At 70.8% G+C, this 56,504-nt stretch carries 49 protein-coding genes and 2 pseudogenes (2 of these 51 cut by a window edge); 32 read left to right on the forward strand and 19 right to left on the reverse strand.

The window, feature by feature from the left end; translation table 11 throughout:
• On the forward strand, positions 1-423 hold the final stretch of the coding sequence (locus ACZ4EF_RS25405) for a sigma-70 family RNA polymerase sigma factor (RefSeq protein ID WP_467344590.1). The gene continues 462 nt to the left of window position 1, outside the view; the window shows 423 of its 885 coding nt (coding positions 463-885); the start codon falls outside the window, past its left edge; it ends in the stop codon at positions 421-423.
• Between the two features lie 98 nt (positions 424-521).
• On the opposite strand, the gene ACZ4EF_RS25410 is transcribed toward ACZ4EF_RS25405, so the two are convergent.
• The gene (locus ACZ4EF_RS25410; protein WP_467506458.1) at positions 522-1,298 is read right to left on the reverse strand and encodes an alpha/beta fold hydrolase; all 777 of its coding nucleotides are present in this window, start codon (positions 1,296-1,298) and stop codon (positions 522-524) included.
• Between the two features lie 63 nt (positions 1,299-1,361).
• Between ACZ4EF_RS25410 and ACZ4EF_RS25415 the strand changes: the two genes are divergently transcribed.
• Positions 1,362-1,778 (forward strand): MarR family winged helix-turn-helix transcriptional regulator, encoded by a 417-nt coding sequence (locus ACZ4EF_RS25415; protein ID WP_467506459.1) that lies wholly within the window; start codon positions 1,362-1,364, stop codon positions 1,776-1,778.
• A 71-nt stretch (positions 1,779-1,849) separates the two neighbouring features.
• Here the strand turns inward: ACZ4EF_RS25415 and ACZ4EF_RS25420 are convergent, their stop codons facing one another.
• On the reverse strand, positions 1,850-2,629 hold the full coding sequence (locus tag ACZ4EF_RS25420) for a hypothetical protein (protein ID WP_467506460.1): 780 nt from the start codon (positions 2,627-2,629) through the stop codon (positions 1,850-1,852).
• Between the two features lie 107 nt (positions 2,630-2,736).
• Between ACZ4EF_RS25420 and ACZ4EF_RS25425 the strand changes: the two genes are divergently transcribed.
• The 3 genes from ACZ4EF_RS25425 to ACZ4EF_RS25435 all read left to right on the forward strand — a co-directional run bounded on the left by ACZ4EF_RS25425 (position 2,737) and on the right by ACZ4EF_RS25435 (position 5,982).
• Entirely contained in the window at positions 2,737-3,015 is a 279-nt protein-coding gene (locus ACZ4EF_RS25425; protein WP_467506461.1) for a hypothetical protein, read from the forward strand.
• The gene (locus tag ACZ4EF_RS25430) at positions 3,012-4,658 is read left to right on the forward strand and encodes a glycosyltransferase family 39 protein (protein WP_467506462.1); all 1,647 of its coding nucleotides are present in this window, start codon (positions 3,012-3,014) and stop codon (positions 4,656-4,658) included. Before ACZ4EF_RS25425 ends, ACZ4EF_RS25430 begins: the two co-directional genes overlap by 4 nt.
• A 148-nt stretch (positions 4,659-4,806) precedes the next feature.
• Positions 4,807-5,982, forward strand: a complete 1,176-nt coding sequence (locus ACZ4EF_RS25435; protein WP_467506463.1) for a glycoside hydrolase family 26 protein — start codon at positions 4,807-4,809, stop codon at positions 5,980-5,982.
• A 103-nt stretch (positions 5,983-6,085) separates the two neighbouring features.
• Here the strand turns inward: ACZ4EF_RS25435 and ACZ4EF_RS25440 are convergent, their stop codons facing one another.
• Entirely contained in the window at positions 6,086-7,987 is a 1,902-nt protein-coding gene (locus ACZ4EF_RS25440; protein ID WP_467506464.1) for a discoidin domain-containing protein, read from the reverse strand.
• Positions 7,988-8,236: 249 nt separating this feature from the next.
• Here ACZ4EF_RS25440 and ACZ4EF_RS25445 point away from each other — a divergent pair, with 249 nt between their 5' ends.
• The gene (locus ACZ4EF_RS25445; RefSeq protein ID WP_467506465.1) at positions 8,237-12,727 is read left to right on the forward strand and encodes an nSTAND1 domain-containing NTPase; all 4,491 of its coding nucleotides are present in this window, start codon (positions 8,237-8,239) and stop codon (positions 12,725-12,727) included.
• 340 nt (positions 12,728-13,067) lie between these two features.
• On the opposite strand, the gene ACZ4EF_RS25450 is transcribed toward ACZ4EF_RS25445, so the two are convergent.
• The 3 genes from ACZ4EF_RS25450 to ACZ4EF_RS25460 form a co-directional block, all read right to left on the reverse strand.
• Positions 13,068-13,889, reverse strand: coding sequence for a helix-turn-helix domain-containing protein (locus ACZ4EF_RS25450; RefSeq protein ID WP_467506466.1), 822 nt, complete (start codon positions 13,887-13,889; stop codon positions 13,068-13,070).
• Positions 13,890-14,208: 319 nt separating this feature from the next.
• The gene (locus ACZ4EF_RS25455; protein WP_355336481.1) at positions 14,209-14,598 is read right to left on the reverse strand and encodes an MmcQ/YjbR family DNA-binding protein; all 390 of its coding nucleotides are present in this window, start codon (positions 14,596-14,598) and stop codon (positions 14,209-14,211) included.
• Positions 14,599-14,706: 108 nt separating this feature from the next.
• On the reverse strand, positions 14,707-15,924 hold the full coding sequence (locus tag ACZ4EF_RS25460; RefSeq protein ID WP_467506467.1) for a zinc-binding dehydrogenase: 1,218 nt from the start codon (positions 15,922-15,924) through the stop codon (positions 14,707-14,709).
• Positions 15,925-16,041: 117 nt separating this feature from the next.
• Between ACZ4EF_RS25460 and ACZ4EF_RS25465 the strand changes: the two genes are divergently transcribed.
• Complete coding sequence (locus ACZ4EF_RS25465; RefSeq protein WP_401851954.1) at positions 16,042-16,605, forward strand: TetR/AcrR family transcriptional regulator; 564 nt, start codon at positions 16,042-16,044, stop codon at positions 16,603-16,605.
• Positions 16,606-16,628: 23 nt separating this feature from the next.
• Here the strand turns inward: ACZ4EF_RS25465 and ACZ4EF_RS25470 are convergent, their stop codons facing one another.
• Positions 16,629-17,111 (reverse strand): helix-turn-helix domain-containing protein, encoded by a 483-nt coding sequence (locus tag ACZ4EF_RS25470; protein ID WP_355336479.1) that lies wholly within the window; start codon positions 17,109-17,111, stop codon positions 16,629-16,631.
• A gap of 165 nt (positions 17,112-17,276) precedes the next feature.
• Between ACZ4EF_RS25470 and ACZ4EF_RS25475 the strand changes: the two genes are divergently transcribed.
• The gene (locus ACZ4EF_RS25475) at positions 17,277-17,456 is read left to right on the forward strand and encodes a helix-turn-helix domain-containing protein (protein WP_467506468.1); all 180 of its coding nucleotides are present in this window, start codon (positions 17,277-17,279) and stop codon (positions 17,454-17,456) included.
• A gap of 263 nt (positions 17,457-17,719) precedes the next feature.
• On the opposite strand, the gene ACZ4EF_RS25480 is transcribed toward ACZ4EF_RS25475, so the two are convergent.
• A complete protein-coding gene (locus ACZ4EF_RS25480; protein ID WP_467506469.1) occupies positions 17,720-18,931 on the reverse strand; it encodes a helix-turn-helix transcriptional regulator in 1,212 nt (403 codons plus the stop codon).
• A gap of 591 nt (positions 18,932-19,522) precedes the next feature.
• Between ACZ4EF_RS25480 and ACZ4EF_RS25485 the strand changes: the two genes are divergently transcribed.
• Together ACZ4EF_RS25485 and ACZ4EF_RS25490 are read left to right on the forward strand one after the other, a co-directional pair.
• Complete coding sequence (locus ACZ4EF_RS25485; protein ID WP_467506501.1) at positions 19,523-19,888, forward strand: ATP-binding protein; 366 nt, start codon at positions 19,523-19,525, stop codon at positions 19,886-19,888.
• A 912-nt stretch (positions 19,889-20,800) separates the two neighbouring features.
• Entirely contained in the window at positions 20,801-21,052 is a 252-nt protein-coding gene (locus ACZ4EF_RS25490; RefSeq protein WP_467506502.1) for an SH3 domain-containing protein, read from the forward strand.
• A gap of 992 nt (positions 21,053-22,044) precedes the next feature.
• On the opposite strand, the gene ACZ4EF_RS25495 is transcribed toward ACZ4EF_RS25490, so the two are convergent.
• Positions 22,045-22,827: a GntR family transcriptional regulator gene (locus tag ACZ4EF_RS25495; protein WP_467506470.1), complete on the reverse strand. Its 783-nt coding sequence runs from the start codon at positions 22,825-22,827 to the stop codon at positions 22,045-22,047.
• 185 nt (positions 22,828-23,012) lie between these two features.
• Here ACZ4EF_RS25495 and ACZ4EF_RS25500 point away from each other — a divergent pair, with 185 nt between their 5' ends.
• From ACZ4EF_RS25500 to ACZ4EF_RS25525, 6 genes are all read left to right on the forward strand, one after another.
• Entirely contained in the window at positions 23,013-23,375 is a 363-nt protein-coding gene (locus ACZ4EF_RS25500) for an SCO3933 family regulatory protein (protein WP_467506471.1), read from the forward strand.
• Positions 23,372-23,605 (forward strand): hypothetical protein, encoded by a 234-nt coding sequence (locus tag ACZ4EF_RS25505; protein ID WP_467506472.1) that lies wholly within the window; start codon positions 23,372-23,374, stop codon positions 23,603-23,605. Before ACZ4EF_RS25500 ends, ACZ4EF_RS25505 begins: the two co-directional genes overlap by 4 nt.
• Positions 23,605-24,939 (forward strand): FtsK/SpoIIIE domain-containing protein, encoded by a 1,335-nt coding sequence (locus tag ACZ4EF_RS25510; RefSeq protein WP_467506473.1) that lies wholly within the window; start codon positions 23,605-23,607, stop codon positions 24,937-24,939. The genes ACZ4EF_RS25505 and ACZ4EF_RS25510 overlap by 1 nt, the downstream gene beginning before the upstream one ends.
• Positions 24,936-25,127, forward strand: a complete 192-nt coding sequence (locus ACZ4EF_RS25515; RefSeq protein WP_467506474.1) for a hypothetical protein — start codon at positions 24,936-24,938, stop codon at positions 25,125-25,127. The genes ACZ4EF_RS25510 and ACZ4EF_RS25515 overlap by 4 nt, the downstream gene beginning before the upstream one ends.
• A gap of 412 nt (positions 25,128-25,539) precedes the next feature.
• Positions 25,540-26,889 (forward strand): replication initiator, encoded by a 1,350-nt coding sequence (locus tag ACZ4EF_RS25520; protein ID WP_467506503.1) that lies wholly within the window; start codon positions 25,540-25,542, stop codon positions 26,887-26,889.
• Positions 26,882-27,343 carry a hypothetical protein gene (locus tag ACZ4EF_RS25525; RefSeq protein ID WP_467506475.1) on the forward strand — a complete coding sequence of 154 codons (462 nt, stop codon included), beginning with the start codon at positions 26,882-26,884 and terminating at the stop codon, positions 27,341-27,343. Before ACZ4EF_RS25520 ends, ACZ4EF_RS25525 begins: the two co-directional genes overlap by 8 nt.
• Positions 27,344-27,647: 304 nt before the next feature.
• On the opposite strand, the gene ACZ4EF_RS25530 is transcribed toward ACZ4EF_RS25525, so the two are convergent.
• Positions 27,648-29,150, reverse strand: a complete 1,503-nt coding sequence (locus tag ACZ4EF_RS25530) for a recombinase family protein (RefSeq protein WP_467506476.1) — start codon at positions 29,148-29,150, stop codon at positions 27,648-27,650.
• 58 nt (positions 29,151-29,208) lie between these two features.
• On the opposite strand from ACZ4EF_RS25530, the gene ACZ4EF_RS25535 reads away from it, so the two are divergent.
• A complete protein-coding gene (locus ACZ4EF_RS25535) occupies positions 29,209-29,358 on the forward strand; it encodes a hypothetical protein (protein ID WP_467506477.1) in 150 nt (49 codons plus the stop codon).
• 659 nt (positions 29,359-30,017) lie between these two features.
• Here the strand turns inward: ACZ4EF_RS25535 and ACZ4EF_RS25540 are convergent.
• Positions 30,018-30,464: a universal stress protein gene (locus ACZ4EF_RS25540; RefSeq protein WP_355336477.1), complete on the reverse strand. Its 447-nt coding sequence runs from the start codon at positions 30,462-30,464 to the stop codon at positions 30,018-30,020.
• A 235-nt stretch (positions 30,465-30,699) separates the two neighbouring features.
• Here ACZ4EF_RS25540 and ACZ4EF_RS25545 point away from each other — a divergent pair, with 235 nt between their 5' ends.
• The 8 genes from ACZ4EF_RS25545 to ACZ4EF_RS25580 all read left to right on the forward strand — a co-directional run bounded on the left by ACZ4EF_RS25545 (position 30,700) and on the right by ACZ4EF_RS25580 (position 40,253).
• Entirely contained in the window at positions 30,700-31,500 is an 801-nt protein-coding gene (locus ACZ4EF_RS25545) for a VOC family protein (protein ID WP_355336476.1), read from the forward strand.
• Between the two features lie 254 nt (positions 31,501-31,754).
• Complete coding sequence (locus ACZ4EF_RS25550; protein WP_401305194.1) at positions 31,755-32,264, forward strand: signal peptidase II; 510 nt, start codon at positions 31,755-31,757, stop codon at positions 32,262-32,264.
• Positions 32,265-32,704: 440 nt separating this feature from the next.
• Positions 32,705-33,427, forward strand: a complete 723-nt coding sequence (gene uppS, locus ACZ4EF_RS25555) for a polyprenyl diphosphate synthase (RefSeq protein ID WP_467506504.1) — start codon at positions 32,705-32,707, stop codon at positions 33,425-33,427.
• A 386-nt stretch (positions 33,428-33,813) separates the two neighbouring features.
• Positions 33,814-35,262 (forward strand): oxygenase MpaB family protein, encoded by a 1,449-nt coding sequence (locus ACZ4EF_RS25560; RefSeq protein ID WP_401718552.1) that lies wholly within the window; start codon positions 33,814-33,816, stop codon positions 35,260-35,262.
• A 130-nt stretch (positions 35,263-35,392) separates the two neighbouring features.
• Complete coding sequence (locus ACZ4EF_RS25565; RefSeq protein WP_401305190.1) at positions 35,393-36,067, forward strand: Crp/Fnr family transcriptional regulator; 675 nt, start codon at positions 35,393-35,395, stop codon at positions 36,065-36,067.
• Between the two features lie 180 nt (positions 36,068-36,247).
• A complete protein-coding gene (locus tag ACZ4EF_RS25570) occupies positions 36,248-37,186 on the forward strand; it encodes a hypothetical protein (RefSeq protein WP_401305188.1) in 939 nt (312 codons plus the stop codon).
• A complete protein-coding gene (locus ACZ4EF_RS25575; protein WP_467506478.1) occupies positions 37,183-39,324 on the forward strand; it encodes a hypothetical protein in 2,142 nt (713 codons plus the stop codon). Before ACZ4EF_RS25570 ends, ACZ4EF_RS25575 begins: the two co-directional genes overlap by 4 nt.
• Complete coding sequence (locus ACZ4EF_RS25580) at positions 39,321-40,253, forward strand: hypothetical protein (RefSeq protein ID WP_467506479.1); 933 nt, start codon at positions 39,321-39,323, stop codon at positions 40,251-40,253. The genes ACZ4EF_RS25575 and ACZ4EF_RS25580 overlap by 4 nt, the downstream gene beginning before the upstream one ends.
• A gap of 39 nt (positions 40,254-40,292) precedes the next feature.
• Here ACZ4EF_RS25580 and ACZ4EF_RS25585 read toward each other — a convergent pair.
• A pseudogene (locus tag ACZ4EF_RS25585) lies at positions 40,293-40,731 on the reverse strand (HAD domain-containing protein).
• A gap of 223 nt (positions 40,732-40,954) precedes the next feature.
• Between ACZ4EF_RS25585 and ACZ4EF_RS25590 the strand changes: the two are divergent.
• Positions 40,955-44,182 (forward strand): family 78 glycoside hydrolase catalytic domain, encoded by a 3,228-nt coding sequence (locus tag ACZ4EF_RS25590; protein ID WP_467506480.1) that lies wholly within the window; start codon positions 40,955-40,957, stop codon positions 44,180-44,182.
• Between the two features lie 444 nt (positions 44,183-44,626).
• On the opposite strand, the gene ACZ4EF_RS25595 is transcribed toward ACZ4EF_RS25590, so the two are convergent.
• Complete coding sequence (locus ACZ4EF_RS25595) at positions 44,627-44,992, reverse strand: hypothetical protein (RefSeq protein ID WP_355336472.1); 366 nt, start codon at positions 44,990-44,992, stop codon at positions 44,627-44,629.
• 142 nt (positions 44,993-45,134) lie between these two features.
• Here ACZ4EF_RS25595 and ACZ4EF_RS25600 point away from each other — a divergent pair, with 142 nt between their 5' ends.
• Genes ACZ4EF_RS25600 through ACZ4EF_RS25610 form a run of 3 tightly spaced genes read left to right on the forward strand, consistent with a single transcriptional unit; the run spans position 45,135 to position 47,060 of the window.
• Positions 45,135-45,536, forward strand: a complete 402-nt coding sequence (locus tag ACZ4EF_RS25600; RefSeq protein WP_355336471.1) for a hypothetical protein — start codon at positions 45,135-45,137, stop codon at positions 45,534-45,536.
• Between the two features lie 47 nt (positions 45,537-45,583).
• On the forward strand, positions 45,584-46,642 hold the full coding sequence (locus ACZ4EF_RS25605) for a hypothetical protein (RefSeq protein WP_467506481.1): 1,059 nt from the start codon (positions 45,584-45,586) through the stop codon (positions 46,640-46,642).
• Positions 46,643-46,679: 37 nt separating this feature from the next.
• The gene (locus ACZ4EF_RS25610; protein WP_355336469.1) at positions 46,680-47,060 is read left to right on the forward strand and encodes a roadblock/LC7 domain-containing protein; all 381 of its coding nucleotides are present in this window, start codon (positions 46,680-46,682) and stop codon (positions 47,058-47,060) included.
• Between the two features lie 371 nt (positions 47,061-47,431).
• Here the strand turns inward: ACZ4EF_RS25610 and ACZ4EF_RS25615 are convergent, their stop codons facing one another.
• Positions 47,432-48,898, reverse strand: a complete 1,467-nt coding sequence (locus ACZ4EF_RS25615; protein ID WP_467506482.1) for a macro domain-containing protein — start codon at positions 48,896-48,898, stop codon at positions 47,432-47,434.
• A 322-nt stretch (positions 48,899-49,220) separates the two neighbouring features.
• Here ACZ4EF_RS25615 and ACZ4EF_RS25620 point away from each other — a divergent pair, with 322 nt between their 5' ends.
• A complete protein-coding gene (locus ACZ4EF_RS25620; RefSeq protein WP_402710366.1) occupies positions 49,221-50,051 on the forward strand; it encodes a macro domain-containing protein in 831 nt (276 codons plus the stop codon).
• 109 nt (positions 50,052-50,160) lie between these two features.
• Here ACZ4EF_RS25620 and ACZ4EF_RS25625 read toward each other — a convergent pair whose 3' ends face one another.
• From ACZ4EF_RS25625 to ACZ4EF_RS25635, 3 genes are read right to left on the reverse strand one after another with little or no spacing between them, the layout of a single operon-like run.
• Positions 50,161-50,862, reverse strand: a complete 702-nt coding sequence (locus ACZ4EF_RS25625; RefSeq protein ID WP_355336466.1) for a nucleotide-binding protein — start codon at positions 50,860-50,862, stop codon at positions 50,161-50,163.
• A gap of 5 nt (positions 50,863-50,867) precedes the next feature.
• Positions 50,868-52,487, reverse strand: a complete 1,620-nt coding sequence (locus ACZ4EF_RS25630; RefSeq protein WP_467506483.1) for a hypothetical protein — start codon at positions 52,485-52,487, stop codon at positions 50,868-50,870.
• Between the two features lie 6 nt (positions 52,488-52,493).
• On the reverse strand, positions 52,494-52,925 hold the full coding sequence (locus ACZ4EF_RS25635; protein WP_467506484.1) for a hypothetical protein: 432 nt from the start codon (positions 52,923-52,925) through the stop codon (positions 52,494-52,496).
• Between the two features lie 90 nt (positions 52,926-53,015).
• Between ACZ4EF_RS25635 and ACZ4EF_RS25640 the strand changes: the two are divergent.
• A pseudogene (locus ACZ4EF_RS25640) lies at positions 53,016-53,387 on the forward strand (isocitrate lyase/phosphoenolpyruvate mutase family protein); the annotation flags it as partial.
• Here ACZ4EF_RS25640 and ACZ4EF_RS25645 read toward each other — a convergent pair.
• Positions 53,343-54,485: a LysR family transcriptional regulator gene (locus tag ACZ4EF_RS25645; protein WP_467506485.1), complete on the reverse strand. Its 1,143-nt coding sequence runs from the start codon at positions 54,483-54,485 to the stop codon at positions 53,343-53,345. The pseudogene ACZ4EF_RS25640 and the gene ACZ4EF_RS25645 overlap by 45 nt on opposite strands.
• 117 nt (positions 54,486-54,602) lie before the next feature.
• On the opposite strand from ACZ4EF_RS25645, the gene ACZ4EF_RS25650 reads away from it, so the two are divergent.
• On the forward strand, positions 54,603-55,730 hold the full coding sequence (locus ACZ4EF_RS25650) for a M20 family metallopeptidase (protein WP_467506486.1): 1,128 nt from the start codon (positions 54,603-54,605) through the stop codon (positions 55,728-55,730).
• A gap of 331 nt (positions 55,731-56,061) precedes the next feature.
• Here the strand turns inward: ACZ4EF_RS25650 and ACZ4EF_RS25655 are convergent, their stop codons facing one another.
• A protein-coding gene (locus ACZ4EF_RS25655) for a tetratricopeptide repeat protein (protein WP_467506487.1) crosses the window boundary here: on the reverse strand, positions 56,062-56,504 show its 3' portion. 139 nt of this gene lie beyond the right edge of the window; only the last 443 of its 582 coding nucleotides appear in the window; the start codon falls outside the window, past its right edge; it ends in the stop codon at positions 56,062-56,064.

Consider the following 56,504-nt stretch of genomic DNA (forward strand, 5'->3'; position numbering starts at 1 on the left):
CAGCTCGCCAGTCGCGCCCGGCGCCGGGTGCAGGGGGTCGCCGTCGTCGACGAGGAGCGCTCCGCGGTACGGCGCCGCGCCGTGGTCGACGCCTTCCTCGCGGCCTCCCGCGGCGGGGACTTCGAGGCGCTCCTCGAACTCCTCGACCCCGATGTCGTGCTCCGGGCCGATCCCGCCGCCGCTCTGTCCGGCGCCACCTCCGTCCGCGGCGCCGCCGCCGTCGCCACCACCTTCCTCACCCGGGCCAAGGGGGCTCGCCGCGTCCTCGTCGACGGGGTCCCCCAGCTAGCCTGGATCCACGACGGCCGGGCCCGCGCCGTCTTCGCCCTCACCGTCAGCCCATCCGGGCGCGTCGCCGAAATCCACGTCCTCGCGGACGAGGCCCACCTCGCGCTCCTGCGGGTCGTCGTCGTGGACGAGTGACCCTCCCCCGCGCCGCGAGGACGGTTCCTCTGCCGTGGGGGTTCGCCGGTGGTTCTTGGGGCGCGGCCCCGGGCGGTTCTTCTGCCGGGGGCCGCGTCCTAGCGGGCGCGGTAGGCGTCGATCGCCGCGAAGGTCGCCTCCGGCTGCTCGATCTGCGGGAGGTGGCCGGCCTTCGGGACGACCTCGAAGCGCGCGTCGGCGAAGGCGGCGGCGTACGCGGCCCCGTACCCCGGTGTGAAGACGCGGTCGCTCTCGCCCCAGAGGACGAGGGTCGGGACGCGGACGTCGGCGAGCCGTTCGCGCAGGCCGGGCGTGTGCATGTACGGGTCGCCCGCGATGATCCGCATGGTGGCCATGTTCGCCTGGCGCGCGGCCAGTTGACCGGCCGGGAGGGTGGCGGGGTCCACGAAGAAGCGGTCGGGGTCGTGGAAGGAGTGCTCGGCCACGCCCCGCGCGTCGAGCGCGAAGAAGTCCGTCATCGGCTCGCCCTCGACCAGCACTCCGGCCGCGTCGATCAGGACGAGCCCGGTGATCAGGCCCGCGCCGTCCCGTACCGCCATTTCGGCCGCGATCCAGCCGCCGAGCGAGGAGCCGACCACCAGGACGTCACGCAGCCCGCGCTCCCGAAGCAGCTCCAGGTACGCCACGGCCAGGTCGTCCACGCCGTCGTACGCCTCGGGCCGGGGCGTGCCGTCCCAGCCGGGGAGGGTCGGGGTGAGGACACGCGCGGTACGGGCGAGGTGGGCGCCGAGGCCCGCGACGGTGAAGGGGCCTCCGCCGCCGTGCAGCAGCAGTACGGGGCGGGCGGCGGCGGCATCGGTCCCCGCGTCGGTGGGGCCGGTCTCGGCAACGGTGAGCTGCGATGAGGGCGTCATACCGTCGACTGTAACTAAGGATATTTATATAAGCAAGCTTAGTCGGAGTGTTAGGCTGTGCCCATGCCCGTTGAACTCCAGCTCCTCGGACGAGCCGTCAAGCAGGCGCAGTACCGCCAGCACCGCGCCCTCGACAGTCGCCTGGCCACCGTCGGCACCACCCTCGCCCAGTGGGACGCCCTGCGCGCCGTCGCCCGCACGCCCGGCGCCTCGGCCCGCGACCTCGCCGCCGCGACCTTCCAGACCGAGCAGTCCTTCGGCACCCTCGCCACCCGCCTCGCCGACCGCCGCCTCATCGACCGCCGCCCCGGCCGTGGCCGCCGCATCGAACACCACCTCACCCCCGCCGGCGAAGCCCTCCTCTCCGCCGGCCACCGCATCGCCGACGAGGTCCTCTCCTCCGCCTTCTCCGCCCTCGACGACACCGAACGCGCCACTCTCCTCGCCCTGTTGCGCCGCATCGGCGAAGAACCGACGTGAGCCCGTGACCCTGTTACGGGTCACGGGCTCACAAGAAGGCGCGGTCGCGTGGCGTCAACGACCCCTGCGGGTCAGTCCAGTTCGGTCAGCCGGGTCAGGGTGTAGCCGGCGATGCCCTGGCCGGCGGCGATCGCGTCGTCGTCCTTGACGCCCGCCGTGCCGTTGTTGGGACCGGCGATCGTCGTGTAGAGGTAGCGGTCGTGGACGGCGTGGGTCACCGCGCACGCGACCTTCTCGCAGAAGTTCGGGATACCCGACTTGTTGGTGAGCGGGATCAGTTCGCCCTTGAAGGCGCTGTTCACCGCGTTCGCTTCCTTGGCGCTGGGGAAGACCATCACGCCGACGGTCACCGACGACTTCGCCGAGGTGTAGGTGGCGAGCACGACCTGGGCGCACTTGTTCGGCCCGAGCGTCGGCCCGAGACCGCTGCGGGTGGCCTTCCAGCACGGCGCTTCGTGGCTGGTGGTCTTGCGCGTGAAGGTCTGGCCGTTGACCCGCGTGGACGTGTCGGAGAAGAGGTCCTTGCCCTGCATCGTGGGCGTCGAGGTGGCGCTCGGTGATCCGGTCGGTGATCCGGTCGGCGATCCGGTCGGTTCCGTGCTCGGCGAATCGCTGGCGACATCGCTCGGCTGGACGGCCGGCGCGGTCGTCTGCTTGTCCTTGTCGCCCTTGGCGACGGTGTCGCCGTCCTTCTTGGACCCGCCCATCAGGAACAGCGCGGCGCCGCCCGCCAGCGCGAGGACCACGACGGCGGAGACGGCGATGATCAGCATCCGCTTCTTGCGCGCCCGCTGCTCGGCCACGTGCTGGTCCGCGAGCGCCGACCAGTCGGGCTCGTTGGGGTTGGGCACATACGGCTGCGGATGCGGGATCTGCGGAACCCCGGGCCTGATCTCGTACGGAGAGCCCTGGTGGACCGGCTGCGAGAACTGGGTCGGGGGGAAGCCGTAGCCCGGTTGTGCCGGTCGCGCCGGTTGCGTCCGTCCGGGCCTTCTTCCCCTGGCTCCAGGCCCATCCGGACATCGTCGGCTTCATCTGGATGCAGAAGGACCGGGACACCGGCGCCCGCGCCAACTGGCGCTTCACCTCAAGCAAGGCCGAACAGCAGGCGTTCCAGGCCGGTCTGGCCACACTGCGGCTGGCGACCGGGCAGACGAAGACGTCGTCCGGTCCTTCACCGGGCGCGCCGCCGAGCGGTTCACCCGGCACCTCCCCGTCTTCCGGGAGCACCCCATGAACGAGCGGGAAGTGCTGAATCCCCACCCCGATCACCCCGACACCATTCCCATCTCGATCATTCCGCAGCCGCGGAACTCCCATCACGGCCAGGGCGAGTGGGAGATCCAGGACGACAGCACCGGGGACCGCCCGGCCCCGGGTGGGCGGGCGGCGCGCCGGCGGGAGGAGAAGCGCCAGGAGGAGAAGCGGCGCGGGATGGGCCGCGCCGCGATCATGCTGCCGCCGATGCTGGTGACGCTCGTCGCGGGCGGGTACCGGGTGGGTGCGGCGCAGGTCAGGGAGGACGAGGCGGCGACGTGGTGGGCGGCGCATCTGTCGTGGTCGGACCTCGGGCGGCTGCTGGACAACACCGATGTGGTGCTGGCGCCGTACTACGTGCTGATGCACTTCTGGGTCTCGGTCGCCGGGAGTTCGCCCGCGATGCTGCGGGTGCCGTCGGTGGTGGCGATGGCGGTGACGGCGGGGCTGCTGGCGCTGCTCGGCCGCCGGATGTTCGACGCGCCGACCGGGCTGGTCGCGGGGCTGGTGTTCGCGGTGCTGCCGGTGACGACCCGATTCGCGCAGGAGGCACGGCCGTTCGCGCTGGCGGCGCTGTCGGTGGTGGCGGGGGCGCTGCTGCTGTACCGGGCGCTGGACCACGTGGGCGCGGACCGGTGGGGCGGATACGCGTTCGGGATGCTGTGCACGGGGCTGTTCCACCCGGTAGCGGCCACGGTCGTGGTGGCGTATCTGCTGATCACGCTGGCCACCGAACGCCAGCGCACCGGGGCGTGGTTGGCGGTGACGCTGGTGCCGGTCGCGCCGCTCTTCGCGGTGCTGATGCTGGCGCGCGGCCAGAACCACCAGGACCCGCAGGGCGGCACCGACGTGCACGCGCTGCTGCGGCTGCCGCAGGAGCTGATCGGCTCGCAGCACGCCGCCCTCGCGGTGGGCGGCCTCGCGCTGCTCGGGGTGCTGCTCGGCCGCAGGAACGGCGTACCGCTGCTGGTGTGGGCGGTGCTGCCGCCGGTCGCGCTGTTCGGACTGCGCTCGTACGGCAACCTGTTCACGCCGTCGTACTTCGTCTTCACCGTGCCCGCCGTCGCGCTGCTCGCGGGCGCCGGGGTGTGCGGTCTGGCCAAGCTGCTGCCGGGCAGGGAGCGCGGGGCGGCGACCCGGCAGATCGTGCTCGGCGCGGTCGCCGCCGTCGCCGTGGCCGCGGTCTCGCTGCCGGCCCTCAACGGCCTGCGCACCGACCCGCGGCCCGGACTCCCCGACTACCAGGCGGCGTCGGCCTGGCTGCGGACGCAGACGCGCGGCGGCGACGGGGTCGTCTACAGCGGTGAGCTGGACAAGGCGATGCGGGGCACCGCGTACCAACTGCGCGCCGTGGCCGACCCGCCGGACGCGGTGTACGTGACGGTGTCGCCGCAGCGGGACGGTACGTACACCGGACAGCCGTGCTCCGCGCCCGTGGTGTGCACCAAGGACGTCCAGCGGATCTGGCTGGTGGCCACCGCGCCGCGCACGCCGTACGCGGGGATGACGGCCGACGAGGGGAGATTCCTCCAGACCGAGTACAAGGCGGGCACCGCGAAGGACTTCGCGGGCGGCCTGCGGATTACGCTGTTCGACCGGCTGCCGCGGAAGTCGGCGCGGTAGCGGACGCGTTGGGCGCGCCGACCGGGCCGGTCGCGGGCGGGGCCGGTCGCTGGCGTGGCCGGGCCCGAAGGGGGCGGGGCGCGCGGGGGCAGGGTGCGCGGGGCGTTCAGGGAATCGTCGGGGGAACGGGTGACGGAGGCGGGGGAGCATGCTCGGGGGAAGACGCGACCGGTGGACGCGCGGAGGTCCGCTCGTCAACTGGCCGGGGCGGCTGTCCAGCCCCTTCTACGGCCAGGTCTGGAGCCGGGCGAAGTACGTCGTGCCCGCCGCGGTCCTCGCGCTGCTGATCGGGGTCGCCGCGCTCGCCTGGGGTGACGGCGGGGACGGGGGCGGCGACCGCAGCGCGGGAGCCGACCGGGCGGCCGACAGCGGCGCGGGCGACGGCGACGGGGTGTCGACCATCGCGCCGGGACCGCCGCGGACCGCCGTGCCCGACAAGGACGCCATCCGCCGACCGCCCGCCGGGACCACGTACTTCGGCGTCGCCAAGCCCGACGCGCCCTGGAATTCGGCCGTCCTGGCCGGAGTCGGCCGCGACGCGGGCGGCGTCACGCCCAACATGGTGGAGTACTACGTCAATTGGACGCGCGGCTTCGACCCGGGCCCGGTCCGCGCCGCCTACGCCCAGCACGCCGTGCCCGTCGTCTCCTGGGAACCGTGGGCGGGCTCCGCGAAGGGCACCGAGCAGCCCTCGTACGCGCTGCGCACCATCATCGACGGTGCGCACGACCCGTACATCAGGTCCTTCGCCGAGGCCGTCAAAGCCAACCGCTTCCCGATCGCGCTGCGCTTCGCCCACGAGATGAACGGCCACTGGTACCCGTGGGCCGAGCCCAACGGCGGCAACAGACCCGGTGAGTACGTCGCCGCGTGGAAGCACGTCCACGACATCTTCCAGCAGGCCGGCGCCACCAATGTGATCTGGGTCTGGGCCCCGAACACGCTGCGCGGCGCGGACGACATCAGCCTGAAGTCCCTTTATCCGGGCGACGGTTACGTCGACTGGGTCGGCCTCGACGCCTACGGGGTCGCCGAGCGCACGGCGGGCGAACTCCTCAACCCGTCGGTGAACGCCCTGCGCGCGTTCACCGCGAAGCCGCTGCTCATCACCGAGACCGGCGCTCAGCCGGGCGGGCGCAAGGCGCCCTGGATCGCCAGCCTCTTCCCGTGGCTGGCGAGCCGCCATGACGTCATCGGCTTCATCTGGTTCCAGTACACCCACGCCGAAGGCGGCGGCTCGGACTGGACGTTCATGTCCAGCGCCGCGGCGCACGAGTCCTTCAAGGCGGGAGCGAGGACATTGCGGCTGGCGCAAGTGCCGTAACGCGTAGGGCTGTTCGTACGCGGGCCGCCCCCGGCGCGTGCACCGGGGGCGGCCTTTGATGCTTACGTGCTTACGTGCTCACGTGCTCACGTGGTCCTGACGGTCAGGTGCCGAGCACCTGGAACTCCCAGAGCGAGTAGCCGTACTGCGTGGCGCGCGCCGTCCCGTACATCCGCACGTACCGTCCGGTGCCGGTGACGTTCAGCGTCTGATTGCCGCCGGTGCCGGCGGTCGTGGAGTAGACGTCCGTCCAGGTGGTGCCGTTCGCGGAGGTCTGGATCCGGTACGCCGTCGCGTACGCGGCCTCCCAGTTGAGCTTGACCTGGCTGACGGTGTGGCTGGCGCCGAGGTCGACCTGGAGCCACTGCGGGTCGCTGAAGGTGCTGGACCAGCGGGTGCCGGGGTCGCCGTCCACCGCGCTCGCCGCCGTGAAGCTGCCGTTCTCACTGGACGAGGCCGTGGCCGTCTTCCCCTGCGACAGCAGGGTGGGCGTGCCGGGTCCGCCGGGGTCGCCGCCGCCGGACGTCGGTGTGCCGTACAGCGCCAACTCGTACAGCGAATCGCCGTATTGGGATGTTCTGGCGGTCGCGTAGACCCGTACATAGCGGGCCGTGGCCGACAGCGCGGTGTCCTGGATGTCGGCCGGACTGTTGTTGTTGGAGTAGACCGTCGTCCAGGTCGTGCCGTTGGCCGACGTCTGTAGCTGGTAGGCGGATGCGGCCGCCGCCTCCCAGACCAGACTCGCGTGCGTGAGGTTGTAGGACTGGCCGAGGTCGACCTGGACCCACTGCGGGTCGCTGAAACCGCTCGACCAGCGGGTGGTGACATCGCCGTCGGTCGCGTTCGACGCGGGGAACTGCGCGCTCTCGGTCGAGGAGGCCGTGGTCGGCTTGCCCTTGGCGATGTTGGTGCCGGTGCTGCCGGGCGCGGCCTTGTTGTAGACCGCCACGTAGTCGACGTTCAGCGAACCGCCGCTGACCGTGGCCGCGTTGGGGCCGCCACCGAAGGCGGCGGGGAAGCCGCCGCCGATCGCCAGGTCGAAGATGATGTAGAAGCTGTGGTCGACGGCGTTGGCCCACGCCGTGGCGTCCACTTGGTTGGAGCTGAGCGTGAAGTAGTTCGCGCCGTCCAGGTACCAGCGGATCTGCTCGGGTGACGTCGAGCGGTCGATCTCCACCGCGTACGTGTGATAGCCCGTCTGGCAGCCGGAGCAGGCCCGTTCACCGCTGCCGACGCCGCTGGACTCGTTGCACGCGCCGCCCGGATTCGTCCCGCAGTGCAGGGTGCCGAACACCGAGCTGCGGCCGTTGATGTCCTCCAGGATGTCGACCTCGCCGGAACCCGGCCACGGCACGCCCACGCGCAGCGGCGACCCCAGCATCCAGAACGCGGGCCAGTAGCCCGCGCCGTTGGCCGTGGTCACGTTCGGCTGCTGGATCGACGCCTGCATCCGGACCACGCCGCCGGGCTGCGCGCCGAAGCCGTCCGCCTGGGTCTCGACCCGTCCCGACGTCCAGCCGGTGTTCGGGTCCGTGCCCGAGTGCAGTGCCTTGAGCACCAGATGGCCGTTGCCGTCCTGGTAGACGTTGGCCGTGCTGTTCGTCATCGTCTCGATCTCGCCGGTCCCGAAGGTCCAGCCCTCACCGGCGTCGTAGCGCCATGTCCCGGTGTCCAGGCCGGTGTTGGCGGCGCCGTTGAAGTCGTCGCTCCAGGTGGTGGTGAAGCCGCTCGGGGCGGCGGGGACGGCGTTCGGCTGTACGGCGGCCGGTTGTGCGGCCTGTCGCGCGGCCTGTTGTGCCGCCGGTTGTGCGGCCGTTTGTGCCGCCGCGGTCCGGGTCGCCGTCTGTGGGGAGACGGTGCCCTTTCCCGCGGCCGACGCCGACGCCGACGCCGACGCGGACGCCGACGCCTGCGGCGAACCGGCCAGCGCCACCGCGGCCATCGCGCTGACGGCGACTAATCCGACGCCCAGCCGTTTCCGCAAGCGCTTGTCTCTCATCGACATGCCTGCTCCTTGTGTGGGGGGTTGCGTGAGAGCGCTCTCTCCACGCGAGAGTCGGCCTTGCCCCAGCCCCTGTCAAGGCTTCCGGCAACGTTTACGGAGCCGTCCGCGCGCCGTACGGGAGGAGGACGGTGCCCCGCCAGGGAGGTATGCGGCAGCGGTGTGCACCCAGTGCAATTCCGGGCCGTGGCCGTCCCCGTGGGGCGCGGGTCTGCGTAGCGTGGCAGCTCTGTCCGTCGAGGGGAGTGCGCGGTGTCGGGACGTCCGGAGAAGGAGATGGCGCCGGGCGATGACCCGGTTCGCCAACTGGCGCGCGAGTTGCGCGACTTGCGGGAGGCGGCGGGCAAGCCGACGTACCGGACGATGGCCAGGGGTGCGGGTTTCGGCGCGAGCACGCTGTCGCGGGCCGCCTCCGGCGAGACGTTGGCGACGCTGCCGGTGGTCCTGGCGTACGTCCGCGCGTGCGGCGGCGATCCGGCCGACTGGGAGCGGCGCTGGCGTGCGGCGGCCACGCGGGCCGCGGGGCCGCGGGACGCCGAGGACGGCGACGACCCGGCGCCCTACCGCGGCCTGGCCCGGTTCGAAGCGGGCGACGCCGACATCTTCTTCGGCCGCGACCGCCTCACCGACCGCCTGCTGGAACTCACCGCCCGCCGCCGCTTCACCGCCGTCTTCGGCCCCTCCGGCAGCGGCAAGTCCTCCCTCCTGCGCGCCGGCCTCATCCCCCGCCTCCAGCAAGTCGCCGACCCCGCCACCCGCCCCGCCGCCCTCCGCATCCTCACCCCCGGCGCCCATCCGCTCCGCGACCACGCCCCCCACCTGACGCCTGCGGCGAGCTCCGAGTACGACCCTGCGGCCAGCACCGAGGGCGGTCCTGCGACCGGCTTGGAGGGCGGTCGTGCGACGGGCTTGGAGGGCGGTCGTGCGACGGGCACGTCGGCCGATCCGGAGCGAGGCCCGGAGGGTGGTCCCGCGACCGCCTCGGCCGCGAGTGCGGCGACGGATTCGACCGACGGTCGGGCGGCTGGGCTGGCGGCTGGTCCGGGGCCTGGCGTGGCGGGTGGTCCGGCGACTGGGCACGTGATCGGCTCCGAGCCCAGCCCGGAGGGCGGTCGCCCTGCCGGGCACGCATCCGGTTCGGCGTCCGGCTTGGAGGGCGGTCGTGCGACGGGTACGTCGGCCGATCCGGAGCGAGGCCCGGAGGCCGGTCCGGCGGACGGGCACGCTTCTGGTCCGGTGACCGCCTCGGCCGCGAGTGCGGCGACGGATTCGACCGACGGTCGGGCGGCTGGGCACGCGTCCGGCCCGGAGCCTGGCGTGGCGGGCGGTCGTGCGACGGGCACCGCTGGTCAGGCGGCTGGGTACGCGGCTGACGCGGGGTCCGGCTCGTCCGGCGGTACGGCGGCTGGGCATGTGACCGGCTCCGAGTCCGGCCCGGAGGGCGCTGGCGCGGCTGGCTTCACGGCTGGTACGGCGATCGGCGCGACCGGCGGTCGGGGGGCTGGTCCGGGACTTGGGCCGGTGGGTGGTCGGGGGGTGGGTGCGGGGTCCGGTGCGGAGGGTGGCGGGGGGGATACGTGGCTGATTGTGGATCAGTTCGAGGAGCTGTTCACGCTGTGTGCCGACGCGGCGGAGCGGGAGGGCTTCATCGAGCGGCTGTTGGCCGCGGCGCATCCGGCGGGGCGGACGCGGGTGGTGATCGCGGTGCGGGCGGACTTTCTGGGGCGGTGTGCGGAGCATCCGCGGCTGCTCGGGGCGTTGCAGGACGCGACGCTGCTGGCGGGGCCGATGGACCGGGACGAGTTGCGGGAGGCGGTGGTGCGGCCGGCGCAGGCCGCGGGGCTGATCGTGGAGCGGGCGCTGTCCGCACGGGTGGTCGCGGAGGTCGTGGGGGAGCCGGGCGGGCTGCCGTTGATGTCGCACGCGCTGCTGGAGACGTGGCGGCGGCGCGCCGGCCGGGCGCTGACCGAGCGGGCGTACGACGAGGCCGGTGGTCTGCACGGCGCCATCTCCCGTACGGCGGAGGACCTTTACCACCGGCTCACCGCCGAGCAGGCGGCCCTCGCGCGCCGCGTGCTGCTCCGCCTGGTCATGCCGGGCGACGGCACCCCCGACACCCGCAGACCGGTGGCCCGCGCCGAACTCGCCCTGGGCGCGGACGACACCGCCGTCGTCCTGGACGAGCTGGCCGGGGCCCGGCTGATCACCGTGGACGACGGGACCGTCGACCTCGCCCATGAAGCCCTCATCCAGGCGTGGCCACGGCTGCGGTCCTGGATCGACGCCGAGCGGACCCGGCTGCGCGTGCACCGTCGGCTCACCGACGCGGCGGTGATGTGGCACGAACTCGACCGCGAGCCGGGCGCGTTGTACCGGGGCTCGCGGCTCGCGGCAGCCGAGGAGGCGTTCCCGGCCGGGGAGGCGTTCCCGGCGGCGGAGGCGGACGGCGGACCCGACGAACTGACGCCCACCGAAAGGGCGTTCCTCGACGCGAGCACCGCCGCCCGCCGCCGCGAGGAACAGGCCGCCGCCCGAACCACCCGCAGACTCCGCGCGTTGACGGCGACCCTGTCCGTACTCCTCGTGCTGGCCGTGGCGGCCGGGGCGACGGCGTGGACGCAGAGCCGCAGCAACGAGCGGCAGCGCAGGGCCGCCGACGCCGCCCGGCAGGTCGCGCTGTCGCGGCAGCTCGCCACCACGTCGGACGCGCTCGTCGGCTCCGACCCCGAACTCGCCTCGCTGCTGGCCGTCCAGGCGTATCGCGAGAGCCCCACCACCGAGGCGGTGGTCAGCCTCGAAGCCGCCGCCGCGCTGCCCCTCAAAGCCGTCCTGCGCCCGCCGGACCGCGAACACGACGTGGAGTCACTGGCGTTCAGCCCGGACGGCCGCACCCTCGCGACCGGCGACAGCGCGGGCACGGTGATCCAGTGGGACGCGGCGGGCGGCCGGGTCCGCTCGACGGTAGGCCACCCGAGCGCGGGCGCGACCGCGCTGGCGTACGGCGCGGACGGCCGCACCCTCGCGATCACCGGCTGGAAGGGGGAGTTGGACCTGCGCCCGGTGTCCGCCGAGGGCGGCCGGGGGGCCAGGACCGTGGCCCTCGGCACTGAGCCGCCGCTGGACTGGGAACTCGGCCCCGACGCCCGCACCGCCGTCACCGCGGACCGCGGCGGCGCGATCAGGCTGTGGGACGTGGCGACCGGCCGCGACCGGCGGATCGTCACCAGCCGCGAGAAGATCCCGGGACCGGTGGCGTTCTGCGCGGGCGGGCGCGTCGTGGCGATGTCCGACGCCGGGCGGATCCGCGAGTGGGACACCCGGACCGGCCGCCCGCTGGCCGACTTCGCCGCCAGGTCGCAGACCCACGAAGTCCCGGACGACGGAGGGGACTTCCTCGACCTCGCGTGCGGCCCGGACGGCCGCAGCGTGGCCACGGGGGACTTCGCCGACGGCAAGTTGCGGATCCGGGACGCGGCGACCGGCCGCGTACGCGCGGTGCTGTCCGGCCACGCGGGCCAGGTCGGCGCGCTGGCGTTCAGCCCTGACGGCCGCACCCTCGCGACCGGCGGCGACGACCGGACGGTACGGATCTGGGACGTGGCCACCGGCAGGGCCCGCGCGGTGCTGTCCGGTCACACGGGCACCGTCCGCGCGCTCGCCTTCAGCCCCGACGGCCGCACCCTCGCGACGGCGGGCGCGGACCGCACCGTACGGCTGTGGGACGTGACGAACGGCCCCGCCGTCCTGCCCGGCGTCGCGGCGGCGGCCTTCGGCGGCGGTGGCGTCGTACTGGCCGGAACGGACGGCGGACTCCGGCTGCGCGACACGGCCACCGGACATGTGCGCGTCCTGGCCGGTCCGTCCCCGGGACCGCCGCCGGTCGCGGTCGCCGTCACCAAGGACGGGCGCGCGGTGGCCAGTTGGGACGGCGACGGCTCGGTGCGGCTGTGGGACACCGTGTCGGGGCAGGTCACCGCCACCCTTGCGGCGGTCGGGAACGCGGGCGGCCTGGCGTTCAGCCCCGACGGCCGTACGCTCGTCATCGCCGACTACGACGGCCGGTTGCGGCCGTGGGACGTGCGCGCGCACCGCTTCCGTACGACCTTCCGCGTGTGGATCGCCCCCGGCACGGGACCCGTCTTCGGCCCGGACGGCCGGATCGTGGCCGCGCAGACCGTGGACGGCGCGGTCGCGCTCGTCGACCTGGGCACGGGGGAGACCCGGTCCATCCTCAACGGCGCTCCTGTGCACGGCAGTTCGGGCAGCATGCCCATGGTGGACTCGGGCGTCGCGCTCAGCTCGGACGGGCGCACGGCCGCCGTCGGCACCTGGGACGGCCACGTCCTGCTCGCCGACCTGACGACCGGCCGCACCCGCGCGCTGGCCACCGGCCGTACCGCGCCCGTGACGTCGGTGGCCTTCACCCCCGACCGCCGGACCGTCGCGGCGGGCGACTGGGACGGCCCCGTGCACCTCCTGGACGTGGCCACCGGACACGTGCGGGCCACCCTCACGGCGGCGCCCCGCTCCGCAACCGACCTCGCCTTCGGCCCCGACGCGCACACGCTCCTCGTCCTCGACCCGCAACAGACCGTGCGGCTGTGGGCCGTTGACCTGCCGGACCCCGCGGCGGCCGTCACCGCCGTCTGCCGCGCGGTCGGCCGCGACCTCACCCGGCAGGAGCGCGGCACGTATCTCCCCGACGAACCGGCCCGCCCGGTCTGCCGCACCACCGCCCGCTGAGGCCCGCCCGGTCTGCGGCACCACGGCCCGCTGAGGCCCGCGCCGCGCGGGCCCGGCATTGCGCTCTCGGTCAACTCCCTTGCGCACAGGGCCGATGACGGGCGGCTCGGCCCCCGGCAGACTCGGTGGCCCGGCGCACGGGGGAGGGTGCCCGGGGCCGGTGGGCCGAGAGCGCGGCGCGCGGTGCGGGTCGTCAGTGGCGACGACGATCGGGGAGGACGACCGCAGTGAGCCGCGATGGGGGCAGGGGTCGCGCCTCGGCCGACCGGTCAGGTGGGGGCGGGGAGTTCGGGCGTACGGTCGCCCGCTCGGCGGGCGTGTGCGGGGGCGGTGTGGACGCTCACGCGCTCAACAGCCGCCTGCGGTAGGCGCCGGGCGCGACACCGTACTCCTTCTTGAAGGCACGGCCGAAGACCGCCGCGTCCGGGAAGCCCCACCGCGCGCAGATCCGGCTGACGCTGCGGTGCGCCATCCGAGGGTCGGCGAGATCGGCCCGGCAGCGGTCGAGCCGTTCGGCGCGGACGTGTCCGCCGACGGTACGGCCGCCGTCCTGGCGGAAGAGGTGGTGCAGGTAGCGCACCGAGATGTGGTGCGCGGAGGCGATGGCGGCGGGCGACAGCCAGGGCGCGGCGAGGTGGCGGTCGATGTACTCGCCTATGGCGCAACGGAGTTCGAGGGTGCGGGACGCGGGTACGGGCGCCGGTTCCGCGAGCTGGGCCAGGAAGGCCGTGGCCAGGCTCAGCGCCGCCGAGCCGAGGCGCGCGCCTTGCGGGGCGAGCACCGAACCGGCCGCCTGGTCGGCGAGCCCTTCGACGTAGTGCGCCAGCAGCGCGGCGGGTCCGGTGTCGGAGGGGAGCGGGCGCGCGACCAGGTGCCTCAGCGAACTGGCGGGCACCGGCACCGCCTCGCGCGGCAGGTGCAGCACGATCGCCCGCCCTCGCGGCGCAGCGGACTCAACCGCCCTGACGAGCAACGGCCGTGAGGGCTCCCACAGCCCCAGCTCGCCGGCCTCCAGCCGCGTACCGGCCCGGTCGCGCTCCGCGTCCCCGCCGAGGTCTCCGCCACCGGTCCGGCCGACGTTCCCGGCAGCGTTCCCGGCAGCGCTCAGGTCCCCCCGGTCCACCCCGTCCGCCCGGCGCAGCGTCAGCGGCCCCTCCGACACCAGCGCCAGCCGCCAGTGGTCGACCCCCGGCCCAGGCCCATGCCCCGGCCCAGGCCCCGGTCCACGTCCAGGCCCCTGCCCAAGCCCAAGCCCCGGCCCCGATCCCCGCCCCGGCCCCGGCCCCGGCCGTACGGTCAGCGGTCCCGGCGGGCGCACCACCGTCAGCCAGACCTGCCCCAACTCCCATGCGTGCGGACGTGCTTCGTCCATCGGCGGTGCTGCCCTTCCGCGACGATTCCCGCGGACCCCGTATGCGACGCCCGCGAGATTGATTCCACGGCAGCGCGCATTGATGGGCAGCCCCCGCCCGCCGGGTGAATCAATTCCGTTCGGGGCGACGGCCGTTCGCCGGGAACGTCTCGACCAGCTCTTGCGGCGCCGCCTGCTGCCACGAGTCGAGCAGGATGTCGTACAGCTCGCCCTCGTCCTCGAGCGCCGCCAGCCGCGCCCGTACCCACGACGAGTGGGCCTCGTGCGCGGGCACCCAGAACTTCTCCGGCTCCGAGGCGATCAGCTCCGCGCGCTCGTGCCGCGGACAGCGCACCGCGAACGACGTCCCGTCGTCGGGCACCGTCACATACATCCGGCGGCCGACATGGAACGTGGGATGTCCCCACAACTCCTTCTCGACGGTCCCGGGCAGCCCGAGCGCCACGCGCCGCACATCCCCGCTCCCCAGCACTGCCCGCCGCCCCACGACTCTCCCCATCCCGGCTCCGTCCGCGTGCCCGCGCGCCCGCCTCGCTCGAACGCACCCAATTCCACCACGGCGGGGCGCGCGTGCGGGGGAGGCCGCCGCCCGGCGCCGCGGGCGGGCCTACGGGTGCAGCACGATCTTCCCCACGTGCCCTCTGCGGGCCAGCTCCTCCTGCGCCCGCGCGGCCCGCGCGAGCGGGAACGTCGCGGCGACGACCGGCCGGACAGCGCCCTCGCGCGCCAGGTCCATGAGGAGCCCGAAGTGCGCGGGCGTGTGCATCGAGGAGCCGATCACCCGCGCGTTGTGCAGATACAGACGGCGTACGTCCAAGGTGACGCCGTACCCGCCGAGCGCCCCCGCGACCACCCACCGGCCGCCCTCGCGCAGCAGCGGCAGGCACGCGCTCACCAACTCCCCCGCGACGACGTCGAGTCCGATGTCGATGCCGTCCGGGGCGGCGGCGCGGATCTGCCCGGCGACGTCCCGCGCGCGGTCGATGACGACGTGCGCGCCCGCCGCCCGGACCGCGTCGGCCTTGGAACCGCTGCTGACGGCGAGCACCTTTGCGCCGCGCGCGCGGGCGAGTTGGGTCAGGGCGAGGCCGACGCCGCCGGACGCGCCGGAGACCAGGGCGGTTTCGCCGTCCCGCAGGCCGCCGCGCTCGATCATGCCGAGCGCCGTGCCGTACGCGGTCGGCAGCGACGCCAACTGGTCGTCCGTGAGCGGGGATTCGGTCATGTCGTGCACGCGGCCGACCGGCGCGGTCACGTACTCGGCGTAGCCGCCGTCGCGTTCGCTGCCCATGAGGCCGATGGGATTCGCGTCCTGGCGGTCGGAGTCGTAGACGGCCGGGTCGATGACGACGCGGCGGCCGAGGAGGCCCGCGTACGGGTTCGGCTCCGGGGCCGTGCCCCGGGCCGCCGCCTCGGTGGCCTTCCCGGCGACCGCCCGCGCCGTGTCCCCGTCAACCGCCCGCGCCGTATCCCGGTCAACCACAGCGCCCCCGTCGAGGCCAGTGCCCCCTTCGAAGCCAGTGCCCCCGTCGGCGGAGACGTCCTCCCGTGGCCCGACCGCCACGACCCGCCCGGCCACGTCGGCCCCCTGGATCCGCGGAAAGTCGATCGGCCCGCGCCAGCCGGACAGCGCCGTGGCGTCCTGCGGGCTCCCGTACGCACCCTCGCGCGTCCACAGGTCGGTGTTGTTGAGCGCGACGGCGGCGACCTCGACCAGCACCTCGCCCGCCCCCGGGGCGGGCACGGCCACCTCCACCGCCTCCAGCACCTCCGGCCCGCCGTGACCGGCGATCCGTACCGCACGCATGGTCCCGGGCACGCTCATCGCTCCACCGTCCTCTTGAGTACACTGATCTGTGAACATCGACCCACGGTACACCGATTAGTGAAGGGGGGCCCGATGCCGGAGTTCCAGGAGACGGAAGCGGGCGACGTACGGCCCATGACCGCCGCGGGCCGCCGTATCGCGGCGGCTGCCGAGGAGCTGTTCTACGGGCGCGGGATCACGGCGGTGGGCGTGGACCTGATCGCCGAGCACTCGGGCGTGACCAAGCGGACGCTGTACAACCAGTTCGGCTCGAAGGACCGGCTCGTGGCGGTCTACCTCGGCGAGCGCGACCGGCGCTGGCGGGCCCTCGTCCGCGCCGCCGTCGACGCCTGCGACGACCCCGTCGAGGCCGTCACCGCGCCCTTCGAGGCGCTGCGGACCTGGAGCGCGACCAACACCCGCGGATGCGCGTTCATCAACGCCCTGGCCGAACTCCCCGACCCCGCGCACCCCGCGCACCGCGTCGCCGCGGACCAGAAGCTCTGGCTGCTCGGGCTCTTCGAGCGCCTCGCCACCGCGGCGGCCTGCGCGTCCCCCGCCGCCCTGGCCACCCGGCTCCTCCTGCTGCACGAGGGCGCGCTCGCTACCCAGCCGCTGCCGCTCGACACACTCGCGGAAAGCGTCGCTCTGGCACGGGAGTTGGTACGGGCGAGCGCGCCGTCCTCCGGCGCGGCCTGAGCGCCGACGGGTGAAGTCGGCTGCTAGCCAGGGGCCTTGGGCGTGAAACCGTCCGGGTCCTGCGCCAGCAGCCCGTGCACCCGGCCGACGAGGCTGCTGTCCTCGGACGGGCTCAGTCCCTCGCGCGCGGTGCGGAGCACGGCTTCCACCAGGTGCCAGCGCTCCTCCAGGCGGTCGTACGCGCCGGAGGGGATGGCCGAGGCGGCGTCGATGTCGCGCTTGCGGGCCGTGAGGTCGCGCAGCTCCTCGGCGGCGTCGGGGCGGCCGACGTCCTCGAACTGCTCCGGGCGTACGCCGACGACATGCGCCATCCGGGCCAGCGTCTCGTCACGGCCGCGGACGGGGACCGGTGTCCCGTCGACCGACTGGTAACCGCTGACGATCTGCCGCCACCGCGTGTCGCTCATGCCGGCTCGCCGCGAGGCCTCCCGCTGGGAAAGGCCGGACGCCGCGAGCGCGACCTTGATCAGCTCCCCCTCGGGCGGCGCGTCCGGGCGCTCAGTCATGCGGCGAGCTTCGCACAACTACGCATTATGCGTCCAGTGATACGGCGAAGAGGGGCGGGTATCGGCCGGTCTGGCCTGCGCATATGCGCGGCGGCAACGTGCGCAGGTGTGCGTAGTTCCCGATAAATACTTGTGCTACGCGCTACTACGCGCTAGTTTTTGCCCATGTCGCACCGCACCCGGCCGAGCAGGCTCCATCAGGAGCCCGAGGCCGTCACCTGGGCGCGGGAGAAGTCCGGGCTGACCAAGCGGGCGCTCGCCGACCAGGTCGGCATCTCGGAGCAGCTCATGGGGCACTTCGCCTATACATACTCTACCCGGCAACCGTCCCGCCAAACCGTCTGACCTGCGGTTTCCGAGAGCTGAGACAGCCCAGTCGGCCAACGGCGGGAGGTCGGCGGAGAGAGTTTGAGGTGCGGTGATCTGCGGGGCGGGGGCATGGAAGGGGGCCATTACACTTGGGCCAATGGAGAGGGCGGGGCCCTCACCGTGCGAAGCAAGGACTCGGCCCCCTTCCTTGCCCCCGGTGGGCCCCCGTAGATCACCGCACCTTAAAGTCTCGGAGGCGACCGGTTCTCTAAGCCTTTTTGCTTTACGTCATTCGCGGCTTAAAGCTCAAGTGATTTCAAACTTTCGTAAGCTTCACGCAGATCCGTTGCCTCGGGTAGCTGTTTTGCCTCAATCGAGTTGACAACTTCCAACGCTCGCCAGTGGTTCGACGGGACGATACGGCCAGAAAGTATTGCTTTCTGAGCTACGTCGGAAGCTTCATCGAGTCGGTTTCCTGATGTCAATACCAACGCCAAATCGATGTTTGCTGACGCTACTCGTCGCGGCCATTTGCTCACGTCATCGCCCGGACTCAACCGGGCGATGACTTCCCGCGCATATGTTTCTGCGATTGGGTCGCCCACCCATGCCAAAGTTGTTGCTGCGTAAGAGAGCGACTTGGCAGGGTCATACTGGTAATGATGCTCGGGTCGATCTGGCTGCTCTCGTGCCGCTGACATCTGCTGTACCCGATCAATGGCCGAGTACGTAGCTTGTACCTGGCCGAGTCGGGCACGAGCCCGGCCTTCCTGGGCGGTTGACTGGATCAGCACCGAACTTCCGGTCGGCGCAATCCGCTGAGCGGTCTGCGTTAGCTCAATAGCGCGGGCGTAATCGCCAGCCGTCAAAACACGCCATGCCTCCGTCTCGTAACACCACGCCTCAATTTCCGGATGCTCCGCATTTCGGGCGAGCGTGGCTGCTGTTTGGAGACGCGCAGTGGCGGCAGCATCTTGTTTCAAGTCGATGTGCACGGTGGCACCCAGAAGAGATAGCCACCCCCCGATTACTAGCAAGCGCCGATGCTCTGCGAGAGTCTTCTTAGCATCCAGCAAGCGGACTACGTACGCCGAGTGCTGTCGTACGCGCTGCAATAGATCCTGGGGAGGTGATTTCGGATAAGCAGTGGCCAATTCATCGAAAGCAATTTCAAGCCGAGTTAGCGTCTCTGATCCCACATCGCTTGCCTGCACGCGACGCGCCAATTCCCACGCGTCCACCTCATCTTCACAGGCTGGAGAACCGTTAGTGGTCCAATCGTCCAGCACTATAGGCTCGGATTTTATAGGTGCGAGCAGTTCGTCAAGTTCTTTTGAGGTGAGCTGTAGGAGCTTGGCTATTTTTGGGCGCTGATGCGGTTGCGGGTCGGCTTCGCCACGCTCCCAGCGCTGCACTGTGGTGCGGTCCACGTTCACCGCGTCCGCAAATCGTTCTTGGGAGTAGCCGCACGCCTTTCGGCGGGCTGCTAGGCGCTGCCTTTTTTCTGCCATACCCGTACTCCATCCGGGAGCTGTCTTCCCTAGTCAGCGTACCCCGTGCAGCCAAGACGCAGCAGAAATGCGGCAGTTCTGCCGTGGCACTGCCCCGCCTTCCCCGGCAGCGTGGTGAGACGCAAGGACCCCCGCGCCGCAGACACGGCCGGGGGCGTGGACCACCTGAGAGAGCAGGCAGCCAGTGACGTATCTATCACGGTTACTCGGATGGGTGAGAGCCGTTGTGTTCGAGGCGCTTGCCCCTGGGCAGCACCGCCCGGCGGGGTACGCGCCATGCGCCCGTCAACCCCAACAAGTCCGCTATGCAACGCCTTTCGACATCGAGACGGGGCGTAGGCGACGCTGGGCTAGGCACGGCCTGGTGCCACCCGCTGAGGAGTGGCGGCCGGAGGTACAGCGGCGTGGCGTCTGGTTCCCGCTGGCGGATTGGGAGGACCCCGGCGCACTCGTGCGGTCCCACGTGATCCACCTGAACGCTGCAAGCATCCACGGCTCGGGGGTGACCCGGTGACTGGTGGTAAGGCGGCCTCCCTGGCCGAGGAACTTCCGTCCGTTGTCGCAAGGCAGTGGCCGCATGGCCCCAGCTCGGTGGGCAAGGCGCGGAGTTTGCTGGCCCGCAACCTTCACGCTTGGGGTTTGGCCCACCTCACGGACACCGCGATACTGCTTGTTTCAGAGCTGATGACCAACAGCGTGCGACACGCCCGTAAGCCTCAAGGGCGACTGATCGGCACGCGGTTTGAGCGGCTTGAAAGCGGCGTGCGCATTGAGGTGCATGACGCCAACGACAACAAGCCGGAGTGCCGGGCGGCGTCCCCCGAAGAGGAGTCCGGGAGAGGACTACTGCTGGTGGACTCGCTCACCGGCGGGCACTGGGGAGTGAGCAGTCGAGTAGGCGTCGGAAAAATGGTGTGGGCCGTGTGCGCCGACGACGGCGCGGAGTTGCCACAGTGAGCGCGCGTGGCATGTTGCGCGCACGGCGCTCGCGTAAGCCACCACAGACAGTCGGCGACCCATGCGAAGACTGCGGTACCGTCCTCGCTCTGTGCATCCAGTGCGGCGTCAGCGCGCGATGTCTGGCGTGCTATCCGTACGAGAGGTCATCGGTGCAAGAGGACACGTTGGGAACGTCCATCCGGTATCTCCGTGACCAACCGCAGGCAGGGTTGTTGGGCGGGGCGCTGGGGGCCCTCGTGCCCGCCATGCTCGTCTGGGCGGATCTGACGTTTGCCCCTCCTGGCGGCGCACTGCGCATCCTGGGCACTCTGGCCGGGGCGGTGGCGTGTTGCGCCTTCCTCGCCGCAGGTGCAGTTGCTTCGGGCCTGCCTCTTCCCGGTGAAGTCCCGTCCTGTCGTAGACACGACTGGACTCCGTACGATCGGTGGGCGCTGACCGGGGTCGTAGCGTTGCTCGTGGAGGTCGCTCTGCTCTGCCTGGAAGTCGCTAGTCCTTGAGTACAACCCGACGGCTGCCGAATCCGGGAAAGGGCAGCGCTGCAAGACACCGACAACAGCCGCGTACCGAGACTATGCGCGGTTAGTAGGTGCCCATGCCCCCGCAGGCGCGAAATCGGCCTGCGGGGGCGTTCGCCATTGGCGCTTGGCACGATAAACGGTTGACGGTCTCCGTCCAGCACCTCCATGCTCCAACGTATCCGGACAAGTTCCGGTCTTGATGTCTCTAAGGTCGGGAGTAGATGTGAGTGCTACGAGTAAGGGCCTGCGCGCTGGGCCGGTGGCTGGTGTCGTCCTGGCGCTGGCGCTGATGGGTGCGGGTCAGTCTGAGGCGGCGGTGCGGGGGGCTCCGGCGGCGCGGTCGGCTCCGTTGTCGGTGTCCACGTCGGTGCAGACGCATTCGGCGGCGCTGATGATCAGCAGGCCGCGCGTCAACGGGCTCCGGCTGCGGGCGAAGGGAAGCCTTTCGGGCCGCATAAAGGGTCAGCTCTACCGGGGGGATCGGTTCCGGGTCGTCGGCTGGCACGGTGCGTGGGTGCAGGTGCAGTTGACGCGCCGGTCGGTGGGTGGGCTGCGGGCTGGAACCCTGGGTTGGGCCTACCGGTATTACGTCTACAAGCCGGGGGTGTGCCCGTCGTCCACGTACATCTGTAAGCACTGGTGATCGCTGGTGCGAGCTGCTGCGGCCCTTCGCCCTCCTCGGGTGGAGGGCCGCAGCGCTGGCGCAGGGGGCTTGGGTAGAGCCGGTTAGTGATACAAGATGTGCGGAGCGTAGCGTGACACCCTTGCTCGGGTTGTCGGGGTGGTGCGGCGTACCGGAATAGGGAGGGGCGATGGATGAGGTTGGACCGCCGCGCGGGACGTGCGCGCCGGTTGAGGAGTCATTTCTAGGGTGGGTGCGGGGCGTGGACTACGTGAGCAACTGGGCGGATGCCGAGTCGGCGGCGGTCATGTTCTACCAGGCACTTGAGGCTGCGGGCGTGAGCACCGATGAGATTCGGCTGGTGGCCAGTACCGATGATCGAGGCGTCGGGGTTGTGCGGGGGTTGTGCTCGGCTGAGTCTCTGCGTGAGGTGACCCTGTTGATTCGGCGGGGTGCCGGGTTGGTCCCGGAGGATGAGGCGGGGTGGGGTGGGTGACCTGGTGCTCGGCTGTGAGCGTGCGGCCGGCGGTGGGGCGTTCTTCCCCGCTGCCGTCCGTCCCTGGTCGGATGGGGTGTGCCGTGGCATCGGCGGGGCTGGCGGGCGCGTGGTGGAAGGGGTGGCGTTGATGGCGCGGAGTCATGGCAAGACGGTTGACGGTCCGTACAGGACGCGGGGGCCGCGTGGGCAGACGCGGGTGGAAGAGGACAGGGACGGACGGCAGTGGGTGACGTGCTCGGGGTGTCATCTGGATCAGTTCGCGCCGGGGGTGCTGCCCAACGGTCCGTTGGCCCGGAAGCATGCGGCGCGCTGTACTGCCTGAGCATGATCGTCAACGCGCGTGAAAGCCCCCGTCAAAGGCTGGCGGGGGCTTCGTGCTGGCCTGGGTCGGTTCGGGTGGCGGGCGGCTGCCGCTCGCGGGCACGGCCGAAGGTCGAGTGACCCGCGAGGGCGGCAGGGCCGCCCGGCCCGCCGGAGGCGGGCCCTTGACTAAGTACAGAAGGTTTACACCGATTCAGCTCGGGTGGCGGGCCGGTGTTCTGGTGGCGGTGATGGCGTAGGCGAGTCGGGCATGGTCGGCGCTGAGCCGGAGTTCTTCGAGGATGAGGGGACGGCCGGAGGTGCCGAGCGTGACGCGGTGCGTAATGAGAAGGATGGGCGCCGCGTAGGCAGTCAGCCGGAGGCTTGTCCGTTCGTCGGGGCGCGGGGCGCGGGCGGTGACGGTCTCGTGCCAGGTGAGTTGCTGTCCCGCTGCGGTAAGGGCGGCGTAGATGTCGGCAGGTGACATGCGGTCGGGGTTCTCGGCAAGTACGGGAACTTCCTCGGCGACGTCGAATGGGATAACGGTCTGGTGGGCGGCCCGGTTGCCCTGGCTGTCGGTCAGCAGCCGTTCGACGGTCAGCGTGTGCTTGCCTTCGCCATTGAGAAGTTCGGCCGTGATTCCGGTGGCGTGGCCACGGGTGACGGTCGGCGGTTCGGCTTCCTGCCATCGGTGGGTGTCCGTCTCGAAGTTCTTGCCTCTGCGGCTGACGGTCCGTTCGATGACTGCGGCGGGGACCGTGGCCGGAGACCGTACGGCGCTGCGCTTGCCCCGGCTGCTCTCGACCAGTCCCATGGCGCGTATCTCGGCCATGGCGGCGCGGATGGTCTGGCGGGAGACCTGGAACTGTTCGATCAGTTCGGTCTCACTGGGCAGAGCGCTGCCCGGCGGTAGTTCGCCGTTGATGATCTGTTCGGCCACATGGTCCGCTACCTGCTTGTACATGGGATCGCTGGGGCGGAAGCTACGTGAGGTCATGCGGGCTCCGTAGGTTGCGGTGCGTGGACTGTCAGTGGCACGTGGTAGGGGGATGGGTACCCCACCAGGTGTCAGGATAAGCGGTTGCCTTTTAAGGTCACTACCGTCAGCCTCAACATGTACGGATAAGTTGCAGTCGTCATAAGTGACGGTCTGACTGTCCGGCTGAGAGGAGAAGTGCGGATATGCAGACAATTCCGGTTGATGTGGGGCGTCTCGGCTCGTTCATGTGCGTGGTTCCGGCGGAGACCCGTAAGACGCCTGACGGTGAGGTGCGCAAGGACCGTGAGGGGCGGGTGATCTGGGTGATCGGTCTGTCGGTGCGGCAGGTGGGCAACCGGCGGGCGGACGTGATCGACGTGGCGCTTCCGGAGCAGCCGCACGGGATCGCGGAGGGTGCGCGGGTGACCGTGACGGATCTGATCGCCGTGAACTGGGAGATCGACGGGCGTAGCGGCACGTCCTTCCGGGCTTCGGCGGTCGTCCCGGTCGTCGGCGGTGCGGCTGGTGGCGGTGCGGTCCGTGGCAAGGCGGGCGGTGACGCGTGAGCGAGAACGAGGAACTGATGCGGCGGGCTTCGGCCGGTCTGCGGGTGGTGGCGGCTGCCGAGCGATTGCGGAAGACGCTGGAGGTCGGTGGATATGACGATCCGTCAGCCTTGGTCCTGGCGGACCTGATGGTACGTCATGCCGGGGCGGTGGAGGAGACGGCAACGGCTCTGCGGGTGCGGCTTGAGCAGGCGTACCGGTGGCGTGACGTGGAGTGGGGGGAGTCCTGATGTCGTGGACGCTGGTTGTCTGGTTGATCTCGGCTGCGTTGTGTGTCGTGCTGCTGCTCCAGGGGGAGTGGCGGTATCCGCCCGCTGGCTGGGTGGCGCGGATGCGGGGTTGGCCGTGGCGGTGGTACTTGCTGGGGTTCCCGGTGACGGCGGTACGGATGGCGGTCACATGGCGGCGGTTTGCCGACAACGCCGACCTCTCGGTGGATCGGCGGCGTCAGCGTCGGGCTGTGGTTGTGGGCGACATGGTGGTGTCGGCTCGCGGGCTGCGTAGGTCGCCTCCCCGCTTGGGTCTTCCCCGGCCGGTGGGCAAGGGCTTGAAGGTGCGGATGTATCTGCACCCTGGGCAGACTCCGGCACAGTTCATCGCCGCTGCCGACGCAATGGCCCATGCGTGGCGGGTGTACGCGGTGCGGGTGACCTCACCTCGTCGCGGTGAGGTGCAGGTGACGGTACTCGCCGCTGATCCTCTGGCGGTTGGTGAGGTCGAGGGCGGGAACGCCCCTGCCCGGCCTCTGCTCTGTGCACGGGTAGGCCGCTTCGAGGACGGCGGTTCATGGCTCGTGGACTTCCGGCGGGTGCCTCACTGGCTGGTGATCGGGGCGACTCGTAGCGGCAAGTCCAACTGGCTGGCTGCCCTGGTCCGGGAACTGGCGCCACAGCGGGTGGCGTTGGTGGGGATCGACTGCAAGGGCGGTATGGAGCTGTCGTTGATGGCCGCGCGGCTGTCGGCGCTGGCGACCAACAGGGCTGAGGCGGTGGGGCTGCTCGGCAGTCTGGTAGCTGAGGCTGAGCGGCGTATGACGTACTGCCGTTCGGCTGGTGCGCGGTCGGTGTGGGAGCTGCCGCCGGACCTGCGGCCGGTGCCGGTGGTGTGTCTGGTGGATGAGCTGGCCGAGCTGTATCTGACGGACGGGTCAGCGGAGGGCAGGCGCGCTGCGGCCGAGTGCTCAACGGCGTTGCTGAGGCTGGCTCAGCTCGGCGCGGCGCTGGGTCTTCACTTGGTAGTCGCGGGTCAGCGGGTGGGCGCGGAGTTGGGGCCGGGTGTGACGGCGCTGCGTGCCCAGCTCGGCGGCCGTGTCTGTCACGCGGTGAACGACGCCACGACGGCGGAAATGGCGCTCGGGGATCTCGCGCCGGACGCGGTCGCTGTTGCCCAGAGCATTTCCGAGGACGAGAAGGGTGTTGCCGTGACCACGGTTGGCGGCCGGTGGATGCTGGCCCGTTCCGCCCTCGTCGGAACCGATGAATCGCGTCTGACGGCGGAGCGGTATTCCTCGATGGCTCCGACATTGCCCGGACACACGCGACCGCAGGGAGGGAAGACCGTATGACCGAGACAACAACCGCTCTTCCGGTAGTGGCCGTTTTTGCCATCGTGGTTCTGCTCCTGCTCCGAGCAAGGGAAATCCGGCCGTGGGTTGCGCTCGTGGTCTTCCTGCTCGGCCTCTATGTGGGTCAAACGCCGCTGCTGTATCCCATCATCGACGGCGTCAGTTGGCTCGTCGGCCGGTTCGTCTGAGAGGAGTTGAGAACCCATGTACCGACCGATTCGCTGCCGTCATTGCGGAATCCTCTTGCGGGCGACCCCTGGGGGGAGATTCCTCCCGTGCGGGTGCCGCCTTAACCGGCAATGCCGCAACCCGCCTCGCAAAAGCAGCCGCCGGAGGCGTCGTCACTAAGTACGCCGCCGAAGCGGGCCGTCCCGCGGGAACATGAATTACCTGTCGTTATCTCTGAGAGGAGGCTTCGCAATGAGTCCCGTAGGTGTCGTACTTCCCATCTGTATTCCTGTGCATCGTGCGGCCGTTCTCGCGGCTGCCCGTAGAGAAAGGTCTCCCCCTGTGACGGAAACCATTCCTCCAGCATTTGAGGCACGACGTCCCGCTCTGCACGCTGCGGGGCGTCGTGCCCTTTCTGAGACCGAGCGGGACATGGTCCGGCTGGTCCAGGAGCCGGGCTTCTCCCGCTGGCTTGAGCAGATTCATGCGACAGGTGGCTGTGCTCATCCGGTTTATCTGGCTGGCACGTCGACGACGCGGGATGCGGCGACCGGTGAGGTTCTGCGGTACTACGCGACAGAGCATGAGCCGGGCGGGCGGCTCGCGGTCCGCTGCCGCAACCGGCGAGAGACCATGTGCGGGCCGTGCTCCCGTCTGCACGCGGGCGACACGTTCCATCTTGTTCGCGCCGGTCTCCAGGGCGGGAAAGGAACGCCCGCTCGTGTAGCGGATCATCCTCGACTGCTACTCACTTTGACTGCACCTTCGTTCGGCACGGTGCACCGCACGACCAGTGACGGGGGGCGGTGTCATCCACGGAGAGAGAGCGGCGACTGCGGGCACGGCCGGTCGCTGGGGTGCGGTCTCGTCCACTCACACGACGACACGATTGCCGGTCTGCCTCTGTGCCCGGCTTGTTACGACTACACGGGTCACGTGCTGTGGCACGCTCACGCGGGGCAGTTGTGGGGCCGGTTCTGCGACATGGCACGGCGTCATCTGGCGACGGCGGCAGGGATAACGCAATCGCACCTGTCCCGGTATGTGCGTATGAGCTTCGCGAAAGTCGCCGAGTATCAGAAGCGCGGGGCTGTGCACTTCCACGCGGTGGTACGCCTAGACGGACCCGAAGGCGCCTCTACGGCTCCGGCGGAGTGGGCAACGGCCGAACTCCTTGACACGGCGCTGCGATCCGCTGCCGCTGTGGTGGAAGTGCGGATGCCTTACAGTGCGGCGCTGGGTGAGCACGTATTCCGGTTCGGCACGCAACTGGACGTTTCCCCGGTCGGTCGCGGTCTTTCCGGTGATGAGATCACGGGTCAGGCGGTGGCTGGTTACGTCGCCAAGTACGTATCCAAGAGCGTCGGTGAGGTTGGGGGAATTGACCGGCCGGTGCGTTCACTGGAGGAAGCATCGTACCTACCTGTTTCCCCGCATATCCGGGCATTGATGGGAACGTGTTTCCGGTTGAGCTGGCTGACAGAACTGGACGAATTGCGTCTCAACTTCTGGGCCCACACCCTGGGGTATCGTGGCCACGTTCTCACCAAATCGCGCCTGTACTCCACTACATACGGCGCTTTACGCGATGCACGTGCCCGCAATTCTGGTGCGCTGCTGCCAGATGACGAGACGACAGCGAAAGAAGGGAATTGGCGCTATGTCGGTTCCGGGCATTCGCCGGCCGGTTCGGAGATAGCTGCCGGTATTGCTGAAGACCGAGAGGTGCTCGCGGGAATCAGGCGGGAGCTTCGTGCGGATCGGGGGAGGGCCGATGGCTGAGATAGCGGGCCGTTTCTTCTGTGGCCGTGTTGTGCGAGGTCTGCCAGAGGGTTTGCGGGAATGGCGGGTCACAATGAGTGAACATGAAACTGCGGTGGCTGTGTCACGCCTACTGGGCGGTGAGCCGTTGAATTTTGGGTCCTCGGATGCCAGTCAATGGGAAGTGCTGACGGACTCCCGGAAAGTACGGGTCGTCGTGGAAGGCGTCGGGGAATTGGGTTTGGCTTTCCGGCTGGCCGACGATTACGGGCTTGGTGTGTTCGAGTTCCAGTCTGGTGCGTGGACGCTCACTGAGGTGATCGGCGAGGTAGCTTCCCGGCTGTCCGGGTTCGGTGGGCCCGTTCTGTGCGAACTAGGCATTGGGTCGGTACTGGTGACGACACTGACCGGTACGCACGTGGAGTACCTTCGTCCGTCGCTGCGCGTGGTGGGGCATCGGGTGGCTGTTGCTTGAGATGCCGGGGTTTGGTGCCGCCCCCTGAGCCCTCGTCAGCCTCCGCGGCTCCGGCCGACGACGCTTAGTCAGCCGACGTGCGACCTGTCGGAGCCGCTGAGGCGAACAGTCTCGAACAGCGGTTGATGCTGCTGGCGGCTTAACCGCCGGGGGCCAGTCGACGGAAACGGCGGTGCGGGAGCTTCTTGGGTGGGTGGGTGGGGCGCGGCGCCGCACTTGGCCGTAAAGATGATCATGGTGGGTGCAGGCATGCGAGAGTCCCGACGGCCGGTCGTTCCGCCGGGACTCTCACTGTTGATGTTGGTTAGGCGGCCAGCACAGGCAACGGCATACCGGTGATGCGTACGCGGGTGCTTTCCGTCGCTGGGAAGAGCGTGAAACGGACTTTGTACTCAAAGAGCATTTCACGTCGAATTGCATTATCGGGGGCGCTCTGCCATTTTTGCGCGACGGTCTGACCGGTCGGCATCATTTGCATGGCTCCGGGTCGCTCCGGGAGTTTGGCGAGTTCGGTTATCTCCCGAGTCATCCTGCGGTATTCGCGCCGGTACCACAGTTCCTCTTCAGGTGTGTCGTATAGTCCGGCGTTTCGGTCGCCCCTGAGTCGCTTACGGTCGTTTTCTATCTCCTCGATTCGTGCAGCGTAGCCAGTGCCGGGGACCCAAATGCGTTGCATCACTTCGCCGCTGCCGTAACGGTAGAGGAACCACTCGGTGACTTCCGCGTCCAGGGTGGCCATGCTCATCGTTGGTGCGGGCTTGCAATTCCGCGACATAAATACGTGGTTCGCGCGCCCATTGCACCCATAGCGCCCACTGGCCGCGACAGGAATAGTCCTGCCGCAGTTCCCACAGTTTCCCAGGCCGGAAAGCAACACCGTTCCCTTCCGTGCACGGGGCGCATTTCGGGGCTTTGTACTGGTCTTCTTCACTAGGGCGTCATGGGTCGCAAGGTCCCACAGCGGTTCCGCGATCTTCAGCGGGTGTCCGTCCTCACCAAGAACCGGTCGCCGGTTGTGCATCAGGTAGCCGAGAGCGGCCTCACTGCGGAGGATGGACCGGATCGCCCCCGCCGACCACGGCCCTCCCTGCGGTTCCCTGCCGTACATGACCCTGCGGTGGTCAGCGGGTGAGAGGACCTTTGCCCGTGACAGGCGCGCGGCCTCGGTCTCACAGGTGATCATGCCTGTCTGGTCGGCGAGAATCCGGCGTGCTATCTCTCGGATGATCTCTGCTGCCGGAGTGTCGATGGCCACATGGTCTATCGGAAGATTGGGACCCTTGCGAACGTACATGTAGCCGTAAGCGTTCATATTCTTGACCTGGCCTGCTTGGCGGGCGCGCTTCGTCTCGTCCCGGTTCCTCTTCTGAATGACCCGGAGTTCCGCTTGTGCTCCGAAAGCTTCCATGCTCAGGCGCATCTCATCGACCGGGTCGTCAAGGTCCCATAAACCATCGTGCCCATACGTGACAAGCAGTCGCCCGGCCTTGTGATTCCGGTCGGCCGTGACCAGCACGTCAAGCTGATTACGCCCGATACGGTCAACGGCCGCTCCTGCCAAACCGTCGTAATCGCCTCGCTCACCCCTTAGCCACGGTCCGAGTGCGGGCCGCGTAAGGGGGTCAGTCGCGCCGCTCACCTCAAGGTCTTCGGCCCAATCGATAACGTGACCACCGACCGACGCTACAGCTTCCAGAACCTTCCTCCGCTGTTCCCCCGGACTGTTGGTCTTGTCAGTCTTACGCGACAGCCGTACGAGCCCTAGAAAGCACTTCCCGCACCCGTCGTACCCCCGCTCAACATCCATACATTCCATGGTCTATTACTCCTGCTTCACGCGCGAATGTGTTTAGCAGAAGTGCCTGATGGGTGAGATCGAGTCGGGCTGGCGCAGTGCCACCCCCGCCAATCTCATCAAGATCGCCGATGCGCTGAACTGCCCGCTCGTCGTCCTGGAGCGCAAGCGCCACGCGGGCGCGGTCCGTACCGCCGCTCCTGAGGGCGCGGCCGAATGAGGCCGGGGGGCGCACGCCGCGGCCGAATGAGGCCGGGGCGCGCGCGAAGGAACGCTCGACGCGTGGATTGGCATATGCCAAAGTCGTGCGACTCGCGGCCCGCGGGGCCGGGGCGGCACATCATGAGATGAGTACGCGGAGGCCGCCGCCGCATCCCACGAAGACGGCCCCCGCCCAGCCGGATTACCGGTCGTTGACGTGCTGATGGATCCAGACGGCAATCTGGACGAGCCACCAGCCCATGCGTAATCGATCGGTAGTCCGCAGCCTCTTCGGCCTGCGGTGACGCGCCACTGCACTGCTCCTCTCTCCGGACACCGCCGAATGCGATGTACGGAGAGGGCACCAGCGTCCAGGCGCCCGGCTGACGGTCAGGTTACGCGGCCGTACTCTCCGTGTCCGGCGGTCGGGGAATTGCCCCGCTTGACCGTTTCTGCCGGTGCCATCGCTTGTCTTCCGGTGCTGCCGCCTGTCCTCCGGTGGTGCCGCCTGTCCTCCGGTGGCGCCGCCCGTCCTCCGGTGCTGCTGCCCCCGTCCGCGTACGGCTTCGGGCGCGGCCCCGCGTAAGGCTCCGGGCACGACGCTGCCCGCCGTCCCCGGCCGGGTGCGGAACCGGGGGTGGCGGGCAGTGGGGCGATCCGGAAAGGGGAAGGGGCAGGTCAGGCGGTGGCCCCGGCCTCGCTGTGGACCAGCAGGACCGACACGGGAGACGACTTCGCGACGGCGCGGCTGACGCTCGGGTGCAGAAGCGCGGAGATGCCGCTGTAATGGCCGGGGCCGACGGCGATGAGGTCGCTGCCGAGGGCTTCGGCGCGCTCGACGAGTATCGCGGCCAGGTCCTCGGTCAGGCCCTCGTCCACCTCGCCGTCGGCGGTGATGCCGTCCGCGCGCAGCCGCGCGAGCGCGTCGTCCACGACCTTGCGGCTCTCGGCGCTCTCCTCCACCGGCACCACTGTGCTGGTGATCCCCCCGGAGATCACCTGCGACGGCCGGATGTGGATGACCTGCACCGTCCCGCCGGTCAGCTTGGCGAGCGCCGACACCGCGTCGAGGACGGCACTGCCGTGGGCCGAACCGTCGACAGCGGCGAGGATCTTCTTGTACATGGGGTCAACTTCCTTGTCCGAAGGGGTCTCACGGGAGGTGCGGCCTCCGTACTCCCTCAGCCTCCGGCCGCCGGGCGCGCATTCCCGGATCGGTGGTGACCATGGCCACTTCGTACGTTTCCGCTCTCCGTCGCCCGTCACCGTTGCCTCGCCGTGCGGGGAGCGCGAGGACTGACTAGCGTGGAGACGTACGTAAGTGACGTACGTCACATTCGTGGGGACGGAGTCGCGGGTCATGACTGATTTCCCGGAAGGCGCACCGTGCTGGGTGGACGCCATGTTCGTGGACCTGGAAGGGGCCAAGCGTTTCTACGCCGACGTGCTGGGCTGGACGTTCGGGGAGAGCGCGAGCGAATTCGGCGATTACGCGCAGGCGTTCTCGGACGGGGAGGCCGTCGCGGGCGTGGTCCCGCCGATGCCGGGAGAAGAGGGGAAGTCGGCCTGGAACCTGTACTTCGCCACCCCGGACGCGGCGGCGACCGCGGAGAAGGTGAAGGCGGCGGGCGGCGAACTGCTCATGGAGCCCATGCAGGTGGGCCGGCTCGGCACGATGGCGCTGGCCAAGGAGCCGACCGGCGCGGCCTTCGGGCTCTGGCAGCCGGATCAGCACAAGGGCTTCGCGAAGGTGGGCGAGCCGGGCGCCTTCTGCTGGGCCGAGTTCTTCACGCGCGAGCCCGACGTCACGGACGCCTTCCTGACGAAGGCGTTCACATACTCCGCGCAGCAAATGACCGACGCCGGGGTGGACTTCAAGGTCTTCAAGGTCGGCGGCAGCCCGAATCCGGTGCTCGGCCGCATGACCATGGGTGACGAATTCCCGCCGGAGGTACCGGCGTACGTGAACGTCTACTTCGCGGTCGGCGACTGCGACGCCGCCGTACAGAAGGCCGTCGACCTCGGCGCCACCCTCCGCTTCGGCCCGATGGACAGCCCCTACGGCCGGTTCGCCGCCGTCACCGATCCGCAGGGCGCGAACTTCTCGGTCATCGACACCGCGCGGACGGTGGGGGAGATGCCGGAGCAGGCGGAGGCGTAGGGGTTTCCTCGCCGCTTGTCCGCCGGGCCAGGGTGGCACGGGCAGGGCCGGACCGGTCCCGGGGGCGTACGGGCGGCAGGTCGGCGCGGGGCCGGACCGGTCTCGGGGGCGTGCGGGCGGCAGGTCGGCACGGGCGGGGCCGGACCGGTCCCGAGGGCGTGCGGGCGGCAGGTCGGCGCGGGCGCGGGGCCCGGGTTTCGGCGGGCGGCCACGTACGCTCGATGGGGGACGGGGCTGGGATCGGGAGGTGTGCGGTGCGGCGTACGTACCTGCTGTGGGCGACCGCGGCCGTCGGGCTCGTGGTGGACCAGACCACGAAGGCCGTCGCGGCGGTCGTGGTCGAGGGGCACGAGGCCAGCCACGCGTTCGGCGGCGCTGTGACCTTCACCGCCATCCGCAACTCCGGCGCGGCCGGTTCCTTCGCACCCCGCGCCACCCTCGTCTTCACCTTCCTCGCCCTCTGCGTCCTCGTCTTCATCGCCCGCGTCGCCCCGGCCGTCCGCTCCACCGGCTGGGCCCTCGGCCTCGGCTTCCTTTTCGCGGGCGCGGGCGGCAACCTCGCCGATCGCCTCTTCCGCACCCCCGCCTTCGGCCGCGGCGCCGTCCTCGACTTCATCCAGGTCGGCAACGGCGGCATCTTCAACCTCGCCGACCAGTGCGTCACGGCCGGCGCCCTCTTCGTCCTCGTCCAGGCTTTCCGCGGCGTTCCGATGCGCGCCGCCAAATCTCCTGGCGGAGAGCCGGACGCGGTGGGCAGCGCGTAGCCCCCTGGCGGGTCGCCGTCTTGACGCGCGTCCTGGTCTAGACGCGGGGCCGTCCTTCTGCGGCCTCTTGGCGCGGCCCCGTCCTTCTGCGGCCTCTTGGCGCGGCTTCTTGGCGCGGCCTCGCCTTTACGTGCCACGTATGTCCTGGTCAGGAACCAGGGAGCAGGGGGTCAGGGAGCCAGGCGGCGCTGTCTCCGCGCGCCCCGGTGTGCCTCCGCCCGCGTGTCGCGGAGGCGGGGAATCGGACTGGCGTGCCATGGGTGAATATGCGCGGATCGGGATGTGCCGGAGGCCAAGTGCCAGGACTCTGTGAGGTGTTGATCCAATTGCGGTGACGGTGACGGCCGGGGGCACCTGTGACGGTGGAGCGAGACAGCGGCACTTCGGTCGTATGGGACACCGGAGTCCGCGTGGGCAGACAGCCGCGACAGGCCACGTCACTGGCCCCGGCCCCGCGGCACGTCGCGTGTGTGATGGACGGGAACGGCCGCTGGGCGGAGAGCCGTTCGCTGCCTCGGACGGCGGGCCACCGCGCGGCGGAGACGACGGTGATCGACGTCATCGAGGCGGCGCGCGGAGCCGGGGTGGAGTGGCTGAGCCTGTACGCGTTCTCCACCGAGAACTGGAGCCGCCCGAGCAACGAGGTCGACTACCTGATGCGCCTGGTGCGCCGCGTCGTACGCAAACACGCGGCACTGCTGCACGCGCGCGGCATCCGCTGCCGATTCCTCGGCGTCGCCGACCCGAGAATCCCGGCCCCGCTGGCCCGCGACTTCGCCGACCTGATGACACTCACCCGCACGAACCGCCGCATGACCCTGACCGTCGCGTTCGACCACGGCGGACGCGGCGACATCGTCGAGGCGGCCCGCTCCCTGATCCGCAGCGGGGTGTCCGCCGACGTCGTGGACGAGAGCCACTTCGCCGCCCACCTGCCCTTCCCCGACACGCCCGACGTCGACCTCGTGATCCGGACCTCCGGTGAACAGCGCATCTCCAACTTCATGCTCTGGCAAGTCGCTTACGCGGAATGGACCTTCCCCTCGGTGCTCTGGCCCGACTTCCGCGCGCCGCACTTCCTGGAGTGCCTGCATACGTACCAGCAACGCAAGCGCCGCTTCGGCGGCGTGCCGCCGCACGCGAACGGAGAGTCCCGCACGTGACGGAGACAGGCAGTAGCAGCAGCATCAACCGGCCTTCCAAGCGCGTGCGTTCGCGGGCGGCCGGGGCGACCGGCGTGACTGGGGCGGTCGGGGCGGCCGAGGCGGTCGGCACTGTGAAGCCGGACGCGGCGAAGCGGAAGGCGGTGAAGCCGCGGGCCGCGAAGCCGGACGTCGTGGAACCGCGGGCCGTCAAGCCGCGGGCCGTGAAGCCGAAGCCGGTGAAGCAGGTGAAGCCGGTGAAGCCGAGAGCGTCGAAGCCCGCCGCCGTAGCACCGGACGCCGTAGGACCCGCCGCCGTAGCACCGGACCCCGTAGCACCGGACCCCGTAGCACCGGACCCGGTCAAGCCGCCGGCAGGGCCACCTCCGGCGGCGCCCGCCCCGCGGATCGAATCCCTCTTCGGCCCCGACTCCCAGTTCCACCGCTTCTTCAACGACCCCCGCTGGGGCCTGGCGGTGATCAGGGCGACGGTCCTGGAGGCGGCGCACCCGCAGATCGGCGCGGCCCTGGCCGACAACTCCACCTTCGTCGCGCACCCGTGGCGGCGGCTGCGCAACACCCTCGTGAGCCTCCAGCGGATGTTCGGCGCGGACGACGCGGTACGGCAGCGGGAGGCGGCGCGCCTCAACCGCCTGCACGCGCGGCTCAACGGTGCGGACGCCCGGCACCGTCCGTACGACGCGATGGACCCCGAGGTCCGCGCGTGGGTGGTCGCGACGCTCTTCGAGAGTTCGGTCACGATGTGCCGGTTGAGCGGGCAGCCGCTCGACCAGACGACGATGGAGCAGCTCTACGCCGAATTCCAGGCGTTCCTCGGCGCCTTGGGGGACCCGGCAGGTCAACTGCCGCCCACACTGCCGGAGTTCTGGCAGTACTTCGACCGCATGGTCGAGGAGAAGCTGGAGAACACCGAGGCGCTGCGCATCATCCTCTACAAGCTCTTCGACCACCTCCCCGCGCCGCCCCTGCTGGACGGCCTGCCCACCGTCTGGGCGGCGGGCCGCGCGCTCGCCGGGCCCGTCATCGGGCAGATCACCGTCGCGTCCCTCCCCGAGCCCTTCCGCCGCCGCGCCGGTCTGCCCGAGATCCCCGGCGCCCAGACGCTGATGCAGGGCGCCTACATGGCCGCCGGCCTGGCCCGTTTCCTTCCCGAGGGCTGGATCAGGACCGAGACCCTCACCAACCTGATGGCCCTCACCTCCGACAGCGACGACCCCGCCTACGCCACGGTCACCGCCGTGCGCGACCGCATGAAGCAGGCGGGCGCCTTCATCCGCCTCGTCACGCCCTTCCCCGCCCAGCGCGAGTCCGCCGACGACGGCCCCACCTCCACCGGCACCTCCACACCGGGCGGATCGCGGCGCAGCGCCGACGAGTTCTTCAGCGAAGTCCTCGACCAGACCGGCGACGGCTTCCTCGACTGGCCCGATCTCGCCGCCATGGCCCGCGAGTTGTCCTCCCGCCTCGACCTCGACGAGCCCCAGGAGACCAAGCTCTACAACGCCTACGCCGACTGGTGGCGCGAACTCCAGTCCGCCCTCGACACCGACGGCGACGGCCGCGTCAGCAGAGCCGAATACACCGCCGCCGCCCCCACCCTCGCGGGCCCCGCCCTCATCCGCGTCGCCGAAGTCCTCTTCGACGTCACCGACAAGGACGGCAACCAGACCATCGACGCCACCGAATACCGCGCCCTCTTCCGCACGGCCTTCACCCGCACCGTCCCGGCCACCGCCTCCACCTACACCCGCTCCGCCTTCATCACCGACTTCCTCACCTTCATGTCCGCCCGCCACCGCTCCACCCCCTACGACCCCCTCCTCGCCGACGCCTGACATCCCCCACGCGGGGAACCGTTCGACGCCCGCTTACATCTGTCGCGTTCCGGGAGTAGAACCTTCTGTGACGCCACGGCCCCGGTCCGTGATCGCATGTACAGGTTCGTCGGTTCGAGGGAAGGTCCCCGTGCTGCCAGCGGAGCCGTGGCGCGACGTCATGAGCCAAGGGACGACACGGCGGTTTCGCCCGCGCAGCGTGATGCTGCGGCAGGGCGATCCCGGGACACATCTTTTGGCTCTCACCACCGGAATCGCGAAGGTTGTGAGCCGGGACCATCAGGGGGTCACGACACTGCTCGCCTTCCGCGGACCGGGTGACCTGCTGGGCGAGGTGTCGGTCTTTGACGGCAGGACGCGGATCGCCGATGTGATCGCGCTCAGCCCGTGCACGGCGGTGGTCCTGGAGGCCGAGCGCTTCCGTGCCTACGTCGAGCGGCATGGGCTGGTGATCGACCTGATGCGCCAAGCCATGCACCGGCTGCGTGAATCGGATCTGCTGCGCGCCGAGTTGCTCACCCTTCCCCTGGTGACCCGCCTCGCGCGCACGTTGGTGCGACTGGTCGAACTGGCGGGCTCGGGCCACGGTCGACCGATATCAGTACCGGCCACGGCACAGCCGGGCTTGCCGGTCCGGTTGACCGGCCTCACGCAGGAAGAACTCGCCCAGTCCATCGGAGTGACCAGGAACGCCGTGGGCGTGGCGCTGCGCACCTTACGTGACGCCGGCGCAGTGGAGACGGCGCGACGGTCGATCGTGATCAAGGACCTGGACGGGTTACGGACGTGGGCCGATACGGCCTGACGTCCCGTCGGCCCGCTCTGCGGTCAGCCCTTGAAGGAGACGTGTCCGCTGTGACCGTGGTCACTCGCGGAGTGCCCTGCGCTGTGCAGAACGGCTCAAGACGTACGCGAATGCTGGGAGTCGGCCGCCAACCGGCAGTTGCACCGTCCAGAGCATCCGTCCGACGTCAGGAGCACACCTGTGAGCGTGACCGTTCCCGCCCCCTGGTCGCAGAGCCGACCGTTGCCTCCCTACCGCGCCCTCCTCGCGGTCGACGCGAAGGACTTCACCGGACTTCCGTCCGTTCTGCACGCCCCGGTGAGTGAGCTGATTCCCGAACTCGTCGATCGCGCACTGGAAAAGGCGGAGCTCAAGGACTTGAGGGACGCGAAGCGATTCCCGGCGAGTACGGGCGACGGCATCGTCTTCGGCTTCGACCCGACACATCTGCCCTATGTTCTCTGGCCGTTCCTGCCCGTACTCGACGAGATTCTCGGTCAGTACAACAGCTCCGAGGTGGGGCCGCGGATCAGGCTGCGGGCCAGCGTGCACGTCGGTCCGGTGCCGGACGCGGACGCCCCGGGCGACGGCAACGGCACCCCTCGCAACGACACACACAGGTTGCTGGACTCCCGGCAGGTCAAGGCGATGCTCGCCAATGCCAGCGAGCAGACCACGCACGTTGTCGCGATCCTCTCCAACCGTGTCTATGAGGATGCCGTAATCGGCGGATACACACAGTTGCACCCGGACCGCTGCACGGAGGTGCCCGCGACAGTGGACGGCAAGAACTTCGCCCAGCGGGCTTGGCTCTATGTCCCTTCGCCATCCGGGAACCTGCTCAGTGCGGGAGTTCCGGCGAGGGAGGAGCTCAAAGAGGCCCCCTCTGCCGACAGCGCTGACGCAGCGGTTGGTGCCCCGGCCGCTTCGGCAACGCCGGGTGTGCCACCGGCGGCCACGTATCACCGCAACAGCCAGGAAGTGGGAGACGGCAGCGCCGCGCTCATGGGGGGTGTGGGCGGGGACTTCAACTTCACGGGTCGGTCCACAACCCATCGCGCAGCCAACCAGCACTGGGGCAGCGGCGACAACGTCTCCGGCTCCAAGCACGTCGGCGGCGGTGCCGAGGACGACCGGTGACCGCGGAAACCGCAGACGCGCACGAAGTGCGCGGCGAGTGGGACATACCGCACCCTCGGGCCGAGGACGGCTCCGACCCGGCGCCCCAGCCCGCCGGGTCGGCTTCGTACCAGGGCAATCGGCAGCAGGTGGGCGCCGGTGCCGCAGCTCACATGGGCAATGTGGGACGAGACCTGAATCTTCTCATCTTCCGCGACGGCGAAGAAGCAGCCGAGAACATCCTCACCCCACGGCTACGCGAAGGCGCATACTCCGCAGCGGAGATCGAGGACCGGCTGCGCGGTTTTGTCGAGCCCCCGTCGTATCCCCGATGCCGTGCGGTGCTGGAGGACCGCGTTCTCCTGTTGCGGGGCGCCCGCGGCGCTGGTGCGGCCACCGCGGCGTTCGCCCTGCTCCGTGAGCGGTTCGGCGCCGACGGCATCACCGGCCTCGATGCCGGACAGGACCTGGCCCGCTGGCGTCCGTCCGCACCGCGTGGCTACATCCTCGCGGGCGCCACACCGCAGACCGTCGACGCGCTCAACGATGTCGTGCTGAGCGCGATGGCCGGTCATCTGGTCCACGCCGGAGCCGCTTTGGTGATCGTGGTGGACGACGATCTCGCCCAGTCGGTGAAAGCGCGAAATCGGCTGGTGGACCATGTGCGTCCGCGGGCGTACGACGTCGCCGCAGGACACCTGAAGTCCGCCGTGGAATCGGGTGAGTTGTCGCCGGATCACCTCTCATCCGCCTGGTCGTACCTCGATGACCCGGTGTTCGCCGGATACCTCGACGCGGACCAACTTCCGCAGTCCGGGGTGGATGTCGCCGAGGAACTGCGAGCCGTGGCGGCCGGCGCCCAATCAGTGGAGAAGGCTGTCACCAACCTGAGTCAGGGCGGCGCGGACGAGGTGTGCCAATCTCTGGACCAGGTGGCCGGTAAGCCGGACGAACTGGCACTGCTCGCGGCGGTCGCCCTTCTGCACGGGGAGGACCGCCAGTCGGTACAGACGTACGCGGCGGCGCTGCGCGAACGCCTCGGTAGGTGGGACACCACGCATGACCGAGCCGTCGACCTCGACGGCGACCGTACGCGTGTCCGCGATGTGCTTGTGCCCGATGTCCACGGTGCCCGGCCGCCGAACGTGCTGGGACCAAGCTTCGAAAGTCGGCTGGCGTGTGTGGAGGCGCGACTCCTGCCACGCCGACTGGTCCCCGGCGACAGTTCCAACTACTGGTCCCAAGCCGTCGACTTCCCGGCCAGGCACCGTGCGGACCAGGTGCTCCGGCAACTCTGGTGGGATCGGGCGGGCATGGAAACCCACCTTTGCGCGGTCCTTCTCAGCCGCGAGTACCAGCCCGGATACGACCTGACCGCCGGGCGGTCGATCGGACGGGTTCTCTGCCATGCCACCGGTACCAGGCCGCTCCAGCCGCTCCAGGCGTTCGCGAAGTCGGGCCTGCGCTGGCACCGCCGGCTGGCGGCATACGCCCTCGGCGAGGCGGCGCAGAACGAACAGATGGTCGGCAGGGTGACGGCACAGGTGCGGGACTGGAGTCGGGTCGTCGATGTCAATCTCCGCTGCACAGTGGCGGAGACCTGCGCGGGCAGCTTTGGCCTGGGTCGCCCGGGTACCGCCCTGCAACTGCTGCACAAGGTGCTCGACGGCCCCGTCGAGCAGGAGACCGTCAGGAGACTCTACGCGGCCGTGTCCTTCGCACTGAGGGCCCTGCTGACGGAGTCGGCAAACCGGGATCCGGTACTGCGCCGACTGGCCGAATGGTCCACCGCGCAGGTCGGCACCGGCCACCATGCCTACGCCGTGTACGTAATGGAACAACTCGGCCGCAGCGCCGTCGACGGTGGTCAGCGCACCGGCGCTCTCAAGCTGCGGCTCTCCGAACTGGTCGTGGAGCAGCCGGAGGCATTGGTTCCCCTGGTGATGGCGGCGTTGGAGAGTCCGGGCACGGACACCGTGATGTCAGCGGCGCTGACGGCCGTCGGCGAATCGCCCGACAGTCGCCACCGCGTCGCGCTGGCCGCCTTGCTCGAAACTCTCGCCGCCGAATCCACCGGGCGGCCGGGTGTTGTCGCCTTTCTCCTCACTTGGTACCACGCCCACTCTGCCGTCAGTCCTGCCGAATGGAGTCGCACATGAACGAGTCGCAGGTCTACGAGCCGCTGGTCGAAATGCCCACCTCCTCAGCGCTGTCGTGCCTGATCGCACTCCGGTGGAGTCGCGCCGTCCAGGCCCGCGCACTCGTGCTGTTGGACCCGAACGGGGAGGACCTCGTCGCCTACCCGAAGGACCGCGCGCCGGTGGGCTGGCACCCTCGGCTCGGCCTGATGAGCGCCTGGCGAGCGCCTGCGAGCGAAGCGCGATGGGTGTCGCTGCGAGTACGCGAGTGCCAGGTGGAACCGCGGACTCGCGGTCGGGATTCGGGCGGCGAGTCCGGCCGAACGTATCCCCAGAGCCTGGCATGGTGGGTGAGCGATCCCGCCGTGGTCGCCCGACTCGCCCTCACCGAGGACGAGATGGTCCGGCGGATCGTCGAAAGCGCCTCGCTCAGTGGCGTCTGGCCCGGCCTGTCCGACGCGAGCCCTTCCCCCTTCAGTTCGGGGCGCCATGATCCCGGTAAGCCCTACCGCCTGGATCCACTGGGCGTCTCCTTCCGCTTCCGGCCGGGGCGCCCGGCCCTGTCGCCGCCACCGGCCCCGCCCGCGCTGCCGTCGCTGTGGGGGGCGGACCAGCACGAGGCGTACCGGTTCTATCGCGACGTTGTGGGCGGGGGTCCCCACGGCCTGGCGGCTCTGTGGCTGCTTTACCACCCGGACCAAGCCAAGGACGTCCTGCAATGGACTGTGGATCACCAGGGGTTGCTCGATGCCTCGGACAGTTGGGAGCACTCCTTGGCGTCGATGCTCCGAGAACTGACGGGAACTCATCGAGCCTTCATCGGCGTCAAGTTCGCGGAGATCCTCAGTGCGACTGGTGTGCCGCACGGCGAGGAGACGTTGGACCGAGTTCGCCGCGCGCAGGCCGCGGCGCCCGTGGACGCTCCAGGAGACTCGGCGTGGAGGTCGTAGGACCCGTCAGGCGGACTTGGCACTCTGGGCACGGCCCCATCACTCGCCCCTGTCGGGCAGTCGGCTCAGCCACTCGTCGAGCGCCGCGAAGTCCGTGGCCGTGAGGCCGTGGTGGGGGTCGACGCGGTGGAGCAGGGTGGGGGCGGGTCTTCCCGTGGAGGCCGGGGATGTCGTGGCTTTCGGAGGGGTCGGGCCAGGAGACGAAGGGGAGCTGGGGGAGGCCGAGGAGCGGGGAGAGGGAGATGTTGGCCTCGGATACCCAGGTGGTGGCCCACACCAGCTCGCACGGCAGGGCGCTCAGGCGGGCGCCCAGGGCGGGGTTGACCCGTGCCGACAGGGGGTTGGCGTCGGGCCCGAGCTGGCGCGTGCAGGTCGGGTAGCCGTCCGGGAGCTGCTTACGCGTCGCGCCGAAGGGGATGAGCGGTCCGTCGACGTCGAGGAAGAGCAGCGGGTGGGGGTGCGGGGCGGCGGCGGTCATGGCTGCACGGTAGGCGGTGGAGGTGGGGGGATGGGTGGGGGTGTCAGGGTTTCAAATACGTTTCAATTGGGTGGGGTTGATGCTTTGTGGTGGGGCTCTTGACCCTTCGGTGGGTGGCCGCTTAGGTTCGCGGCCACGGACTTGAAACGATTTTTTCGTGGGCGACGCGTGAGGTCGACGCATGGGGAGATCGTGCCGAAGCAGAGATGCAGAGGAGACCCCGGTGATCGTGCGTGTGGTGACGGCGGTGCTGAGCTTGGTGGTCGTGGGGGTGGCGCCCGCGCAGGCCGGTGGGGCCGGGCACGGCGGCGGGGGCGGCGGGGTGCGGGCCGGGAAGTTGACGGTGGAGCATCAGACCGAGCCGCTCGGGGTGGACGAGGCCAAGCCGCGGCTCGGGTGGACGCTGAGCGCGAGCGGCGACGCGCACGGCGCCAAGCAGACGGCGTACGAGATCGCGGTGTCGAGCACGCGCGACGGCCGCGCGGATGTGTGGGACAGCGGCGAGGTGCGCTCGGCGCAGTCCTTCGATGTCGAGTACGCGGGACGGCAACTGCGGTCGCAGACGCGGTACTTCTGGCGCGTGCGGGTCTGGGACGGCGCGCACAAGGTGTCGCGGTGGAGCCAACCGGCCTCGTTCGAGACGGCGTTCCTCAATCCAGGCCAGTTCAAGGGCGGTTGGATCGGCTCGCCGACGAAACCGGCGACCACGACGCTCACCGGCGCGGACTGGATCTGGTACCCGGAGGGCAAACCGGCCGACTCGGCGCCCGCGGCCACGCGGTACTTCCGCCGCACCGTCGACCTCCCCGCCAACGCCGCCGTCACGGCGGCCCCGTTCGAGCTGACGGCCGACGACAGCTTCGTCCTCTACGTCAATGGCAAGGAGATCGCGCGCTCGCCGCAGGTCAGCAACTCCTGGAGCACGGCCACCGTCACGGACATCGCGGCCGACCTGCGGCCCGGCCGTAACGTCATCGCGGTCCAGGCCGTCAACACCTTCCCCGGCCCGGCCGGGGTGATCGGCACGCTGCACATCGACGGCTCGGCGGGCGTCCCGCCCGATCTCGTCACCGACGCCGCCTGGAAGGCGAGCGCCACCGCGCCGACCGGCTGGCAGCAGCCGGACTTCGACGACGCGGCTTGGCCCACGGCCCTGGAGGCCGCGCATTACGGCGACGCGCCCTGGTACAGCTCGGTCAGCGTCCCGAGCCCGCCCGAGCGGCTGCTGCGCAAGGACTTCACCACCGGCGGCGCGAAGGGCAAGGCCCAGCGCCCCAAGAAGGTCGCGTCCGCCCGCGCCTACGTCGCCGGGCTCGGCTACTACAAGCTCTACCTCAACGGACAGCGCGTCGGCGACCACGAACTCGACCCGGCCTTCACCGTCTACGACAAGACGGTGCTGTACGCGACGTACGACGTCACCAAGTCCCTGCGCAGCGGCGGCAACACGCTCGGCGTGAGCCTCGGCCGCGGGTACTACGCGATGACGAACCCCGACGAGTGGAACGCCTCGCCCTGGCACAGCGAGCCGAAGCTGAAGCTCGAACTCGACATCACCTACACCGACGGCAGCACCCAACAGGTGACCAGCGACGGCAGTTGGCAGGCCGCCGACGGCCCGACGCGCACCGAATCCGTCCTGTACGGCGAGACGTACGACGCGCGGCTCGAACAACCCGGCTGGAACAAACCGGGGTTCGACGCCACCGCCTGGAAGCCCGCGCTCCCCGTCACCGCCCCGGGCGGCACCCTCCGCGCGCAGGCGTTCCCGCCGATCAAGGTGACCGGCACCCTCCCGGTCAAGCAGGTCACCACGCCCAGGAGCGACGCGACAAGCACCGTCAAGGTATACGACTTCGCCTCGCCCACGGCGGGTTGGGCGGACACCGCGCTGCGCGGCCCCGCCGGCTCCGTCGTCACGATCACGTACGGCGAGAAGCTGCTCGCCGACGGCACGGTCGACAACGCCGGGCTCCAGACGTACACGTACACGCTCAAGGGCGCGGCGAGCGGCGAGAGTTACCGCCCCAGCTACAGCTACGACGGCTTCCGCTACGTACAGGTCGCCGCGCCCGCGGGCGTCACCGTCACCTCCGTCAAGGGCGAGCGGGTGCACACGGCGGTCACCGCCACCGGCGACTTCAGCAGTTCGAGCGACCTGCTCAACCGCTTCCAGGACGCCCAGGCGAACACGACGCTGAACAACCTGCACTCGATCCCGACCGACACCCCGATGTACGAGAAGCGGCCGTACGACGCGGACGCGCACCTCACCGCCGACTCCGCCATCGCCAACTTCGACATGGAGAACTTCTACGAGAACTGGATGCGCGCCCACCGCGACGACCAGAACGCGGACGGCACGCTCGGCCACACCGTGCCGGGCACCGTCGGCGCCAAGGGCGTGAACGACCCGGTCTGGTCGGCGAGTTTCGTGCTGATCAACTGGGATCTGTACTGGTACTACGGCGACATCCGGCCGCTGGCGGACAACTACGCCGCGATGAAGCTGTGGCTCTACCACTACGAGCAGACCATCGCGAAGACGGGCAACGTCTACACCGGCTTCAGCTACGGCGACTGGGTCGCGCCCGGCGCCGCGTTCCCGCCGGAGGGCACCCGGCTCTCGGGCACCGCGTACATCCACCAGACGGCCACCATGATGGCCAGGATCGCCCGCGCCCTCGGACACGGCGCCGACGCCGCGCACTTCAACGCCTTCGCGACGACGACGGCGAACGCCATCAACGCGAACTTCTACGACGCCAAGGCGAAGGCGTACTACGACAACAAGGACGCGGGCTACCGGCAGACGTCCAACCTGCTGCCGCTCAGCCTCGGCATCGTCCCCGCGTCCGTGCGCGCGGCCGTCGTCGCCAACCTCACGAACGACATCAGGACCCGTGGCCGCCACCTCAACACCGGTGCGCTCGGCACCAAGTTGATCCTCCCCGTCCTCACCGACACCGGCAACGGCGACCTCGCCTACGACGTCGCCACCAACCCCACCTACCCCGGCTGGGGTTACTGGTTCCAGGGCCTCGGCGCCACGACCATGTGGGAGGAGTGGCAGGACACGTCACGCTCCCACGACCACGCCTTCCTCGGCACGGTCGACGACTGGCTCTACCAGCGCGTCGCGGGCATCGAGCCCGCCGCGCCCGGCTACACCCGGATCACGATCCGGCCCCACCCGGTCGGCGACCTCACCGAAGCCTCCGCCCACGTCGAGTCCCCGCTCGGCCGCGTGGCCTCCTCCTGGACCTTCGGCCACGGCCGCTTCACGCTCCGCGCCGGCGTCCCCGTGGGCGCCTCGGCCCAGATCCTGGTCCCGGCCCGCACCCGCGCCGCCGTCCACGCCCCCTCCGACGCCCGATTCACCGGCCTGAAGGACGGCTACGCCGCCTACGAGGTCGGGTCCGGCGACTACGTCTTCCGCGTCGCCGGCTGACGGCGGAGCGGCGGGGCGGTGGGGCGGCACCGGCTTGCCGCCGAGGCGGCGATATCCGGCCACGGCGGCAGGGGCCGGTGAGGGGGTCGCGCGAGGTGGTTCCCGTGGGGAAAGTGGGGCCAGGGCCGGGGGCGGGAGAAATGGATTTCCCGTGCGTGGCGGGGCGCCGCCCCACATGTGTATGCGGCATGGCGCATGCCAAAACCCCGTCCCGCGGAATCTGTCGACCGTGTGACGGGCGGGGTGGATGTTTTGGCTGAGGCCGGTTGGGGCCCGTTGGGGCCGGGCTGAGGGAAAAGGGAATTCGGCGGGCGGAAATTCACCGACGGGCAAATTCCGTCCGCATATTCCGTCCGGCAGGGCCGGTGGAGCCGGGGGTGCCGGTGGACCCCGGGGAGCCGTTGGACCCGACGCGGCGGATGGGGCGGGTGGAGCCGGTGGGGCTCAGACCTCCAGGCCGTTCTCGACCTGCTTGAGCACGTGCCGCGCCAGGGCGAGGTTGGCCCGGCTCCGGTCGAGCGCGAGGTAGAGGAAGAGCGAGCCGGTGCTGCTGCCGAGCAGGCGGATCAGGTGGTACTGGGTGCCCAGCGTGATGAGGATGTCCTCGATCGTGTCGTCGATGGCGAGCATCGACAGCGTGCGGACCTTGGCGCGTACGACCTCGGTGTTGCCTGCCGCCGCCACCTCCAGGTCCAGGCCCCGGCCGCCGCCGAGCGTGCCGAGCGCCATGCCGCTCTCGTAGTCGACGAGCGCGACCCCGATGGCGCCTTCGACGGACATCGCTTCTTTGAGTGCCGACTCAATGTTCACGGGAATTCCCTTGGTTGTGCAGGTCCATGGGTGTCGCGGACCGTACAGGCGAGGATCGGCGTGAGCGGAAAACAGCTATGCGCGATCACAGGTGAAAGAGTTCGGCGTTAAAGTACTCTGCCAGGTGTTCGAAAGTGAAGGGGTGCCTGTGGACGCGCTGGAGTCGGTACTCGGCGAAGTCCTTTCCGCTGCCGGGACGTCAGGGACTGCTGGGACCTCGGGTGCGTCCGGGACGTCCGGTGCGGCCCTGGTCGACGCGGTGACCGGTCTCACATACGCCGAGAGCGGGGACTGCGCGGTGGCCGGAAACGGACCTGAGGTCTGCCGTCTGCTGAGCCTCATCGAAGACGGGCTGCACGAGGCGGGAGCGGAGGGCGAGTTGGAGAGCGTGGTGGTGACCGGGCGGCGGACGTACCACGTCGTGCGGGTCGTGGCCCGGCAGGGCGACCCGGTGCTGATCTCCACGGTGCTCGACCGCGCCGACACCAATCTGGCGCTGGCCGCCCGGCACATCGCCACGGCCGCCGAGGGCCTGTTCGCATGACGGCTGACAGCGGGACCGAGCCCGACGACGTGTCCGAGCCTGAGTCCGTGTCCGTGTCCGAGCCCAAGTCCGAGCCCTGGGCAGGGTCCGAGCGGGAGATTCCGTCCCCCGCCCCCGCCCCCGCGCGCTCCGACGCCCCGGTCCTCGACCACCCCGACGCCGAGCCCTCGCCCGATCCCTCGCCCGACTCCGACCTCGACCCCGAGCTGCGCGTGCCCCGGAACGTCCCCGCTCTCCTCGCCCAGCTCCGCCAGGAGCGCTTCACCGGAGCCGTCACCGTCGAAGGCGGCCCCGGCGGCACCCTCTTCCTCCGCGAAGGACTGGTCGGCGCCGTCGAGACACCCGCCGCCCCCTCCGCCCGGTCGCTGCTGCTGAAGTCCGGGCGGATCGACGAGCGGGAGTGGGAGGCCGCGCTGGCCGCGCTCCCCGAAAACGGCGAACTGGGCGCGGTGTTGACCGCGCGCGGATCGGTTACGGCGGCGGAGCTGTTCGTCGTCTGCACCGCCGCGCTCTTCGACGGCGCCTTCGCGATGGCCCTGCAACCGGTGACCGGCTGGCGCACCGACCCGGAGCACGACCCGGGACACGGTCCCGCACGCGGCCCCGAACTGGCCGCCTGGCCCGGCCAGGAGCCCGCGCGCCTGACCGAGGAGACCGCGCTGCGACTGCGGACGCTGCGCGAAATGGTGCCGTCCGTAGGGGAGTTCGCGCGCGGTGCGGTCCGCGCGGAGGCCAGGTCCGACGCGGACCGTATCGGCGAGCGCGGCCGTACGCTGCTGCTCGCCGCCAACGGCCGCCGCACACCGCGCGATCTCGCGTTCGCGCTGGGGCGCGGGGTGTACCCGGTGATGCTCGACCTGGCCAGGATCGCGACACGCAGGGCCGCCGCGCGCGACGACGACCCGCTCGCGCCGCGCCCGCTGCTGACCGCGCGGGCCGCCGACCGGCAGTCACCGCCGCCGCCAGGCGCCGACGACAGGCCGCTTCCGCGCCGCCAGCCCGGCGGCCAACTGCCGTCCACACGACCGCCGTCGGAGCGCAAGCCGCCCGGTCACCCCCATCACTCGTCACCGAACCACCCGTCACAGAACAACCTGTTGCCGTGAGCGGGACAGCGACCGGCCTGCCCGAGGAGAGTGCACCATGACCAGTGCCGCCCCTTACGAAGCGCTCGTCGCTTCGCTCAAGTCCCTGCGTGAACGCGTGATGGGCGTCAACGAAACGGTGATCTCCACCTCGGACGGGCTGCTCGTGGCCGCCGACACCGCGACCGTGCAGCCCGAGTCGGTGGCGGCGCTCGCCGCCGCGAGCCTCGGCGTCGGCCGCCGCACGGCGGCGGAAGTCGGTCTCGGCGGCCTGCGCGACGTCGTTGTCCGCTGCAACGGCGGCTACATCGTCGTCCTGTCCGTCGGCGAGCACGCCCTGTTGGTGATCCTCGCCGACGAGGGACTCGACCTGCCGGGCCTCCACCGCGAGTCCCCGGCGACGGTCGACCACCTCGTCTCCCTCCTCAGCGCCGCCTGACGCCTTCGGCCCGGCCGACATCCAGGCCCGACACCGCCCGACACGGTCCGACATCGCCCGACACGGTCCGGACACCGACACGGTCCGGACACCGGCCCCGACACCGACACGGACGCGGCCCCGACATCGCCCCGCATCGGAAGCGGGGCGGAAGCGCCCGGCGGGTACCCGCGGAAGCGCCCGCCGCGGTCGACTGAGGCGTGCGCGGCCGGCCGGGCCGACGCCTCGGGCGGGACGGGGACGGGCAGATGGGCGGGTACAGCCGGTCGTACGGTACGGGCTCGGGGACGCGTACGGTCGCGGCTACGGCTACGGCTACGGCTACGGCTACGGCTACGGCCACGGTCGCGGCGACGACCACGCACCCGCCGTCACTCGGCCAGGTCCGCCCCCGCGAAGGGCTCCGGGACCCTCTCCGCACCCCCCGCGACAGCCCCCTCCGCGACCCTCTCCACCACCGGCCGCCCACCCGGCTCCGCCACCGCCTCCCCGTACCGCTCCTCGAACCGCCGCTCCACCGGCGACAGATCCGTCCTGCCCAGGTCCTCGGGCCTGATGACGATCCGCAACTCCGGTGTCAGCGCCGCGTATCGACGGCACGCGCCGATGAACGAGTCCACGATCAGGGCCGCGAGCTGCCCGCGGTCGAGGTCGGTGACGCGCGCGAGTCCGGAGCCGATGAGCGGGACGGCCAGCGGCTTGAACAGGCCGTGCACGGCCACCGAGGCCCAGAGGCTGTCCAGGCTGGCCCGCAGGTCGTCGTGGCCGGAGTGCGCGACGAGGTCGTTGCCGATCCGCGAATACGCCGTCGCGAAGACCCGCCGTCCGTCCACCGGTACGGCGACGGTCGTGCCCACCGGGTACCGCACGCGCCGGCCGCGCGGTTTGGCGCGGCTGGTCTCCGTACCGACGGCGGGCACCGCGCGCAGCCCGGCCCGCAGCTTCTCGTCCAGCAGGCGGCGCTGGCCGGCGAAGAGCCGGTCCACGAGCTGGCCCTGGACGCTGCCGCGGCTGATGACGACGTCCTCGTCGGTCGCGGTGTCGAAGGTGTCGGTGAAGCCGACCACCAGATTGGCGTCCGTCTGGTCGAACAGATCGCCCTGCACGAGCACGACGTCCACTTGTCGGCCGGGCAACGGCACCGCGTGGCGCAGCAGTTCGGCGCCGTGCCGCGCGCGCAGGGCGGTCCGCAGGGCTTCGAGCGTGCGGGCCGCGTCCGGGTCGCCGGGATGCTCGCGGGCGATCAACTCGGCCACCGGCAGGGCGAGATCGGGGCGGCCGAGTTCGGTGCGGGAGCGGACCAGGCCGCGCCGGGCGGAGTCCTGGAGCGCGGTGAGCCGCCGGACGAAGTCGACGGCGAACGCCTCCCCGTTGACCTCGGCAAGCGGCCGTCCGCGCACCATGCCCAGCGCCTCGGCCAGCCGGTGGGCCGCGGTCGCGGGCGGCGCGAGCAGCGCCTCGCCGACGACCGCCGTGAACCGCGCGCTGTCCAACTCCTCGGCGCGCGGCACCAGTCGGTACGCGGTCTCCGCGCCGCCCACGGTGACCTGCTGCTCGGTCCGCAGCAGCCGGGCGGCCGTGCCGTCCTGACCCGGATCGAGGGCGCGCCGCAACTCCAGGACACGCTTTTGCACCTCGTTGCGATTGCGCTGTGCCTGATGCCGCGGCTCGTCGGCCAGCCCCCAGACGTCGCGGCGCAGTTGACGTACGGGAACGGCCTCGCCCTCGGCGGCCACCAGCCGGACCAGCAGCCGGGTCGTGAGCGGTGTCAGCCGTACCGGAAGACCGTCGACTTCGAGCAGTACGGGCCCCAGCACATTTATCCGAACGTGCGTCATTGCTTTCCCCACCCGTTTCCGCCTCCCTCGACGCAAACTCCCGGAGGCGAATGCCAGATTATCAAGCCGCCTTGGAAAAACCATGAGTTCCGCTGATCCCACAGGCCCGGTTCCGGCCCTCCCGCCGGCAGGGGTGCGGCGCAGGATGCGCGTGCGCGCGCGGTTACGCGTGCGGTTACGGCGCGGATCGCCTACCGGGCCGCGTTCCCCGTCGCTTCCCCCGCCGCGTTCTCCGTCGCGTTCTCCGTCGCGTTCCGTGTTACGGACTCGGCTCCGCGCTCGCTTACGGTTGCGTGTGGCGCGGCGCGCCCGGCAGATCTTCGTGCGCAATGCCATTGCGGCATTCGGCGGAATATCCGCGGTCCTCCAGTTCGTGGGGCAGCTCTTTCCCCAGAGCTTTCCCGATCCGGCCCCGGTGACCGCGGCATCGGTGGCGGCCTGCGTGCTGTGGGGCATCGGCAGGGCCCGGCCGGTCACGCGCGTGCGGCAGGAGTTCCGGCGCCCCGACATGACGGTGGTGGTCGAGGAGGGCGACCTGTTCGAGCAGGCCGCGCACCTCGTGATCGGCTTCACCGACACCTTCGACACCGCCCCCGAGGGCGGCCTGGTCATCAACGAGGCGAGCGTCCAGGGGCAGTTGCTCGCCCGCCGCTACGACGACGACCTCCCGCGCCTGGACGCCGAGTTGGACGCGGCCCTCGGCGCGGTGACGCCCGTCGCGCGCGAGGACCGGGCCCGCAAGCCGCTGGGCAAGCTGGACCGCTACCCGATCGGCACGGTGGCGGTCCTCGGCACCCGCCCGCGGCTGACGTTCGCGGCGGCGTACAGCCGTATCGGCAACGACTACGTGGCCGCGTCCAGCGTGGAGGACCTCTGGTTCAGCCTCAACCGGCTCTGGGACACGGTGAGTCGGTACGCGCGCCCGGAGGCGGTGGCGATGCCGCTGGTCGGTTCGGGGCTGTCCCGTCTCGACTACCTCGACCAGGACAGCCTGTTGCGGCTGATCCTGATGTCGTTCATCGCCAGGTCCCGCGAGGGCGCGGTCTGCCGTGAGCTGCGGGTGGTGGTCCGGTCCGCGGACCTGGAGCGCGTCAACATGCCGGAAGTGGCCGCTTTCTTGCGGACGTTGGCGTCGGGCGTCGACCGCGCGTAAGGCGGACGCCGGATGGTGCGTGCGGACCGTACGAGAGGGGGCGGCCGGTCTCCGGCCGCCCCTGCTCCGTCCTGCGAGGTGATGCGGTGCGTGTCCGGCGGGCCGCGTGTCAGGCGAGCCGCCGATAGGCCGACAGATTCTCGAAGTACGACGTGTCGCGCCAGTCGGAGCGGCTGTCGTCCACCGGGCACTCGGCCACCTTCAGCCGGGCGACGACCTTCTCCAGCGACGACTGCGAACCGTCGAAGCGGATCACGTTGAGGCCCTCGATGTCGGTGGCGTGCCGCAGCCGGCCCACCTCGACGATGACCGTACGCGCGCGGTACGCCATCAGCACCATGCCCAACTCGATCAGCACGTTCTGCCGGGGCTGCCCGGTGTACTGCACCTCGTCCACCCGCTCGTAGTCACCGAGGAGTTCGGGGTGCAGCTTGGCGGTGTCGTCCGGGGTGAGCAGCACGAGCGCGGCCTGCGCGAGCGACGGCGCGTTCGCGATCACCTCACCGATGTAGGGCGAGGTCTTGCCGGTCGCCCGCACCAACTCCTCCCACTCCAGCGGGCGCAGGTCGAGCCGCCGCAGCAGCCCGAACATCGCGAGCCGCGCCTGTTCGTCCCGGCCGTGCACGACGAAGACGTTGCGGCTGCGGAGGCCGTCGTACGGCGTCGGCGCCGGGGAGTCCGGCCGCGCGGTCCCGGTGGCGGCCGGCTCCTGCGCGGCGGCCAGAACAGGACGGTATTCGTACCCGAAGTGCTCATTTCCGGAACCGGAAACGGTCATGCGCTTGTCCTGGTGATCCATTTCGTCGCCCATGCCGCTCAATCCCCTTGGCCGTTCGCGGTTCCGCCGTTGCCCGGCGCGTACTCGTAGCCGAAATTCCTGTTGTTGTCGCCGGAGACGTGCATGCTCTTGTCCTCGTAGTTGAGGATGTTGTTCTGCGCCCTGTCGTGGTCGGTGAGATCCACATTGTGGTCGTTCAGGAACGTCCGGATGATTTCCAGCAGACGGCGCTCGACGATCTGCGTGTACTTCACGGCGTCGGACTTCTGGAAGAAGGCGTGGTAGTAGTCGTTCGTCGCCAACTCGCGCACGCTGGTCAGCGCACCGCAGTTGACCGACTTGGTCACGTAACGCCCCAGGCGGAATTCGCTGCTGTCGACCGAGGTCACGCTCGTGCCGATCCGGATGGAACTGGGGCCGCGGCGGCCGGGCCGGACCAGGGAGCGCAGCGGCGACGGCAGGAAGCGCTCGGGCAGCAGCCGCAGCGGCGAGAGCAGCAGGCTGAACCCCCAGCGCGGCGTCGCCTTGACCATGTCCCAGGCCACCCGCACCGCCAGCCGCCCGTCGAAGGCGTCCGGCAGCCGGTCGACCAGGTGGAAGTCCTCCACGAGCGGCCCGAGGACGTACGGGTAGAACTCGGTGTGGAGCGTGTTCCCCTTGAGGTCGAAGCCGACGAAGATCGAGGTCACCAACTCCTCGTTCCACGAGCCGATCCGCACGCACAGGTACTCGCGCGCCGAGTCGTAGTCCTCGCGCCAGTGCAGGTCCGGCAGATCGCCGATGCCCGGCAGCCGGGACCAACCCTCGCCGCTGGTGCGGTCGTTGGTCCGGATCGCCGTGGTGAAGCGGCGCCGCTCGACGGCCAGGCCCTCGATGCGCTCGCCCGGCTTCGCGCCGTCGCGCAGTTCGGCGGCCATCCGCTCGCCGACGTATGCGGTGATCTTGTCCACGGTGAACGGCAGGAGCGGCTTGTGCTCGTCGGTGTCGAGACCCGGCGCCGTCCCCTCGACGTCCCGCTTCCCCTCGTGGTCCCTGGACTTCAGGCGCAGCTTCCGCGCGCCGATGAGGAGTTGGGCGTTCGCCCAGTCGCGCAGCGGTTCGCCCGCGCCGACGAACGGCCGGAAGCCGCCGTAGAAGACCAGGCTGTCGCTGGCGGACTGCTCCCGGTCGATCTTGCGGATCAGGGTCTCGGTCAGGCGCGCGTTCGCCGGGTACGCCCCGTCGAAACCGCCGTCGGTGCCGGTCTCCTTCAGCCGCGTCATCAGGATGTTCAGGGTCACGATCCGGCGCAGGTACGCCAGCGCCCACAGCGCCCAGAACACCAGCAGGACGGCGATGACGGGATTGACCGCACCGCTCGCGGTCAGGATCAGCGCGGCGACGACCGATCCGGCGCCCAACCACCGTTGCAGACGCCGCAGTCGGCGGGCGGCGAGGGCGTGCGCGAGGACGGACACGTTGTCGTAGCCGTAGGACGGCGCGACCACGCGGAAGCGGTTGCGTAGCAACTCCCGGATGACGGTGCGGCGGTAGACGGGGTCGAGGTACGTGCCCGCCGACAGCAGACGGGTCGCCTTCGTACGGGCGTACGCGCGGGACACCGGCGGCGCCTGCGGGGGCTCGGCGGTGTGCGGGAGCACGGTCCGGGTGACGGTCATGGCGGCTCAGCGCTCCGCTCTCAACAGGTCGTCGGCGGCGGCGCGGTGTGCGGGCGCGCCGTGGGCGGAGCTGACGCCGGTGCGCGCCCCGGAGGTGAGGCCGCTCGTCGGGTGCAGCGCCGAGCCGGCGACGAGGGCGATCAGCGCGATCAGCAGCAGGGGCGCGGCGGCGACGACCAGCCCCCACCCGCGCGCGGGCCCGGCGCTCGGTATCAGGCCCACGTGCCGGTACGGCGTCGGACCGGGCGCGGACACGTACGGGGGGAACTGCGCCGGTACGGAGTCCGGTTCGGAGGCCCGTACGGGTACGGGTACGGGTGCGGACGGCGGTGTGGACGGCGGTGTGGACGGCGGCGCCGATGGCGGCACCGGCAGGCCGGCGGATCTGGGATACGGGTACGGATTCGGGTCGGGGGACGGCAGGCCGGGGTCGCTCATGGACCACTCCAACGGTCGGTGCGGTGTGCGCCCGATCCCGCTCGGCACGCTGGCGTACGCGCCTGCGCGGAAGGGCTGTTGACACCTCAGATGCGACCAGTGCCGCCGCTTCCCCGGCCAGAACCGGACCGCTTCCGATCCGCTTCCGCCGCCCGTTCCGGCTGGACGCCGCCTGTTCCGGCTGGACGTCAGCCGTTCCGCCCGGACGCGGCCCGTTCCGGTGTGCGTGGCAGCGTGTCCGGATGTGGCCGGAGCCGTCGGCGTCAACCTGGAGGACTCCCTCGCGGCGGGCGGCGTACGCCGAAGCCCGGCGCCGACAGGATCTTCGTCCCCGGCCTCGTCGACCTGCCCGCCGTGGTGGCCCTCGTCCGCGACAGCCCGCTGCCCGTCTACGTCATGGCCGGTCCCGGCTCGCCGTCAGGGGCCGACTTCTCCGCCGTCGGCGTCCGTCGGATCAGCGTCGGCACCGCCCTGGCCCAGGCCGCCTACGGTGCCGCCCGGCGGGCCGCCGCTGAACTGCTCGGCGAAGGACCGTACTTCGGGATGGCACACGGCCTGGACTTCGGCGCGCTCAACGCCGCCGTCAACAGGGCTGCCGGGAGCGGGCGTTCGTACTCGGCCCGGTCCGCTCGGCCGGGTCGCGGGGCGGGCCGCCGCCCGGAGGAGGTCCGCCAGGAGCCGGGCCGAGGGGAGGGGGGACGGGGGAAGCGCGGTGTGGACGGTGCGGCGCGGGAACGGGGGCGCCAGGGGGCGGAGGGCGAGGTCGGGCGGGACGGCCCACAGCGCGAGGGAGGGCACGAGGGCGACGCCGAGCCCGGCGGCGACGTAGCCGAATTTCCCGCTCCACTCGGCGACGCGGATCAGCTTGCGCGGCGCGAAGCCCGCCTGCGCGCAGGCGTCGAGCAGGAGGGCCGGGTGCCCTCCTGCGGGCGCGTCCTGAATCCAGGACTCGTCGCGCAGGTCGCCGAGGTGGACCGCATTCGCGCTTGCGGCCAGCCGGTGGTCGCGCGGCAGACCCACGTACAGCTCGTCCGCCAGCAGCGCGTCCGTCGTGACGCCCTCGGCCGACGGCAGGCCCGACGGGTAGTCGCTGACCACGGCGATGTCGAGCGCGCCGTCCGCGAGGCGCTGGACCAGCGCGTCGCTGCGGCCCTCGACCGCGACGACCTCGACGTCGGGACGCGCGCGGGTGAAGGCACGCAGCGCGGCCGGTACGAGGGCGATGTTCGCGGTGGCGAAGGCACCGACGCGCAGGGTGCCGCCCCGGCCCGCGTGGATGGCGGCCAACTCGGCTTCCGCGCGGGCCAGTCGGTCCAGCACCTCGGTGGCGTGCCGGTGCAGGGCCGCTCCTGCGGGCGTCAGCCGTACGCCTCGCGGCAGGCGGACGAACAGCGGTCCGCCCGCCTGCCGTTCGAGCGCGGCGACGCGGCGGGAGACGGCGGACTGCGTGTAGGCGAGCCGCTGCGCGGCGGCGGTGAAGGAGCCGGTGTCCGCGACGGCGAGCAGCAGCCGCAGCGCGTCCGTACCGAAGGTGTCGCGCACGCCATTCCCTCTCTGCATGGGTCACATGAAATGTAGTCGCTGGTGGAATGGGGCGGGGGTTCCTACCGTCGAAGGGACCGAACGGGGCCTGGTCCGACCGGACCTGAGCCCGTTCCCTCTGACGCGGGAGTCGCCATGGCGCAGCCGAATTCCGAACCCCCTTTCTCCTTGCGGGAGATGCTGTCCGACCTTGAGGAGCTGGTCGTCTGCGAGTCCTTCTCCGCCGACCACGTCGCACTCGCGCGCAGCGCCGACGTGGTCGGCGCGCTGGGCGCCCGCCTGCTCGGCGCCGCGCCGGAGACGATCGTGAGCGACGGCGTACCGCACCTGCGGTGGGCCTTCGGCACTCCGCGCGTCCTGCTCGTCGGGCACCACGACACCGTCTGGCCGGCCGGCACGCTCGCCACCCACCCCTGGTCGGTGACGGACGGGATCGCGCGCGGCCCCGGCGTCCTGGACATGAAGGCCGGGCTGGTGCAGATGTTCCACGCGCTCGCCTCGCTGCCGTCCCTCGACGGCGTCTGCGTGCTGGTCAACGGTGACGAGGAGGTCGGCTCCCCGACCTCCCGCGCGCTGATCGAGGAGACCGCGCGGGGGTGCGCGGCGGCCTTCGTCCTCGAGGCGTCGGCGGACGGGACCGGCGCGCTCAAGACGGCGCGCAAGGGGACGTCACGCTACGAGGTGGTGGTGCACGGCCGCGCCGCGCACGCGGGACTGGAGCCGGAGAAGGGGGTCAACGCGGCGGTCGAGGCCGCCCACCAGGTGCTGGCGCTGGCCGAATTGGCGGCGCGGGATACGGAGTTGGGCACGTCGACCGTCACCCCCACCCTGCTGTCGGCGGGCAGCACCCGCAACACCGTTCCGGCCCAGGCCGTCGTCTCCGTCGACGTCCGCGCGCCGACGCGTGCCGCGCAGGACCGTATCGACGTCCTCATGCGCGGCCTCACCGCCCGTACCCCCGGCGCCCGGCTCTCCCTTCGCGGCGGCCCCCGCCGCCCCCCGATGGAACCCGCCTCCTCCGCAGACCTCTTCGCGCTCGCCGCCGCCCTCACCGCTGCCTCGGGCCGCCCCCCATTGCGCGGCCTCCCCGTCGGCGGCGCCTCAGACGGCAACTACACGGCCGCCGTCGGCTGCCCCACGCTCGACGGTCTGGGCGCCGTCGGCACCGGCGCCCACGCCTCCACCGAACACGTCCTCACATCCGAACTCATCCCCCGCGCCCGCCTCCTCGCCGCCCTCGTCACCCGCACCCTCCACCCCTGACCCCGGCGCCGCCGTCCCGCGCGGCCTCCACGGACGGCCCACCGCCCCCCGCCCGGCTGCCGCAGCCGTACGCTCTACGTGGCCACGAGCGGGGATGGCCCCTCCTCGGTCCAGTCGACGGCCCGTGACGTGACCTGTTCCCCGCCCGCGCGGGGATGGCCCCGTGATCCAGGAGATCGCGCTGATCGACGTCAACTGCGCCCCGCACAGGCGGGGATGGCCCCGAGCTGCGTGACGGCTGGTTCGGTACCGTCCACGGCTCCCCGCATGCGCGGGGACGGACGCCGGCCGGGCCGCCGAGGGGCCTCTCTCAGTTCGCGCGGGGAGGCTGCTACCAACTGCCCGTGTTGCGTTGGGCGATCGCCAGATTGCGGGCGATGTCCTCGCGGAGCGGATGGCTCGGGGGGAGGCGTTGGGCGGAGGCGTGGGCTCGGCGGAGGAGGGTGAGGCCGTCGGAGCGGGCACCGGCGGTGAAGAGCGTGGCGCCGAGGGTGTTGGCGGTGGTCAGGGTGTCCTCGTGGGCGTCGCCGAGGCGGCGGACGCGGCGCTGGAGGGTGTCGTCGAGGACGGAGACGGCGTCGGAGGTGCGGCCCTGGACGGCCAGGGCCGCACCGTAGTTGTGGGCGTAACCGAGCGTGGCGGGGTCGTCGGACCCGAGGACGCGGGCGGCGCGGGCCATGGCCTCGCCGTGCAGGGCGGCGGAGGCGCCGAGCTTGCCCTGCTGGTAGAGGACCGAGCCCAGCAGATTGCGGAGGCCGATCGACTCGCGGTGGT

The organism is Streptomyces sp. NPDC025721, from assembly GCF_055558595.1.

Bases quoted from the DNA above. Each gene is read 5' to 3' on its own strand.
- ACZ4EF_RS25635 (WP_467506484.1), bottom strand. From the start codon at position 52,925: ATGAGCGACCCCGGCCTGCCGTCCCCCGACCCGAATCCGTACCCGTAT.
- ACZ4EF_RS25455 (WP_355336481.1), bottom strand. From the start codon at position 14,598: ATGGGGAGAGTCGTGGGGCGGCGGGCAGTGCTGGGGAGCGGGGATGTG.
- ACZ4EF_RS25545 (WP_355336476.1), top strand. From the start codon at position 30,700: ATGACTGATTTCCCGGAAGGCGCACCGTGCTGGGTGGACGCCATGTTC.
- ACZ4EF_RS25535 (WP_467506477.1), top strand. From the start codon at position 29,209: ATGGGTGAGATCGAGTCGGGCTGGCGCAGTGCCACCCCCGCCAATCTC.
- ACZ4EF_RS25475 (WP_467506468.1), top strand. From the start codon at position 17,277: ATGTCGCACCGCACCCGGCCGAGCAGGCTCCATCAGGAGCCCGAGGCC.
- ACZ4EF_RS25615 (WP_467506482.1), bottom strand. From the start codon at position 48,898: ATGACGCACGTTCGGATAAATGTGCTGGGGCCCGTACTGCTCGAAGTC.
- ACZ4EF_RS25460 (WP_467506467.1), bottom strand. From the start codon at position 15,924: ATGAGCGTGCCCGGGACCATGCGTGCGGTACGGATCGCCGGTCACGGC.
- ACZ4EF_RS25525 (WP_467506475.1), top strand. From the start codon at position 26,882: ATGGCTGAGATAGCGGGCCGTTTCTTCTGTGGCCGTGTTGTGCGAGGT.
- ACZ4EF_RS25530 (WP_467506476.1), bottom strand. From the start codon at position 29,150: ATGGATGTTGAGCGGGGGTACGACGGGTGCGGGAAGTGCTTTCTAGGG.
- ACZ4EF_RS25515 (WP_467506474.1), top strand. From the start codon at position 24,936: ATGACCGAGACAACAACCGCTCTTCCGGTAGTGGCCGTTTTTGCCATC.
- ACZ4EF_RS25510 (WP_467506473.1), top strand. From the start codon at position 23,605: ATGTCGTGGACGCTGGTTGTCTGGTTGATCTCGGCTGCGTTGTGTGTC.
- ACZ4EF_RS25520 (WP_467506503.1), top strand. From the start codon at position 25,540: ATGGTCCGGCTGGTCCAGGAGCCGGGCTTCTCCCGCTGGCTTGAGCAG.
- ACZ4EF_RS25440 (WP_467506464.1), bottom strand. From the start codon at position 7,987: ATGTCGATGAGAGACAAGCGCTTGCGGAAACGGCTGGGCGTCGGATTA.
- ACZ4EF_RS25625 (WP_355336466.1), bottom strand. From the start codon at position 50,862: ATGGGCGACGAAATGGATCACCAGGACAAGCGCATGACCGTTTCCGGT.
- ACZ4EF_RS25465 (WP_401851954.1), top strand. From the start codon at position 16,042: ATGACCGCCGCGGGCCGCCGTATCGCGGCGGCTGCCGAGGAGCTGTTC.
- ACZ4EF_RS25490 (WP_467506502.1), top strand. From the start codon at position 20,801: ATGATCAGCAGGCCGCGCGTCAACGGGCTCCGGCTGCGGGCGAAGGGA.
- ACZ4EF_RS25610 (WP_355336469.1), top strand. From the start codon at position 46,680: ATGACCAGTGCCGCCCCTTACGAAGCGCTCGTCGCTTCGCTCAAGTCC.
- ACZ4EF_RS25430 (WP_467506462.1), top strand. From the start codon at position 3,012: ATGAACGAGCGGGAAGTGCTGAATCCCCACCCCGATCACCCCGACACC.
- ACZ4EF_RS25630 (WP_467506483.1), bottom strand. From the start codon at position 52,487: ATGACCGTCACCCGGACCGTGCTCCCGCACACCGCCGAGCCCCCGCAG.
- ACZ4EF_RS25580 (WP_467506479.1), top strand. From the start codon at position 39,321: ATGAACGAGTCGCAGGTCTACGAGCCGCTGGTCGAAATGCCCACCTCC.
- ACZ4EF_RS25500 (WP_467506471.1), top strand. From the start codon at position 23,013: ATGCAGACAATTCCGGTTGATGTGGGGCGTCTCGGCTCGTTCATGTGC.
- ACZ4EF_RS25480 (WP_467506469.1), bottom strand. From the start codon at position 18,931: ATGGCAGAAAAAAGGCAGCGCCTAGCAGCCCGCCGAAAGGCGTGCGGC.
- ACZ4EF_RS25470 (WP_355336479.1), bottom strand. From the start codon at position 17,111: ATGACTGAGCGCCCGGACGCGCCGCCCGAGGGGGAGCTGATCAAGGTC.
- ACZ4EF_RS25495 (WP_467506470.1), bottom strand. From the start codon at position 22,827: ATGACCTCACGTAGCTTCCGCCCCAGCGATCCCATGTACAAGCAGGTA.
- ACZ4EF_RS25650 (WP_467506486.1), top strand. From the start codon at position 54,603: ATGGCGCAGCCGAATTCCGAACCCCCTTTCTCCTTGCGGGAGATGCTG.
- ACZ4EF_RS25415 (WP_467506459.1), top strand. From the start codon at position 1,362: ATGCCCGTTGAACTCCAGCTCCTCGGACGAGCCGTCAAGCAGGCGCAG.
- ACZ4EF_RS25540 (WP_355336477.1), bottom strand. From the start codon at position 30,464: ATGTACAAGAAGATCCTCGCCGCTGTCGACGGTTCGGCCCACGGCAGT.
- ACZ4EF_RS25435 (WP_467506463.1), top strand. From the start codon at position 4,807: ATGCTCGGGGGAAGACGCGACCGGTGGACGCGCGGAGGTCCGCTCGTC.
- ACZ4EF_RS25645 (WP_467506485.1), bottom strand. From the start codon at position 54,485: ATGCAGAGAGGGAATGGCGTGCGCGACACCTTCGGTACGGACGCGCTG.
- ACZ4EF_RS25410 (WP_467506458.1), bottom strand. From the start codon at position 1,298: ATGACGCCCTCATCGCAGCTCACCGTTGCCGAGACCGGCCCCACCGAC.